We start from the raw sequence: 57,671 nt of genomic DNA on the forward strand, positions 1-57,671 counted from the left end.
CAGTTTTTTAATATATGGAATCATCCTCAAATTTTCAACTAACTTTTGGATTTCTAAGAAACTTGCACAGTCTTTATAAATACTTCTACCATCTTTGTGTAAATTTCAGGTTGTTCATCATGAACCGAATGCCCTGCAATCACCTACAAAAACGTATGAAATACATGCATTCAAGGTACAGTTTAAGCATCCTATTACAGGACAAATGATTATTGCTGAGGATAAACGATAAAAGATTATCCTCTTATACTAACTATGATACAAAAACATCCAATTGAAATAATTGGGTGTTTTTTTAGTTAAGAAATATATAGTTGAATAACTTTGCTTGTTGAATAGATTCTACCCATCCCAATGGTTAAACACTCCTTTCATTTATCCTAAAATATTTACGTTAAATACCCCTGTCTTTTTGTGCTTTCCTTGGACTGTTTAATCTGCCAAGATTGCTTCTACTATTTCTTTAGGACGAACATCTAACGAGGTTAGGTCCTTAAGGTTGATCCAAATGGGTTCATAGCTTCCTTTTTTTATAGAAGGGTTTTTATATTCATCCCCAGTACCTGCACCAAAGGTACCGCCTATAATTTCAGCTAAATAATAATATTGCTTTCCGCTATAGGGTAATACTTTTAAAAGACGTTGGATTTTAACATGCACGCCTATCTCCTCATATGTCTCTCTAATAGCAGCTTCCTCAGGGGTTTCCCCAGTCTCAATACCACCGCCTGGAAATACATAATAGGTAGTATGTGGCTTTGTCCTTTTAATTAGTGCAACTCTATCCTTTTCTAAAATAATAGTGGCTCCTCTATTTCTCATTTGAACTCCCTTCCTGTACCTTTTTGAAAATTATAACAATAATTGACGTTCATAAGTTATTTAAATTTAATGTAAAGGTTTCTTTACATAAATATGGTTTTAGATTATCCTTATGTAAAGATATATTTACATTGGTTGCAAGGAGGAAACAGATGACAAAGGTCATTAATCATATAAGAGAGATACGTTTAAAAAAGGGGATCACACAGGTACAAATGGCTGGTGATTTACAAATTACCCGACAAACGATTACTGCGATTGAGAACAATAAATACAATCCCAGCTTAGAGCTGGCACTTAAACTAGTGCGTTACTTTGAAGTACCCATAGAAGAATTATTTTATCTTGAGGGGGATGAAAATGACAAAAAGCTATAGAATTTTACTGTACGGAATTATTAGTGGATGTATCATTGTTGGTGCCTTTTTAGGGGTGTATATTGCAGGTAAAGAGGAAGGCATTTTTGATTGGGGACTGTTTTTACCGATGGTAGTTGGATCATTAGGGGGCTTTATAGGCTTTTTTCTATTTGGATGGTTGCGTCAAAAAAAGAATGGCAAAATTCCTGATATGGACGAGCGTACAGCTGTAATGATGAAAAAGTATTTCTCTACTGTCCTGTATTTTGTCCTGTTTGGGAGTGGTGTTATATTGTTGATCTTATTTGCAATTGGTGTGGAGACAATTGAAACTGGAATGCTCATTGTTTACATGATGATTTTATTTATGTTAATTGGTATTGGTGCTTTTATAACAAAGAAAATCTGATTGATTTAGCAAGTGAATTAAACAGGTATTAAAAAAGTATGAAGAAATGTAGAGAAAGTAATTGAAGTATTTCAAAAACAGAAGGCTTAGAAAGGATGATAAAAATGGTTAATGTTTTGTTTGTCTGCCTTGGCAACATTTGTCGTTCTCCTATGGCAGAGGCTGTATTTAAGCATCTAATTCAAAATGAAAAATTAGAACAATATATACAAGTAGATTCAGCGGCAACAAGTGGATGGCATATTGGAAATCCACCACATAAAGGGACAATAGCTAAGCTAAAAGAATATAACATTTCAACGAAGGGCATGGCTGGACGCCAACTTAAAGAGGAAGATTTTGAAGAATTTGACTATATCGTTGGGATGGATGAAAATAATATTAGAGATATACGTAAGATGCTTGGTCAACCGAATCATCCAAAAATTATTCGATTTTTAGATTTAACCATTCACAAAAAAGATGTGCCAGACCCTTATTTCACAGGTGATTTTCAGGAAACCTACGATTTGGTAATAGAAGGCTGTGAAGCACTACTAAACAAAGTAAAGAGTGACCATAAAGAGCTGCTTCAATCATAGGAGGAAATTGGAATGGATTATATGTATTTTCAAGGTGTTCCCGATACTCAAACACTTTCAGGAGTCTTGGAGCTTCATAAGCATGTATTCGAGGGTTCCGAGTTGGAAACTGAAAAGTTGAAAGAAAAAAGTAATTTGATAGTATTCGTAGCTAAAGATCATGAACGAGTGATTGGATTTAAAATTGGATATGATTACGGAAATCGTACATTCTATAGCTGGCTTGGTGGGGTTCACAAGGACTACCGAGGAAAAGGGATAGCAAAAGAGCTGATGAGTAGACAGCATGAACTAGTAAAATCCATGGGTTATACAAAGGCTCGTACTATTTCGCGCAATGAAAAAAGAGAGATGCTTATCTTAAATATAAAGTTTGGTTTTGATATAAAGGAAACTTTCACTAGTGATAAGGGGAAGCATAAAATCGTGTTAGAAAAAATGCTATAGGGAGGATTTTAAATGACTGAATGCTTAGGTTGTATGTTAGCTAATAAGGAACAAAATGTTTTCGTTATTTTTGAAAATGACCATATCACATGTTTTCTAGACCATGAACCTTTTAATAATGGGCACGTACTTATACTTCCAAAAAGACATTATGAGGATGTGGATGACTTAGATGTAGAGGTTGCCTATTCTATAATGGATGCTTCCCGACTTATCTCCAAGGCAATTAAACAATTATACGCACCAGATGGGATTACGATTTGCCAAAATGGTGGAGTGTTTAGTGAATTGACTCATTATCATATGCACGTTGTCCCTAGATATGAGGGACAACAGTTTGCAGAGTTCTATCAAGAGCAACCTTTCGAACGAAATAATCTAGAAAGCTTGCAAACTGTTACTATAAACTTAAGGAACGCTGTTCGTAACATTATAGAAGAAGGATAACCAACTTAAGATGGGAGTGGCAGGTTAGCGACTCCAGTGGGATAGCTTATCGCTCACCCCGCGGAAAGCGTTCGACTAAAGTGGAAATCCCCCTCTTGTTCCTGCTTTTTATGTGAACTGAATTTTAGATATCTAGAAATAACGTGGGATTATACTTCACAATAAAATCTAATGATAAACAAAAATAAGGAAAGAGTCTTGTCCAATCATGGAGAGGCTTTTTTTCTAACTTGATATAAGGGAGCGTTTAAATGTCTAAATATAAACCGAAGACCTTAGAAACTAATCAGGATGTGGCAGAGTTTATAGAAGGAGTCGATAGCTTAAAGAAAAGGGAGGATGCATATACACTTCTAGAGATTTTTGAAGAATCTACTGGCTATCAAGCGAAAATGTGGGGGCCAAGTATTATTGGATTTGGTACTTACCATTACAAATATGCTTCCGGTCATGAAGGGGATGCTCCTCTTGTTGGGTTTTCACCAAGAAAGGCAAAGATTAGTTTGTATTTTGCTACCGGAGATTCAGAACGCGCGGAATTGTTAAGTAGATTAGGAAAACATACTTCAGGTAAGGCATGTGTTTATATCAATAAAGTAGAGGATATCAATATAGAAGTTCTTAAAGAAATAATTTCTCAATCTATCATTTTTTTACAAAAATTGTATCCGAGCGAGAATTGAATGGAAGTTAATGTATTTATTTTTGCTACTTATACTGGTTCTAATGTATAATAACACAGTAGAATTCTAGAGTACGAAAACAATATGTGAAAGAGAGTGGGACTTTTATGGGTCGTAAGTGGAATAATATTAAGGAAAAGAAAGCTTCCAAAGATGCTAATACTAGCCGTATCTATGCTAAATTTGGTCGTGAAATATATGTTGCAGCAAGACAAGGTGAGCCAGATCCTGTCTCTAACCAAGCTTTAAAGGTCGTATTAGAGCGTGCAAAAACTTACAGTGTGCCAAAGCATATTATAGATAAAGCGATTGAAAAAGCAAAAGGTGGATCAGAGGAAAGCTATGATGAGCTTCGCTATGAAGGATTTGGTCCAGGAGGATCAATGGTTATTGTAGATGCATTAACAAATAACGTAAACCGTACTGCTTCTGATGTTCGTGCTGCATTTGGTAAAAATGGCGGCAACATGGGAGTTAGTGGTTCTGTGTCTTATATGTTTGATGCAACAGCAGTTATAGGTTTAGAAGGCAAAACTGCCGATGAGGTGTTGGAAATCCTGATGGAAGCAGACGTAGATGCTCGTGACATTTTAGAAGAAGAAGATGCAGTCATCGTTTACGCTGAGCCTGACCAATTCCATGTGGTGCAAGAAGCTTTAAGAGCTGCCGGAGTTGAAGAATTTACAATTTCTGAGCTAACAATGCTTGCACAAAACGATATTGCGTTAGATGCAGATGCACAAGCCCAATTTGAAAAAATGATTGATGCTATTGAAGATTTAGAGGATGTTCAGCAGGTTTATCATAATGTAGATTTAGCATAAATATAGGAAAGTAAAAGTCTCATTTACAGGAAGCTGTAGATGGGATTTTTTTTTGAGTAGAAAGTAATCTATCTACTTAAAAAACATGAATAATAGATGTTAGTTTATTGCTATAGGCGAATTATAAACACTACTTTTATATATAAATTAGGACTCAAGAAACTGTTTATTTTGTGATGCGTCAAATGTAGAAAGGGGGAATAGGATGAGAAGTTTTTTTGCTACATGTTTAGTTATTTTATTCATAGCAAGCCCTATCAAAACAATGGCTGACTGGGCATATCCCTTCGTAGTATGGGATGGATATGTTTATGTTCTGCAAGATGAAGAGGTCAATGAAATTGGTAAGGAAATTGGTCATGTTACAAAATACTCCGATCTAGAAGGGTCTTACTCAGGGAATTTTTCTAATGCTTACCCAAGAGGAACTAAATATTATGAAGTAAAGGAAGTTAGTAGTAAGGAGGCAATTGCAGTAGAAGTTTCCTCAGGGACTTATAGAGTGGCTGAGCGAGGAGGTCCATATGGGGGGAACAGATATGCATTTTGGGATCCCGATTCACCGTTTTTTATAATTGGAATTTTATTTGTAGCTGTATTTACAGTTGTAGTGTATTTTTCGGTAAGGGAGAGGAAGAACGATTAAATGAAGGAGAAACACCAGAACCTATTACGGTGACTAGTGCAATGGGGAAAACCTTATATAATGACTTAAGAATGGCCGCTCTAAATGATTTGAGCAGCCATATAATTACTTATTGCTATAGTTTAGAGCCTTAAAAAGAAAAGATTGAAAAAACAAGGGAGAACTATGATTACAAACAGTTCTTCTCTTTTCTAGTTGTAGAAAATCTTAATGTGTTGCAGAGTTATTTCTTCGATACTTCCATTGCTGGTATTGGAAACGAAAGAAGCAGCCTATACAAAATCCTAGTATAGCAATAAATGCAGCTAAACCGACCATAACAGTTGCAATATTAAATGAAATACTCCACTTCAAAAAGAAGCTAATACTAGCTATAAGTAAAAAGCCAACTGCCAACCATTGATTAAACCTTAGCTGAGCATAATCTTCTTGAATATATTTCTTACTAGGCTTCTTTAGAAATCTTTTGGCTACAACTAAAATGGGATGAAAACCAAATAATAAACTAGATAAATTGGCAATTAACGGAATGAGCAGAATCCATGCTGATTGAGTGATAAGCGCGATGACGACAGAGATTACAATTGTCCATTGATTGACCATAACGAGAGGCTTCGGAATTGTCTTCATGATAAAACCTACTTTTCTGATTGGATTTATTATATTATATGTTGATTCTAATAGAATGTAAAAAAATTGAATCCGTTGACCTATTTCCCGGGAAATCGACATTTTTATGCTCCTAACGACAAATGGCTGCTCTGGGATTTTGAGCAGCCATTTTGTTTACTTATTTTTTAGTTGATTTATCTTTTGGGTTAGCATTTTAAATTGTTCATCTAATTCCATGTACTTGGAATCTTTAGATGGAAGATAGCTTAATTGACCTAGTACAGCTTGTCGCTCTGTTTCTAGAGCTAGAAGTAACTTGTTATTGTCGTTTTCTTCGCTTCTACTAAGCCAATCAGTATAATTCATCTCAAGCTTTTGAATTCTATTTTTATCAAATATAAGAAGCTTGTTTGTTAGCCTTTCTAAAAAATAACGGTCATGGGTTACGAGTAAAATAGTACCGGGATACGTAGACAGTGTCCTTTCTAGCTGTTCTCGAGAAGGCAAATCGAGATGGTTCGTAGGCTCATCTAAAATGAGTACATCCTTTTGATCTACCATGAACTCCATTAACTTTAGTTTTACTCTTTCTCCCATACTCATTGTAGAAATTGGTCTTAACCAATGATCCTTAGAGAAGCCCAAATTGTTCATTAAGGTTTGAATTACACCCCTTGTATCATAATCGGTAGTTGCAAAAAAGTCAGAGGGGGTTTGATCTTCTGGAAGATCGAATACTGTTTGGCGTAAAAAGCCGATGTTCATTGATTCGGTTTTCCAAAGCTCACCTTCAAATGTTTCTTCTCCAGTCAGCATTCGGAAAAAGGTTGTTTTACCACTACCATTTGATCCGAGGATTCCAACACGTTCTTTAGCTTGGATAGTAAAGGAAGCTTTTTGAAATAGAATTTCTTCGTTAAAAGATTTGCTTAAATTTTTAGCTTCTATAACGCGTTTCCCTTTTTTCTTATTACCTTCAATAGAGAAATTGATTTCCTTTTCCTCTACTGGACGTTCTACTTGATATTTGGAAAGCTCTAGCTCTAGTCGTTTTTGCTTGGAGCGAATTTGAACATCCTTTTTCTTAGCCTTCATACGAAAATACTCTTTTGCACCGTCTTTTTTTGTCGATTCTTCATGTGCTTTGTTGGACCAATTTTTCAATACTTCCATTTGCTTTTCAACTTGTCGGATTTTTGATTGTTGTGCATCATATTCTCTTTGATGAGTGATAAGTTTTTCTTCTTTTCTTTTACGATAGGTAGAATAATTTCCTGTATAGACGGTTAGGTTTTTATTTTCAATTTCCCAAATATAATTTGATACTTCATCTAAAAAGTATCGATCATGTGATACTAATATAATCGTTCCAGAATAGGTAGCTATTTCTTCTTTTAAGAAGGATAGACTACTTTGATCTAAATGATTAGTAGGCTCATCAAGTAAAAGTAACTGAGAACTTTCTGCAAAAACCTTAGACAGTCTTTTTTTCATTTTTTCTCCGCCACTTAATGCATCGTAAGGACGATTATTAGGGACAGACCACTTACTGATATAAGTCCGTTCATCTTTTTCCTCTACATTTGAATGGAAATGCTCATCTTCTTGCTTGAAATAGCTGATGGTGGGAGTAGTCCCTATCCATTCGATTTGTCCGGAAGTGGGAGAGCTTTCACCTGAAAGAATGGAAAGAAGAGAAGATTTTCCTTCACCATTTCTACCGACAATTCCTATTACAGCCCCTAAATGTATATCGGTTTTTATATTGTTAATGATCTCTTTGTCACCATGGGTTATGCTGATGTTCGTTAATCTTCCTTGTAAAGTCATTGTATTACCTCCCTTGGAGAGATAAAAAAAATCCCTCCGATTTAGACGGAAGGATTTTACTGGCCATTTAGTGTACGACAAAAAAATAACTACAAATATATATGCCTGTAGTAATTTATTATCTCAATTTGAAAAATGGGCAGACTAATCCTATTTCCGTCAAAGCTAAAAATATTTTTCTGCATGAAGCAGTAATATTAAGCGAGAAATAAGATTATAAAATCATTGTCCACCCATCGTCCCTTCGATATTAGTTACTATATAATATAACATATTCTTCTGAAAATTAAAGAGGTAATTAATACAATGCTTGACTCGACCTAGGGCCCTCTATTCCAAGCTCATCGTCTGTTCTTCTTTTTTGTATGAACCAAATTCCTAGTATGAGTACAAGCCCAAGTACACTACTTAAAATTTCTGGAACAATAAGCATTAACCCAGCCACAAATAAGATGAATCGTTCCCAGACCTTAGAGTACCTTATAAAATAGCCAATCATGGAACTGCTGACAGCTACCATTCCTACTAAGGAAGCAGTAACAGAGATGATAAGCATTACTGGTTCTACATCTACCATTACTAAGATTGGATTATAGATAAAGATAAACGGAACGATAAAGGCAGCGATGGCTAGTTTGACGGCGTTCATACCTGTTTTAAAAGGGTTTGCTCCTGCAATACCTGCCCCGGCATAAGCTGCAAGACAGACAGGTGGAGTGATATCTGCGACTATACCAAAATAGAATACAAACATATGGGCAGCAATTGGAGCTACTCCGAATTCATTTATTAAAACTGGAGCGGCAATAGTAGCTGTGACTACATAGTTTGCTGTAGTGGGTAATCCCATCCCCAATACAATACAAGCAATCATGGTAAATATTAGAGCGAGAATGAGATATCCGTTTGATAGAGCTATAACTCCAGCAGCAAATTTGGAGCCAAGGCCAGTCATACTAACAATTCCAGCTATGACACCAGCTGTGGCAACGGCTGCTATAACCGGTAGAGCGACTCTTGTACCTTGTTCTAATACATTTATAGTTTGCTTAAAGGACATCCTTGTTTCTTTGCGTATTAAGCTTACTAAAAATGCAGCGACTATTCCAAAAAGTGCAGCACGTTGTGGGGTAAAACCATAAATTATCGTCCCAGTAATAACGAAGAGAGGTAAAAGCATATACCAATTTCGTTTCATAGTCTTTCTAAAAGAATGCAATTGAGACTTTGGGAGCCCAAGTATTTTCAGTTTTTTTGCTTCAAAATGAGTGCCGATAAAGATACCTGTGAAATACAATATCGCTGGTATAATCGCCGCCATCATAATAGTTCCATACGATACACCCAAAATTTCCATCATGATAAAGGCCGCGGCGCCCATCATTGGAGGCATAATTTGTCCTCCGGTAGATGCAGCAGCTTCGGTTGCGCCAGCAAATTCAGGCTTAAAACCTGCTTTTTTCATCATAGGGATAGTAAAGGACCCTGTTGCGACTGTATTACCAACGGAGCTACCTGATATAGTCCCTTGCAATGCACTTGCTACAACAGCTGTTTTTGCAGTACCTCCTGTATATCTTCCGGTTAAAGAAAAGGCTAAATCATTGAAGAACTTCCCTACATTTGTTTGTACGAGCATTACGCCAAAGAATAGGAAGAGGAATATAAACTTTGCTGAAATTTGAACAGGGGTGCCGAATATTCCACTTTCTTTGTACCAAAGTGCAGTAGCGGTTCGCTCTAAAGAAAATCCAGGATGGGAAAGGATTTGAGTAGGGACAAAATTTCCGAAGATAGCATAAAGTATGGCTACTAAAGCCACTATGACGATTGGTAAGCCAACCGTTCTTCTGGTCGCTTCTAGGACAAGAAGAATCCCAAGGACGGAGATGATTATGTCAGGTATGCTATATCCGGAAATTCTGCTCTGTAGAATAGAATCAAAAAAGATTATTTTATGATAGGTTACATACATGGCGGTAAAGGCAAGCACGATGTCATACCAAGGTATTTTCTTTTGTGTTTTAAGTAGGTCTCTTTTTAATGGGTACAATAGAAAAATGACACCGAGAGCAGTTCCTACATGAACGGCACCTTGTTTTTGAGTTGGCAGGGTTCCAAAATAGGCCGTGTATAAATGGAATACGGTTAAGGCCACCCCTAAAAAGGTAACAACCCATGCCCATTTTCCAATATTTGATCGAAACTGATTTTCCTTATCATATTTCTCTAGTATATCTTGTGCATTTATTGGTTGCTGATCTTTCATTGTCTCACCTCATTTTTAATTGGATTTTATACCTCGATTTTATTTCACATCGTCCAAGCTTTTAATGTCAGAGCTTTTACGCGTAACAATTTGAATAACCTCTGGATAAATATGACCAATAAATGCGGCGTTTGGAACTTCATGTCCTTCAAATGCTGCCTCGCCATTGACTGCTTGTAATGCTGGTACATGTACAGACATACCTAAATCCATGTTTCCATCTCGAATACTAGATAGGTTTTCTACAGATGCGCCAGTTTCTGTGTTTGTTAAGTTAAATCCTTCGATATGTTTATTCCAAATACTTGCCATCTCTCCCCCTAGTGGATAATAAGTGCCGCCTTGACTTCCAGTTCCGAGTATAAAATCATTCTTGCGGTTGCTTTTGTCAGCAGTAAGCTCTGCTACTGGGTTGTCAATAGTGAGACCCTGTTCCTCATAATAACGCTTTGCGCCAGGATGAATAGGAAGCCCCTCAGCCCCGTTTAGTGCGTTTTCTAAAATCATCTGCTTTGCTTGAGCATGTGTATTTTCACTTGCGTTTTCAATCATTATCTTTGCTAGCTCATAACCAAGCTCATCATCGATCGTATCTGTACTTCCCATTAAAATAGCGTAGGCAGTCACAGTTTCCACATCTGAATCTAAAAAGTCATACGTATCCTTAGGAATAGTGTGACGTCTATATCCGCTATTCTCTTCAATATAAGAGATTGCATCATCAGATAAGCTCATCATCACAACATCTCCTGCAGAATTTTGCAAGCTTTCGATACTTGCAGCCGGGAGCCCAAGGATACCTATAGAAATATCAATATTTCCATCCTGCACACCATCAGCAGCATCGCCAAAGCCCTCCTGATAAGCTTTGTAATCATCATCAGTAATTCCATAGGCATCTAAAATTAGCTTAGAGACGGAGCTAGTCTCACTAGCTGGAGGGCCGATAGCAATATTTGGCTTCCCTCCACTACACGCTGCAACCAAAAGTGCCAAAACCATTAACAAAACAAGACTAAGACTCTTTTTTTTCAATTTCTCTCCCCCAAGGTTTATTTTTCACCCAAATGATAGCGCTTCCATTATGTTGTAAAAAAATAAGCCAGTTGGCATATCAAATAGATGATTATTAATATTATACTTTTAATCTATAATTTTACAACTAAATATCAGTATTTTCTGATTTTTATAAATGGTTGCAGGATTATTACAGGTGCCTGGCACCTGTAATAATCCTGCAACAATCTCTTTTAATATGTAGATAAGATAATTAATTATTTGAAAATGTATTTAAATTCGTGATTTTTAATAAAAATTAATGTACAATAAGCACATATTTGAGGAGGTAATGAGAACATGAAACAGTTAGATGCACATGAGATTATTTCTTACATTCAACACGCAAAAAAATCTACGCAAGTGAAGGTATACATAAAAGGAAGTGGGATTGACCAACTTTCTTTCGGAGAAAATACAAAGGTTTTTGGACAAGGGAATTCTCTTATTCTATTTGGAGAATGGTCTGAAATTCAACCGACATTAGATGAATATAAAGCACAAATTGAAGATATAGTAGTTGAAAATGAAAGCAGAAACTCTGCAATACCTTTATTAGATTTAAAAGGTATTAATGCAAGAATTGAACCAGGTGCAGTTATTCGTGATCAAGTGAGCATTGGTGATAATGCAATTATCATGCTAGGTGCTGTAATCAACATTGGCGCTGTCATTGGTAAAGGTACAATGATCGACATGGGAGCAATCCTTGGTGGTCGTGCAACAGTGGGAGATAACTGTCACATTGGAGCTGGAGCAGTGCTTGCAGGTGTTATTGAGCCACCTTCTGCAACTCCAGTAATAATTGAAGACGACGTATTAATCGGTGCTAATGCTGTAGTTTTAGAGGGGTGCCGAGTTGGCAAAGGAGCAGTTGTTGCTGCCGGAGCAGTTGTAACAAAAGATGTACCGCCATATACAGTAGTTGCGGGTACACCAGCTAAGGTAATTAAAGATATCGATGCACAAACAAAATCTAAAACAGAAATTATGCAAGAACTACGTCAAATTTAAGAAGGTGACACATGAAAACCTTACTTGATATTCGTCGCGATTTGCATCGTATACCGGAGCTTGGATTTAAAGAGGTGAAAACGCAGGCTTACTTATTGGAGCAAATCCACTCGCTTCCACAGGATCGATTAACGATTGTTACGTGGAAGACAGGTATTGTCGTGAAAGTAGAAGGACTCCAGCCAACTCAAACGATTGGCTGGAGGACTGATATTGACGGTCTCCCAATCACGGAGGCTACCGATGTTGCCTTTTCATCTGAGCACATGGGTAGAATGCATGCCTGCGGGCACGATATGCATATGACCGTTGCGCTCGGTTTGCTTCAAAAAATAGTAGAGTCACCATTAAACGATCATATGGTGTTCTTGTTTCAACCAGCAGAGGAAAGTCCAGGTGGTGCTCTTCCGATGTTACATTGGCTAAAGGAAGAACAGCCCGAGCTTATGCCAGACAAGATTTTTGCTTATCACGTAGCTCCAGAATATTCAGTTGGTACGATAGCTACTCGCCCTGGCTTACTATTTGCCAATACCTCTGAGCTCTATATGGACTTAGTAGGGAAGGAGGGCCATGCTGCCTATCCACACCAAGCAAAGGATATGTCGATTGCGGCAGCGACTCTTTTGCTACAGTTGCAGTCTATCGTTAGCCGAGTAGTCAATCCAATGAAGCCTGCAGTTTTAACTATTGGAAAGTTTTCATCGGGAACTGTCCAAAATATTATTTCTGGTCATGCTCGTTTAGAGGGAACTATTCGGACAATGGATGCTTCTACAATGACACTCATTAAAGAAAAAATAGAAGCATTCTGCCATGCCACTGAAATAGCATTTGATTGTGACGTGAAAATCGATTATGGGTCTTCTTATTATCAGGTATATAACAATGAGGATATCGCCAATGATTTTCTAGCTTTTGCAGAGCAGCATGAAGCAACCAACGCCATCCACTGTGAGGCCGCGATGACAGGCGAGGATTTTGGCTATTTCTTAAAGGACATACCAGGCATGTTATTCTGGGCTGGTGTCGATTCTCCTTTTGGACTTCACCACGCGAAGATGAATCCAAGTGAAAAGGTTTTAGACTATCTCGTTCCTTTTGTAGACAAATACTTCAGAACACTTACAAGCAAATAGACTGGACAGAGATGATGAATCTCTGTCTTTTTTTTCTAAGAAACAATAAAGTCTTCTGATTTATTGCCTTTAGAGTAGGATTGAATTTTTTTGAAAATTGGAGGTGATATTAGCAAAATCGTACCATCTATTACACATGATTTTCGCTTAAGCTGATTCTATTTGATGGCTGAATATAACAGTATAAGTTATTCCCTTCTAATTACTCTCAATCTAATGATTGGAGCGACAGGCGGCGACTCCAGTGGGATGAGTGAGACAGATAAGCCATCACAACGTGCGCGCTAGCGACGGTGATGGCTTATCGCTCACCCCACGGAATGCCCCCGCCGAGAGCTGAAATTTGTCATCTATATACATGCTTGCCGGGTAAACTATTTCTATTTAATAGTTGAAAATAGTATAAATTATTTCATCTAGCAGGGATTATCCTACTGTAAATAGAACTAATATTAAAATTGATGAAGAATGTAGGTGTTTGTTATGAGTGACATTATTAATTATTACAACCAATTTGATGAGTGGGGGAGACTTGAAAGAGAACCAATTGAATTTCAGGTGAATTGGCATTACATAAAGAGATATCTTCCTCCTGCTGGGAATATACTCGATAACGGGGCGGGACCGGGGAAATATTCAATCAAGCTAGCAATGGAGGGCTATAGGGTAACCCTAACTGACCTTACACCGAAACTAGTAGAGATAGCGAAAGAAAAAGCAGAAAAATTTCATCTGGAAAATCACTTTTCAGATTTTCTTGTAGCAGATGCAAGAGACTTATCCGGGATCCAAGATGAGCAGTTTGATGCGGCTCTTATGCTTGGACCTATGTATCATTTACAGGAAGAAGCCGACCGGATAAAAGCAATACGTGAATTACATAGAGTAACAAAAAAGAATGGGCTTGTTTTTATTGCGTTTATGCCTAGGATTAAGCACATACTTACTTCTCTCATGTACCCTGAAAATTGGAAGCCAAATAACCAGATGAAAAGCATTCAACAATTTAACGACACAGGCAGCTTTAATCACCAAGAAGCTGGGCGTTTTACAAGAGCGTATTATTTTAATATCGAAGAGATAAAGCCGTTCATGGAAGCGCATGGATTTGAAAGCTTAGAATTAATAGGCTCAAATGTCGCTTCAATATTGAATAAGGAAAATTGGGACTACTGGAAAGACAAAGGTGAGCAGGAATACAAAAATCTAATTGACCTGCTGATTGAAAAAGCCAATGACCCTTATATTTTAGGGATATCCTCTCACCTATTGTATATTGGAGTAAAAAAATAGCTGAACAATAAAGAGGGTGAAAGTGATTTGTCACCGCCACCCTCTAACATTTATTAATCCACCAATTGAACATTATAATCTTTAAACCAAATATGCGTTTGAGCTAAGTAAGCTAATAGCTGGGGACCAGTCATCAATTGTCCAAACCAAGGAATCTTAAAGGCCTCTCCATTAGATTCGATTAACGTTTGAAGACTTCTAGGGTCAAATAGTTCATGCAATATAGAATTCTTATCTAGCAGTTGCTCCTTCAGCATGAGCTGAACCTTTGCTGCATAGACCGGATTATGGGTTTTTGGATAAGGGCTCTTTTTACGATAGAGCACTTCGTTTGGAAGAATTCCCTCTAATGCCTTTCTAAGAATGCCTTTTTCTTGGTTTCCAACCATTTTAAAATCCCACGGAATATTCCACGCATACTCTACAAGACGATGGTCTGCAAAGGGGACACGCACTTCTAAGCTTGCTCCCATGCTCATCCGGTCTTTTCGTTCCAAAAGTGTGGACATAAACCAAATCATATTCATATAAAAGAGATTTCTTCGTTCTGCTTCTAAGGAGGACTCGCCAATCAGCTGAGGTGTTTCTGCTACGCTTATATCATATGCGTTTTGTACATAATCTTCTATTTTCAATTTTTGTTGCCAGCTATCGTTTAGCAAGGAGTGTCTTTCATGCTTGGATCGAATCCAAGGGAAGCCTGTTTCTGCATTTCCAACCTTATGAAACCAAGGATAGCCCCCAAATATCTCATCCGCACATTCTCCGGACAATCCTACGGTAAAATCCTTTTTTATTTCTTTACAGAACCATAGTAAAGAGGAGTCTATATCTGCCATTCCAGGTAAATCACGTACATGGACTGACTCCGTTAAAAATTGAGCTAGATCATCCTGTGTAATGACTGAAAAATGGTGAGTAGTATGAAGAGAGCTAGAGACTTTTTGGATGAAAGGGAAGTCCTCGCTAGGCTGAAATTCATTTCCCTTGAAGTGAACATTATTGTTTTCATAATCAATCGAGTAAGTATGAAGAGGGGGTATTCCATCTCTTTTATAAGCATTTGCAGCAATTGCAGAAATAGCACTAGAATCTATTCCTCCCGAAAGGAATGTACATAAAGGCACATCGGACACAAGCTGTCTTTCTACCGCATCTGTTACTAAGTAACGTACTTTTTCTATCGTTTCCTCTAATGTGTCGGTATGCTCTTTACTTTCCACGTTCCAATACCGCCACATACGCAGGCCGTTTTTCGAAAAAGTTAATGCATGTGCTGGTCTAAGCTCCTTTATCCCTTTATATACACCGAATCCAGGAGTGCGGGAAGGCCCAAGCCCAATAATCTCTGATAATCCATTCCGATCAATCTCTGTTGGAACATCTGGGTGTGCAAGCAATGCCTTTAATTCAGATCCGAATAGCAATCCATCATTTCTTTCCGTAAAAAACAATGGCTTTACTCCTAAGCGGTCTCTTGCTATAAAAACCTTTTGCTCTTCTTCATCCCAAATGGCAAAAGCAAAAATTCCATTAAAGTAATCAACACACTTTTCATTCCATTCAATATAAGAGGTTAATAATACCTCTGTATCTGAATGCCCTGAGAATGAATGCCCTCTACTTAATAATTCCTTTCGTAAATCTTCCGTGTTATAAAGCTCTCCATTATAGCAAAGCGTATAATTCCTAGATTGATAGCTTTTGCTCATTGGCTGTTTGCCTCCGACGGGATCAACAACAGTCAATCTTCGATGACCAAAGAGAGCATGGACCGCACTCCACACACTATGATCATCTGGTCCCCGCTTTTTTAAACTCTCTGCCATTTTCTCCACAACAGGAGAATACCCCCGTAAATCTTTTCTAAAATCAACCCATCCGGTTATTCCACACATATAATTCGCATCCCTTCTTTCACCCCCATAGTATATGCAAAAAAGTGCTGAAAAAGTGACGAGAGATAAGTGACCGAAATAAGTAAAAGTACCACGAACATGTGAGGTTCGTGGTACTTTCATTTAGGATTATGTTGTTACCTTTAATACAGTTTTAATCTTTTGGATAATACCGCCTGAGCTATAAGTAAGAACGCTTCGTTTATAGAAGGACAGGCTGATGATGAATGCTACGATAGAGGTAACGGTTAGTATTAGTAGAGCTAGCATCGGCTCAAATGCCCCGATGTCAGTTGCACCAATGCGTAATGGCATTACCATACCCGATGTAAATGGTATGTAAGAGAATACCTTTACAAGCATGGTGTCTGGACTTTGCGCTCCGAAAATTAATACATAAAATCCAATGATTCCGATGATAGTCATTGGCATAACTGCCTGACCAGCTTCCTCTACTTTAGATACAAGTGAGCCTAACAATGCACCAATGATTAAATTTAGCACAATGGTCATGATTAAAAATGCTAGGGCATACCCAATATAAGAATAGGAAAGCTCTTCAATCATAGGCTGTAAACTATCAATTTTAGAGCCACCATCAACTGTCATAAAAATAACTGCTAACAAAATTATCAAAGCTCCGATTTGTGTAATTGCCAAGAGAAATGTACCTGTTAATTTAGCTATTAAATGAGTAGATGGTTTAACACTTGCAAGAAGAACCTCTAAAACACGAGAACCTTTTTCAGAAGCCACATCTGTTGTTATCATAGATAAAAAGGATATTAAGAAACCATAAATTAAGGAGCCGATGAGCATAGAAGCGACGATTCCTACCGCCTTCTCATCCTCACTCTTGCCCCCAGCAGAGGCTTCATCTAAATTTTTCATTGTAATGATGGTTTCGGACTGTAGAATTTTATCTGCTTCTTCGGCTGTGAGGTTCAGCTGCTGTACCTCATACAATTTCCCAGCATATTGAAGAGTGGAAGATAGACTGAGCTGATCAGTAAATGCTAATGGCTCATATGTTGCTATTTCCGCGTTAAGAGAATTCTCTTCATCTTTGATAAAAATGGCAGCTGCATAGTCTCCGTCAATGACTTCTTTTTCTACCTCATCATTTGGAGAAGTAGGGAACGAAAATGCTAAATCATTATTAGATTGGAATAAAGCCTCTATATCAGCCTCTGTCTCATTTATAACTGCAATTTCTAATGCTTCACTTTCAAAGAATGCAGCCTTTATATCTGACCAAAACATCACGATGGAAATCACACCAACGTAGATGGCAAGCATGATTATAAAAGATTTTGCTTTTATTTTTTGAGTATATAACTGTTTGACTAACAACCAAAATTTAGACATTCTTGCCACCTACCTTATCCTTGAAGATTTCATCTAATGACAAATAATCTAAGCTAAATTTCTCAATATACTTGCCATCAAAAATAGAGTCAAAGATTGCTTGCGCATATTTTTCATCTGCTAGTGTAAGGATATACTGGTCTTTTCCAACATGGACATACTTAACGCCCTCCATGCTTTCAAGTGTCTCCTTTGAAAGCTCCGTACGAATAGTAAGTTTTGTTTTTCCATATTGTTTCTTTAAGTCTAGCAGGCTTCCAGCATACAAAGAGACACCACGTTTTAAAAGACATAAATGATCACAAAGCTCTTCTACATTTTCCATCTGATGGCTAGAAAATAATATAGTTGTGCCCTTGTCTTTTAGCTCTAAAATGGCACCTTTCAACAAATCCTTATTTACTGGATCCAGTCCACTAAATGGTTCGTCTAGTATAAGAAATGCTGGCTGGTGAATGAAGCTTGCGATCAATTGCACCTTTTGCTGGTTTCCTTTGGATAGTGTTTCAGCTTTCGCTTTTCGTTTGTCCTCTAATTCAAAACGATCAATCCAGTAATCCACTTCTTTTTTTAGCTCCTTACGGGATTTACCACGAAGCTCTCCAAAGAAGTAAAGCTGATCCTCCACTTTCATAGCAGGGAAAATACCTCTCTCCTCGGGTAAATAACCTAAAAGATCTCTATTAATATTATTGATATTTGTACCATCCCATGTGATGGTTCCTTCCGTAGTTTCCTGTAAATCTAGTATCATCCGAAAGGTCGTAGTTTTACCGGCACCATTTTGACCGATTAAACCAAATATTTCACCTTTTTCTATGGTGAAGGAGAGATGGTCAACTGCAGTAAAATCTTGATAACGTTTGGTTACTTCGTTAATTACTAACGCCATGTTTAAGCTCCATTCCTAAGTATTTTTTCGTACTACTTTATACGCATTAGAATAATAAATGTTTCAAAAAATTTTGAAACGTTTATCATGGTCTTCCGTCTAATTCATTGATGAAAACAAAGGGGATGATCAGAAATGAAAAAATTACACTATCTTTCGTTCAGCTTTATAGCAATCTGTCTTCTTCTCACACCTACATTTGTTTTGGCGAAGGAGGGAGAGGATACCATGGTTAAAGAAAACTCTAAACTGGAGAGATTTACTGGTATCGTTAAAGAAGTCGTAAATAAAGAAGACAATGTCATACTTACTGTTGAAACAGAGCAAAAAGAACCGATTGTCACTGTTTTTACAATCACAAACGAGACGCTTTTATATAATAGCGGCACAGCCAAGGAAATAGAAAAAAAGGAATTTGTCAAAGGGCAAAGAATAGAAGCCTACTATGATAAAACAAAAGCTAGGACTATGATCTATCCAGCCCAAATTTCGCCAGAGTTAATAATTGCTCATGATGGCAAAAATGTAGGCTTTACAAAGGTAGGGGTCTTCGATGAAAAGTTAACAAGTGAAGACAACCAATTAAAGCTGAATCTCTCTAAGGAAACGCTTGTTGTTAATAAGGATGGAGAAAGTATCGATCAAAAAAATTTAGTGGGTAATGAGCTGATTGTATTTTATAAGACCTCGACAAGAAGTATTCCTGCTCAAACAATACCGAACAAAGTAGTTGTTTTAGAAGAAAAAGATGCAAGCAACTTTATGAAATTCTCCGGTACTATTAAGGAAGTTTCTAAAAATAATAAAGAAGTAACATTAACTGTAGAAACGAATGAGAAAGAGCCTCAGATTTCAATTTTAGTATTAAATAAAGATGTAATAGCTCTTAATAGCGCTTCAACAAAAGCGATTTCTATTGAATCCTTTAAAAAGGGGATGAAAATTGATGCCTATTACGATAAAAATAAACCAATGATTTTAATTTATCCACCAAGAATCTCTCCAGAAATCATTGTTGCTCATGAAGAAAAGAGTGGCCTAGTGAAGGTGTCAAAATTCGATGAGCAATTTGTAAGTCTAGATAAAGAGCTGAAACTTCAAATTACCAACAAAACAGAATTGGTGGATGAAAAGGGAAAGAAAATTTCCAAGAATGATTTAACAAACAAGGAGTTAATCGTATTTTATAGTTCACCTAAGAACAATCAAAAACTTACGACTCCATCAAAAATTATTGCACTAGAATATATTGAACCTGTTCAAAAAGAGCTCAACAAAATAATAGAGAATGACCATTTAATTCAAAATGGAGTTAAGATGATTCCTATACGTGAGGTGGCTCAGTATTTAGGATATGAAGTAATGTCCCATCCAAAACGTAATAGTGTGTACTTAAAGCTTGGCAATAGCTCATTTTCCATTACTAGGGGAGAGCTGAAGTATGGATACAACAGAAGTATAAGAGAATTTCAAGAGACACCCGTTCTGCACAACAAGAAAACCTATGTGTCTGAGGATATTTTAGAAATTCTTGTTCCAGAGTCTTAAAGAATATGTCGTCCGCTCATATAGAGAAGGACGGCTTTTCTTTTGGTACAATTTATGTTGAGAAATACTCCAGGGGGGAAAGTAAATGAATGTATACAAAATAGACAGCGATTTTCCAATGGATTTGTTGTTGTTAGCAGATCCCGCAGAGGAATTAGTTAAAGCTTATTTAGATAAGGGTCAATGCTATATAACGAAAGCAGGAAATAAAATAATTGGCGTATATGTCTTAGTGCCTTTGAATAACCAGACTGTGGAGCTTAAAAATATAGCTGTACATGAACAACATCAAGGAAAAGGAATAGGAAAAGAATTAGTTCTCGATGCCATTGAGAAATCAAAAGAGCTTGGTTATCAAAAAATAGAAGTAGGTACAGGAAACTCCAGCATAAATCAGCTTGCACTCTATCAAAAGTGTGGATTCAGAATTGTTTCTGTGGATAAGGATTTTTTTAAAATTAATTATCCCGAAGAGATTGTGGAAAACGGCATTCCTTGTGTGGATATGATACGACTAGAGAGGATTTTATCCACAGAAAAATAAGATAGCTCTAAGCGTGTCATTTCATTACTTAATAGAGGTGTGTTCTTACTAACGGAGCAGGTTATGCTGGATTGGGGGAAAGATAATGCAAATTATTGAGTTACAGGAAAGGAATAACCTATTCAAAAAAGCAATTCAAGTATTTTGGAAAGAATGGGGAAATGAGCATAATTATAAATTTTATGAAGATGCTATGATTCATTCTTGTCGTTTTTCAGATATTCCAAGATTTTATGTGATGATTGAAGAGGAGGAGATCATTGGAACTTATGCGTTATTAAGAAATGACCTTAATAGCCGCCAAGACCTTTGCCCATGGCTCGCCTGCTTATTCGTGAAAGAAGAATATAGAGGTAGAGAAATAGGCTTAATGCTGTTACAACACAGCCTGAAAGAAGCAGCAAGAAAAGGATATGATAAGCTTTATTTGTCCACAGATCTTGAAGGCTATTATGAAAAATACGGGTGGAAAAATAATGGTGTTGTGTACGGCGTGAGTGGTGATCATATCAAGCTATATGAAAAAGAAACAGGTTTAAAGTAAGGCAATTCTAAAGTAAATTTAATGTGAACTATTACTTAAACTAATGATCGATTTAGTGAAAATACAATGAGCTGGGATATACATTTCCTAGCTCATTTATGTGGATCTTTTATTTTCTAAGAATTATAATGTTTAATTTTGCCAATTAGAATGCGAATTTCCTCAGCCTTAAACATTAAAACTGCCCCCCGAATAATGATTGGGAGCAGTTATTACTATGCGTTATGTAAAAGTCCTAACACTTTCTTTAATTCTTTTGCTTCAATTTGTCCTGGAGCGGAAGCTGATACAACTGAACCAAAGGTAGCTGCTGAACCGAAAATTTCTCCAGATAAACGACTGATAATACCTGATTTAGCCATAGACATTGTAATAATCGGACGATCCGCATATGTAGAATACATCGTATAGGTAGCATCCAGGAGGGTAATAACATCGGCTGGACTATTAGGCATAACAGCAATTTTAGGAATATCTGCACCTAGTCTTTGCATAGCTGTTAAGCGTTCTATTATTACCTCTTTTGAGGGAGTTCCATTAAAATCATGGTTGGACATCACCACAGAAATATGATTATCCTTAGCTAAAGAAACTAGCTCCTCAACTTCCTCTGAGAAAAGCTCAATATCAATTAAATCTATTTCCTTTGTTTGGATCACTTCACGTAAAAGTTGCTTATAATAATCAGGTTCAATAACTTTATTGCCGCCTTCCTTGTGACTCCTAAAAGTAAACAAAAGGGGGGTAGGATATAAATAACCTCGTATGTATGAAAGGGTGTCTTTGACAGATTCTAAGCTTTCAACTTCCTGTAATAAATCTACTCTCCATTCGACTACATCAGGAGATGCATCCTTAACTAATTGTAGCTCCTTAAAAAGGGCTTCTTTATTTTTTCCTATTAGTGGAACAATAATTTTTGGTAGTCCTTCCCCAATATGAATATCCCGAATAGAAATAATTTTCATAAATATCTCCCATCATGCAACGTTTTACGTTATATTAACATAAAACGTTGCAAAGGGGATGTAAAAATGAGATTTCAAATCTATGAAAGTGCAGAGAAGTTTTACGATATTGCAAAACCTTTTTTAAAGCAAAACGAGGACAAATTTAGCTTATTTTTAGGTGTGCTTGAAAGAATTAGAGTGGGAGGATATGAGGACCCACTGATGGCTACTATTGAGGAGGATGGGGAGTTATTGGCACTTTTTCAGATGACTCCACCACATCCACTTAATATTATTTTTGTCGATTTAAATAAAATCGAAGCGTTAATCGATTTATGTATTGAAGAGATTTTACAACGTGGTATACATATAAACTCGATCATAAGTGTAAAGGAATGGGCTATTCGCTTCGCGTCAAAATGGGAAGAGAAAACGGGACAAGCAAATTCGCTATTAATGGACCAGGGATTATATCGATTAGATGAAGTGGATGATACGCTAGAAAATAGCCCAGGATCCTGGAGATTTGCTAATAACAATGATGCTCCATTAATAGAATCATGGTATAGCCAGTTTGAAGAAGATACCGGACTTCCAAGTACTGCTAAAGAGGAAATAGCCCAGAGAGTGACTGCTATGTTGAATGGACAGGAGGTTTTCTTATGGGAGGACGATGGAGAGATTGTGTCTATGATGAAGAAGGCTAGACCATCAACTCATGGAGTGACTGTTTCTATGGTATTTACTCCTAAAGAAAAGCGACGCAAAGGTTATGCAAGAACAATGGTAGCAGCCTGCAGCAAGGAGCTTTTAAAGGAATATGACTTCTGTGTTTTATATACCGATATGTTAAATCCCACATCCAACAAAATATATCAAGAAATTGGTTATCAAAAGTTGATGGATTCAGTTCATTTAAAGCTGGGGAATAAATGAGATAGTAAATGTTAGATAGATAAGGAGACATTTATTCACATATTGACTTTAGTATTTGATTCGATTAAAATTAGTGAAAATTCATACACAATTCGATGATAAAGAGAGTATCTGATGAGATAATGATTAGCGAGTCAGGGGTAGTGAGAGCCTGATACAGGACTTTTCAGAGAAACGCACTTTGGAGAAGCTTTTTGAACTAGAGTAGAAAAGATCGGGGAAGTCCTCGTTAATAACGTTAAAGCGGTCACAATATGTGACAACTAGAGTGGTACCACGGGAATTTCAGCTCTCGTCTCTTCATAGAGATGAGAGCTTTTTTATATGGAAAAACAAAATGGAGGGTGAATATATATGGAACTATTAAAGCAAATTGCTATTTCGATTGAGACTGAGTTAGAAAGTAAGTTAACAGTGAAAGAAATACAAATGCTTTTAGAGAAACCAAAGAACATTGAATTAGGAGATTTAGCATTTCCTTGTTTTACGCTAGCGAAATTATATAAAAAATCACCACAGCTTATCGCTTCTGAATTGGCAAAACAGGTGAAGAGTTCACTTATTGCTAATGTAGAGGCAGTAGGGGGCTATTTGAACATCTTTTATGACCAGAAAACTATTGCGAAAGAAGTGTTAGGGGAAATACTTAAAAATCAAAACAATTATGGCCAGCTACCAATGAAAGACGAACAAGTTACTATAGACCTTTCCTCACCAAATATTGCTAAGCCATTCTCTATGGGACATTTACGTTCAACTGTAATCGGAAATGCTCTTGCCAATATTTCTGAGAAAAATGGCTACAAAGCTGTTCGTATTAATCATTTAGGTGATTGGGGAACTCAATTTGGAAAGCTGATCGTTGCTTATAAGCTATGGGGAGACAAAGAAAAAATTGAAGCCTCCCCAATAGAGGAATTATTGAAAATCTATGTAAAATTCCATGAAAAGGCTGAAGTGGATGAAGAGCTCAATGTTGAGGCAAGAGCTGCCTTCAAGAGTCTAGAGCAGGGTAACGAAGAGGCACTACAGCTTTGGAAATGGTTCAAGGAAGCCTCTCTTAAAGAATTTCAATATATCTATGAATTACTAGGAATTCAGTTTGATTCCTTTAATGGAGAAGCATTCTATAATGACAAAATGGAAACGGTCGTCAAAGAAATAGAAGAAAAGTGTTTGCTCGTGGAATCTGACGGGGCATTAGTAGTTGAGTTAGAGAATATGCCGCCATGTTTGATCAAAAAAACCGATGGAGCTACTCTATACGCAACGAGAGATTTAGCTGCAGCCTTGTATCGTCAAAATAACTATGCCTTTACTAAAGCATTTTATGTAGTCGGCAACGAACAATCACTTCACTTTAAACAGCTTTTCAGTGTGCTTCAAAAAATGGGCTATGCGTGGGCAAAGGACTGTCAGCATGTACCTTTTGGGATGATGCTTAAGGATGGTAAGAAGATGTCGACTCGTAAAGGAAAAGTGGTTTTATTAAAAGAAGTCTTAAACGAAGCTATCGGGGAGGCGAAAAAAAGTATTGAGGAGAAAAATCCTTCACTTCTTCACAAAGAGGAGGTTGCTAAATCAGTTGGAGTAGGGGCCGTCATCTTCCATGATTTAAAAAATCATCGTATGAATGATGTAGAATTTTCTCTGGAGCAAATGCTTAACTTCGAGGGTGAGACTGGACCCTATGTTCAGTACACTCACGCACGCATAAACTCACTCCTTCAAAAAGGTAAGTTTGAGACTAATAACATGAGTTTTGAAGGACTAGGCGAACTTGCATGGCCAACGATAATGACACTTCAAGGCTTTCCACAGGTTATCCAGAAATCCTTTGAACATGCAGATCCATCACTTATCGCAAAATATTGCCTAACGCTATCTCGCCATTTCAATAAATATTATGCGAACACAAAAATATTAGTTGGTGATGAAACAAAGCGATCGAAGCTGACACTTTGTTATGCGGTTGCCATAGTTTTAAAGGAAGGGTTAAGTTTACTTGGGATAGATGCTCCGGAGCAGATGTAGAAAAGCCCCACTGTCTTGCTGACAGTGGGAATTTCTTCAAAGCTTCTTACTTGCTAGCCTTATGTTTGAACCCTTTACCTCTGTAAAATAACCTCCAAACATATTCTAAGGGACCTGATTGAAACTTTAAATGTTTAATCCAAAGATAGCTAAGTAAAAACTGAAATATATAAATGGATATAGCGATGATAGTGGTTTGCCAAAGCTGAATTTCTCCAAATAAGCCCAGACCATAGCTATAAAATAAGAGGCTACAAATCACGGATTGTAAAATATACATACTAAAACCAAGCTTTCCAATGTAAGAAAAGAATAATAGTTGTTCTTTATATTTTAGGAAAGCAAGACAGAAGAAACAAAGATAGCCTAGCATCAGTAATGGACCTGCTATAAATACACCTATCATTTCCAACATAAGATTCGAGGAGTTCGACAATAACATAGGTAATTCTAAGATAACTCCGGAAAATGTGGCAATTAGTCCAAAAACAAGGAAAGAATGCTTTTTCTCGTGAAGGTTCTCTAATAGCCTTCTTTTTCCAAAAAATACTCCAAGTAAAAATATCCCTAAAATTTGAGGGAAAAACAATATCATATTGAAAAAGCTCATAACAAAGTCCATAGAACGTTTTGCTACTATTTCACCAAAATTTCCTTCCGCATAAATTTGCTTATCTATTTCTTGAGATAATTTAATCTCTTCGGAAAAATCCATAGAAGAATAGTCCCCTGTTCCAGTTGTCAATATGGTAGATATACCAAGTAGAAGTGGGACAATAGAAAGTAATACAAGAGACCAAATAAGTATTGTCTTAGACTTTCGTTTTAAGAAAAATAATATTACAATGCCAACTATTGCGTAAGTGGTTAAAATATCGCCATACCAAAGCAACAAGCCATGAATCAATCCGAAGATGAATAAGGCAAACATCCTTTTTAAGTATAAAGGGGTAAATTTTATACCTTGTGTAGTAGATTTCATGTACAAAATGGTGGCTCCATACCCAAAGAGAAAAGAAAATAGTAGCATAAACTTTCCTTCAACTAAAAGTGCAGTAAAAAAGTCAATCGACTCGTTGAGCTTACCTTCTATAGGAACTCCTCCCAAACTAATTGCTTGAAGTGATTCGTTAAAAAAATGTATATTCACTAACAAAATCCCTAATAATGCAAAACCTCTTAAAGCATCAATAACTTCAATTCTTTTCAAACTAATTCCTCCTTAACTTGTTATAAGAATAAGAATAGAATTGAAATATAATAAAATAATAAGTAAAAAGTTTATACTTTTGTTATAAGTATGAAATAGTATGAGTAAAAGGGGAGGTGTGCCATATTGCTCAAAGAAAAAATCCTAATTGTGGACGATGAAGTGGATATAGTTTCTTTTATGAAGGATTCTCTAGAGGACGAGGGTTATGAAATCTTAACTGCTCACAATGGATACGATGCTATTCAATTAGCTAAACAGAATCCACACTTAGTTTTACTAGATGTAATGATGGATGGGATAGATGGATTTGAGGTATGTGAAAAAATAAGATCCAATCTCTCTGGTCCTATTATTTTTCTTAGTGCTTGTCAGGAGGAATCTAATAGAATTAAAGGCTTGTTAGTTGGAGGGGATGACTATCTCATTAAACCATTTAGTCTTACCGAGCTTAAAGCTAGAGTATATGCGCATATAAGAAGAGAAAAAAGAAGAATCGAAAGCTATGCTTATGAAGTAAAACAATATGGGGAAGTAACCATTGATTACAAAGGTAGAATGATCCATATAAATGGAGTGAATATAGACTTAACAAACAAACAGTTTGATATTGTTTGGTTACTTGCAGAGAATAAAGGACAAGTTTTTTCTAAATCACATATTTATGAGCGAGTATGGGGATTAGAAGCTAATGGAGAGGATTCCACAGTTACCGAACATATAAAGAAAATAAGAGCAAAATTTCAAGCAATCAAGGAGGACAATACATATATACAAACTGTATGGGGAGTAGGCTATAGATGGGGGTAAAAACAACAACTCTTAATAAGAGACTTCATCGATTAATTGTCTACATTTTATTATGCAGCCTTCTAAGTACAATTCTTACATGGAGTGTTTTGATATATATCGGAGAATCAAAAATGCGTGAGGCCAGCTTTTATGAACAAATGATTCCTAAAATAGAATCGAAAATTCGATTAGAAAAAGACTCAATCTTAGAAGTTTCTCAAAAAAACAAGTTAGATATGATTATTCCATCCGAAGGTTTTAAATATAAGGTTATCGATATAGCGGGTACATATAAATACGGCAGCCATGAGGATCAATTAGACATAGATGTCAAACAACTATATGAAAGATTAAATATTGTGGATTACAGTGAGAAAAATTACTTTGTTAAATATATCCCTATAATTGATGCCAACGAAAACTTGCAAGGAGTAGTTATGCTTTATTATCAACTGAAGGTTACACCAATCGAATCCTCTGATACTCTGTTGCTAAAAGTGGGAATCCCATTAATTCTGCTTACACCTTTTTTCTATATTATTTTATTCACTATTATATTTGTACGAAGACTTAGCAGAGAGATAAAATTACCTCTAGAGCAACTAATGATTGCGACAAGCTTTGTACGTAAAAAGGATTTAAATTTCAACATAAATAAGTATGAAAAAATAAGAGAAATACAGCTTTTAATAGAAGCTTTTGAAAATATGCAAAGCGAGCTGAGTGATTCTCTACAACGTGAGTGGAAGCTTCAAAAAGAACGTAAGGAGGCTATTGCTGCCCTGGCACACGATTTACGAACACCACTTACTATTATCCAGGGTCATGTAGAAGGCTTAGAAGAAGCAAAGAAAAAAGGAATTGATCGTTTTGATAGATACCTAATTGTGATTAAGTCAAATATTCAGCGTGCAGTTAAGCTAGTTTACGACTTAAATCAAACGACTCTTCTAGAAAACGATTTTTTTCAGTTAGACAAAAAAGAAATTGATCCCATTTATTTCTTTCAGGGGAAGATGGAGGAATATGAACACTGGTGTATGAAAGAACAAGTTGTATTTACAGGTAAGCTTAAAGATGAAAGAAGTAAGAAAATCGATATTTTCGCTGATTCCAATAGAATATCGCAGGTACTGGATAATCTCTTCACCAATAGTCTTAGATTCGTACAAAAAGGAGAGATTAGCCTAAATGTACTTATGACGGATGACTGGTTATATATAAAAATGGTGGATAATGGCCAAGGGTTTGAAAAAGGAAAGGAAGCGAAAGTATTCGAATCCTTTTATCAAGGTATAACTGGAGAAAGCCGCAGAAACGGACATGCTGGCCTTGGTCTGTATATAGCAAAGACAATTATTGATAAACACGATGGAACTATCCAAGCTTTTAATAACGAAGACGGCGGAGCAACTGTTTCTATTAAATTACCTTTGTATTAAGTAGATATTGCCTTTATAAAGGAAAAAAGCTAAGCTTATTTTTAATGGGCTTAGCTAAGGTTAAACAAGAATTCGTTTATTTTAAATCGATGATTATGTCATCCATTTTGTATTGTTTTTGATCCGCGGTGCTATTATAGGAGCGGCCACGACCAATAATTGAACCACCCTCGCTATATCTAATGATATCATAATCATATAATTCTACGTCAGGAGTTATTATGAGTTGAGTAGCCTCAGGGTTAATTTTCTCATATATAGCGCCCCATTTAATATTATTCTCGTTATTCTTTAAAGAAGAACCACCACTTCCACTTTGCTCTTCCAGCGAATAAAGATTACCTAAATCATCACGTACTATTAAGTCGACTGCGATACTATCCCATTCTTCTTGCAATTTATCGGAGGGAATTTGTTCATAAAGAAAGTGAAACGAATTTGGAGATATCGTAAGCTTTTGAAGATGGATTGTAAGATCGTCTTGTTCAAGCTTTTTATCTATATTATAGATAGATATATCTGCCTTATTTAAAGTAAAGTTAAATTTCCAATCACCTTCAATAGGGTCATTATCAATGGTTCTTCCTGGACGTAAATAATCTATGTTCCATTCTATTGGTAAAGAGGTATCCTCTTCGTCCATTTTCATAGTGAAAATACCTACATATTTGTTTTCGCTCTCTGATACTTTACTTGCTTCATGACTTCCCGTTTTCGGAGAATTTTGAAGGTGTGGAATTCCCCTAATTACTACTGGATATCCTAAATCTCTATTGGCATCAATAGTATAGGTGACAATCATAGATTCACCATCATAAATGGCATCATTTACTGTTATATTAATTCCATTGCTTGTTGCGGTTAAATTAATAGGAGTAGACACATCTGCGTACCCCGCGTAAAAATCTCCTTTGACACCACTAGTTTCATAAAAGAATTTATAAATATTGCTGATTACTGGGATATTGTCCGCGTAGGCAGTGAAAGATAGTCCTACTATAGCTGAGACGCTCAGTCCTACGGCTAGGGAAGCGGCAGCTAAAAACTTTTTACTTTTCCTTTGTTTAGATGTGTTGATTTTATTTTTTAATTCTTTTTTTACCTTCGCTCGCTCAAATTCGCTTACTTCCATCTCTTCAAATTCGTCTACATCTATTTCAATATTATTAAATTGCTTGTAAAGATCTTTCATACATAGCTACCTCCTAGAAGAAATTTCTTAACCTGTCCATTTAGCCTCTTTTTTCCTCTGTATATACGATTATCAACAGATGCTTTTGTTTTCCCTAGCTTCTTAGCGATGGCTTCTGTACTTTCGCCAAGAAAAAAACGCATGATGAAGATCTGTTGATCGATTGGATCTAGTTTATGGATTAATTGCATTAGTTCATTTCGATTTTCTGTTAGAATCAAACTTTTTTCTATAGAGTCAGCTGGCTGAAGTTCCATCTGTTCACTAGAAACCTCCATATTACGAGTTGCTTTTCGGTAGTAATCGATAGCTTTGAATTTAGCGATTATACAAATCCATTTTTTAAAATCAGTTGTGTCGCCATTAAAATCCTTTGCATGATGCCAAATAGATAAAAAGATATCGTTTATGCATTCATCTATCATCCCATCATTTTTTAGAGGAGAAAGAACCTTGTAGGAAACGCCTTTTATTAATGGTAAGTAATTATCCACAACATATTCCAGTGCGTCTTCTTTTTCTGATTTTAGCCTGTGGATAAAATTAGATTCAGTTGATTTCATCTACAATAGCTCCTTTTGGTATTTGTAAAAGCTTTTACACTCTATATAACGCACAAATTTTAAATTTTTCTCAAAAAATGAAATATTTATTTTAGAGTAACATGAGAATTACAATAATTGGGCATAAAAAAAAGCCGCGTATTATACGCAGCGTTGTGTTACTTAATATTTTTACTTTGGTAGAGTAACTGAGATTCGCCTGAGAGTTCCCAATTCTCTACTGTTTCATATGCTTGCTCTGGGGTATATCCTTTACCAACGAGGACACCCATGAGTATAAATTCCTGGAGAATATGCTTTAAATTAACGCCTCTTTCCACATCACTGAGAGCTTCATTTACAAGGTATTGTGTATATTGAATCCACTGGTCAGGGAAGCCAACAGGCTCAGGCTTGTTCCAAGAAGTATTTGCTGAAGTATTTTCTTGCATGCTTTCCGGTACATTTTTTGAAATATTTTCCGTTAAAATATAATTATATAGTTGAGCATGTTTCATTTCGTCTGTCAAAATTTCGAAAACAATATCTCTGTATTCGCGGTAGGGTAGTCCTGCTCGTATTACTCTGTATTTTTCCATTGCTTTTAACTCTCCGAAAAAAGCTTTCTTAATACCGGCCTCATAATTGGCAGGAGAAACCAATTGCTCTTCTGTCGTAACCACCACATCATTACCAGTCAATGCTTTATACATTTCTCTGAACCACTGATTATGCTTTATCTCATCGTTTCGGATAGACGTGATTATTTCTATTTGTTCTTGATTAGGAGCTAAGGAGATTAGGTAGTCATAAAAAACTTGATCTTCCTTTTCTCCTTGTACGGCTTCGGCTATTAATGTTAACGATTGCTGATAAGCCTGTTGGGCATACATCTGTTGGTTATAGTTTTCGGTATTATTCATACATTTCCCCTTTTGTTATAGTCCTTACCTAGTCTATGAGAAAAGAGGAAAAAAGGTGTTTGGATCTTGTGCTAGGTTAAGTTAGGTACCATTAGTTAGTAATCCCGGATATTATCCGTTTTGCTACAGTTAATCTGCCATTGTCAGAGGTTAACTTTACTTGATTCGTTCCTGCACCGTAAACAGTTTTGGAATTACGTTCTCCAAAAATGTCTATTTTACCCCAGTCCACTTTAGCGTAAATAGATACATCTTTAGGCTCGGATTCGGTTTCAATCATGATACTGCCATTGTCTGTTTTTAGATCAATCATTCGATCAATGCTAGTTGTTAACAGTTCGATTCGTCCATTGTCGGTTTTCCCCAGGATATCCCCACTAACATATTGCATCGTTATGCGGCCATTGTCTGTTTCTGCATAAGTTTTCTCTGTATCCACATTGCGGAGTTCAATTCTGCCATTGTCGGTCGTAGTAGTTAGCTTGTCAGCCTGTACTCGATCTAACTCAATTCGACCATTGTCTGTGTTAACCTCCATAATAGTAGCAGCTATTTCTTGAAGTGCAATGGAGCCGTTGTCAGAAGTAATCTTCACATTTTTACCAAGCAATTTCTCTACTCGAATACGACCATCATCAGTTTTCATAATAATAGTTGAATAAAGTTTTTTTGGTAGAGCGACATTTACTTTTAGTTCTTTCACCTGAAAGATAAAAGTAAAGAAGCTCATTTTTTTAGATTTTAACTTAATGGAGAGAGTATCATTTATCACTTCGACTACAAAGGAAAGCTTGTCATTATCCCCAATCAGTTCCACAGTAGTTTCATCCGTTTCAGACGGAAAAACGTTTAGAGAACCATAATCAAGATCTACTAACACATTAGAAAAGTTAGGCTCCGGAATGCGTATCAACTTATCGCTTGTAAACGCTTTTGGCTGGGACTTCTCTGGAACATAATTCTCAAGAAGCTCCTGCGCAATAATCTTTGGTGAACCAAGTGAGGCAGATATTTCGCTGTCCGTTTTTCCATCTTCCCGTGCATTAGAGAAATATTCTCGAATATCCGAAATAATTTCACTGCGCTCGTCAGTAGTCATTTGATGTAATGCAAGTTCCAATTCCTTAATAAATTGTTGCTCAGTCATTATTTACACCCTCTTCGATTAGATTATTTACACCATCCGTAAAGCTTTTCCATTCATTTAATTGCTCATGAAGATATGTTCTACCGAGGTCCGTCAGCTTGTAATATTTACGTGGGGGACCTTCCGTTGATTCCTGTAAATAAGTTGTGAAGTAGCCTTCCTTAGTTAATCGTCTAAGGAGTGGGTAAACCGAGCCTTCAGAAATTGAGATTTGATCAGATATTTTTTGTACCAGCTCGTAACCATATCGATCTTGTTTATCCAACAAGACAAGCACGCACAGATTTAAAACACCCTTTTTAAACTGTATATTCACTTTTCTTTCACTCCCTTAGCTACTATTCAATAAACAGTACCGTTGAAAGTAATATATCATATGCTATTATACATTGCAAGGTACTGTGGAAAATAATATAAATTATAGGATTGCTTTTTCTTCATTTACGGGTGAACCCAGATAGTTTAGGAGACATTTGCATGGGTTTAGGGGCGAAAACTTCGTAAATAGGGGTGTATCTTTGATTTAGGTGCCACTTTCTACTGTTTACGGGCGTATCCGGTGACATTAGGAGACAGTTGCACAGGTTTAGGGGCGAAATTGGCCACTTTAGGAGACAGTTGCATGTGGTTTAGGGGCAAAAAATTAGTAAATAGGGGCGCATCTTCGATTTAGGGGCTACTTTTTACTGATTATGTGCGGATACCGCCACTTTAGGAAACATTTGTATGAAGTTTAGGGGCAAAAAATTAGTAAATAGGGGCGCATCTTCGATTTAGGGGCTACTTTTTACTGATTATGTGCGGATACCGCCACTTTAGGAGACATTTGTATGAAGTTTAGGGGCGAAAACTTAGTAAATAGGGGCGCCTCTTCGATTTAGGTGCTACTTTTTACTGATTATGGGCGAATTCGGCGACTTTAGGAGACATTTGTATGAGATTTAGGTGCCACTTTCTACTGTTTACGGGCGCATTCGTCGACTTTAGGAGACATTTGTATGTGGTTTAGGGGCGAAAACTTAGTAAATAGGGGCGCCTCTTGGATTTAGGTGCCACTTTCTACTACTGTTTACGTGCGAATCCTTTCGAAAATATAGATTAATCATTAACTTAGGGCCACTTTCCCATAATCCCGCTACTTCACCGATTTTCTGGGGTGCGGTATAATTAAAGCAAAATGATATGTGGCAGAAGAGGGGAATGGGAAATATGTTCAAGTGGCAAGGGGCAGCTGGTATTTGTTTTAATGAGCGAAATGAAGTGTTGATGGTTTTACAGGCTGCACCAGGAGAGGATAAGCTGTGGACAGTTCCATCAGGTACGTTGGAAGAGGGAGAAACATTTGAAGAATGCTGTGTCCGAGAATTTTGGGAGGAAACAGGTTTAACTGTTCATCCGAGTGAAAAGGTACATCAAAAGAATGGTTTACTAAGTGATTATGGTATTTCGTATTATGTAGAATACTTTGTGGTGAACTTTGTTAGTGGAGAATTGACAATCCATGATCCAGATGAATTTATCCACGAAATTGCTTGGAAGTCATTGGACGATATTAAGAGATTGCCATTAGCTTATCCCGATGATATCCACATACTTGAGCAACTTTTAAAAAACTAGAAGGCAAGCCTTCTAGTTTTTAGTATATTCACGAATAGCATCTCGTAAAAATTGAGCTGCCCCAGCCTGAACTTTATTATAATAAGCTGCAAAACGTTCGTCTGCCACATACATTTCGGCTAGACCCGCGTGAGCTTCCTTCGAATATTTTGGCCAATAGAAACTTATCCACTGCTTATGCAGGCTTGCTGTCTTTTGCCCCAGGTCACTTGTTGGATCGCCAGCTGTCATAGCTTCTTTTAAACTATCTAATACTTCTTGTTCTAATTTAACTATCTCCTCATATTGTTCCTGTGTCATATCTTTTAGCTTAGAGTTGGATTGATCTACTGTTTGATTTCCGTATTTATTTCGAATTTCTTCACCATACTTATCCTCATTGTTGTCCACAAGCTGTTGTTTAAAGCCTTCAAATTTTTCATTATCTGTCATTTTAATACCCCTTTCTTTTTCTTGAATCGATTTATCCACATTATTTATTAACAAATCAAGCTGGACCCTTTTTTGAAGTAGTTTTTCTTTGTGCTCCTTTAATGCAGCAGTACTGTCAAAGCTTGGAGAAGAGATGATTTCTTTTATTCGTACTAAGTTTATCCCCAACTCTCGATAGAACAATATTTGTTGGAGTCGGCTTACTTCGGCTGAACTATAAATTCTGTAGCCTGCCTCACTGAATCGGGCTGGTTTCAGTAAGTCGATTTCATCGTAATAGCGTAAAGTACGAGTACTAATTCCTGCAAGTTCCCCAAGCTTTTGAATCGTGTATTCCATTTCTTCACCTCCTGTTATAAGTAGTCTAAGGGTTCACGTAGCGTAAAGGTCAAGTGATATTATTTAAATCTACTCAGACATTTTTACAAGGCTTATGGACAATTACTTTACGAAAAGGAAATTCTATTTTATCTTTGAACAAAGGGGGATTTTAATTGACTACAATAGGATTTATTAGACATGGTGTTACCGCCTGGAACAAAGAAGGACGAGCACAGGGTACAACAGACGTACCTTTAGATGATGAAGGGGTGCTAATGGCAGAGCGAGTTGCTGAGCGGATGGAGAAGGAACAGTGGGATATCATATACACTAGCCATCTTATTCGGGCTAAGCGGACTGCAGAAATTATAGCAGAAAAGCAGCCTAGTATTGATTTTCGAGTAGATAAGCGCTTAGGTGAAATTGGTGGCGGTATAATAGAAGGAACTACCGAAAATGAACGAGTTGCGAAATGGGGACAAAATTGGAGAGAGCAGGAAATGGGCTTCGAGAAGGAAGAAGTTATTATCGCTAGAGGGATGTCCTTCATTGAGGACATAAAAAAAGCACACCAAGGTAAAAAGATTTTAGTTGTTAGCCACGGAGGATTTCTTGCAAGAATTTTATATGCGCTTATTCCGGATGGAGAATTCTCTAAAGACATAGGAAATACCTCTTTGACCATCGTTGAGCTGCAAGACGAGGCAAACCACTGTCATCTATTTAATTGTATGAAGCATTTAGAAAAGAGGGAAGTATAATGAAAAAGGATGCTTCCTATTATATTGAGTTTTTAGGCTTAGAACCTCATACAGAGGGCGGTTACTTTAAGTCTTCATTCGCCTCTACAGAAACTCTAGATGTATCTGGGTCATCTAGAAATCTATATACAAGCATTTATTTTTTACTTGGTGAGAAAGATATCTCCCACTTTCATCGTTTAAAGTCAGATGAGTTATGGTATTTTCATGGTGGAGACCCATTAGTTGTTCATGTAATTGACCCAAAAGGAAACTATCATGAATATAAGCTTGGGTTAGATATAGCCAACGGAGAAATGCCACAAGTAATCGTTCCTAAAAATTCTATTTTCGGCTCCTCAGTTTTAGAGGGCGGAGAATTTTCTTTAGTGGGTTGCATGGTTGCTCCTGGATTTGAATATGAAGATTTTGAGCTTTTCACTCAGGATGAACTTTTAGAGAATTTTCCGGAGCATGAGTTCATTATTCGAAAGCTTGCGTATGAAATAATTCCGAATTAATCGATTAGCCAAAACGCTTTCTTTAAATGATGTATAAGTTCAGTAAATGACATAGTAGCAATAAAAATGACTTCGGTGTGCAACCGAGGTCTTTTAATTTTGTTTAATATTCGATTGAGTAACTCTAAGTGCCTGGAATGATCATACTGATTCAAATTAAAAAATGAGCTTGGAATTACATTTCCAAGCTCATTTATCAATAGAATGCTTTCTTAAGATGCCAATTACTCTTTTCTTATCCGCGCAGAATAGGCATTGAACAGCATCGGAACGATCCACCTGATTTAATGATTTCTGAGAATTCGATTTCCAATACTTGATAACCATGCTGTCTCAGCTGGTTATTAACATCACGATTTGTTGGCAAACTTAGCACTCGGTTTTGCCCTATAGACAACACATTCGTACCCATTGAGAATTGCTCACTTTCGCTCACTTCGATTAAATGATACATGCTCGATAAATTTTCTACAATTTTAGGATCGAGCGCATCAGGATAAATTAATGCATCTTTTGAGGAAAGAATATTGAACACGCAGTCTAGATGCAAATATTTTGGATTAAAAGGGATAGGTATAATTTCAAAATCCGGCAATTCTTTTTGTAAAGCTTGAACAGCATCCTTACATGTACGATGGCTAATTCCAATAAACACACGATTGCCATCCACGATTACATCGCCACCTTCAATGGAATGCGTGGAAAGCTTCTTATACGAAATGTCATGTTCATTCATCCAATTTGCCAATACTTTCTCTTCGCCTTGACGAATAGGATTCGCCATTTCGGATATAAATAAACGGTTACCCAAAGTAAACCCAATATCTCTAGTGAAGACCTGTTCAGGGTGGTCTTTGCTTGGTTGTAGTTTTATCACTTCCACGCCTGCATTCCTTAAAGTCTGTTCAAACTTTTGATGTTGCGAAATGGCAAGTGAACGGTCTATATTATCATTTATATATTTTTTTTGTACGTCATTAATCACTTCTCTAATTTCCATGAATTGTGGTTCACATAAGACTACTTTTTGAAGCGTTCCATATTCACTTTTACAATGTATTTGAGATTTATCTTGAATTATTTTCACCATAAGTAATCCTCCATTTTCTTCACTCATTACTTTTGTATTCCCTTAATTTTTCATTTCATAACCTATTTGTGAAATTTATTTCCTTTTGTACCTAGTTGTTTCAAGAATTTTAGAATGGGGTAAAGAATATGTACATTAGTTAAAGTGAAGAATAGACATAATAAGATGTAAGAATGAATATAGTGGAGGAGATCGTATGATTACAAAGGAACAAGCATTATTAACAAAAGAAGATTTTCATACTAGAACTGACTTGCCTAGTTGGCTTTATAAAGAATACGAAACCTTTCATAACACAGTAACAGATAAAACGTTTCCATGTTTTTTTGGAATGAGTGGCGAATTAAAAGGCGAGCTCCGCTATGCTTATATCAATCAAGATGACTGGAGTAATCTACCTTCTGCAGTAGAAGAATTTCTAAATTTATTTAAATTACCAAACTACAAGAGACACGGTCTTTTTGTATTTGTGGAGCCTTTTGAGCAAGAGGGTTCTATTGAAGATTACCGAAAGCAGTTTTGGGATATCCTCCAATACTTACATGAAGTCGATGAAGTGGAATGGCCCGAAGACAGTCCTCGCGACCCAGAGCACTATTTATGGGATTTCCGATTCAATGGTGAGCCAATTTTTGTGTTTGGAAATGCTCCTGCATACAAGAAGCGAAAGACACGTCATCTAGGAAATGCGATGGTTCTTGGATTCCAACCGCGTAAAATTTTTGAAGGGTTAGAAGGAACTGAAAAAGGTGGCATTATGTCACGTGAAAAAGTTCGTAAACGTGTAGAAGTGTGGGATCAGCTACCTAAGCATCCAGACATAGGCCACTTCGGCGACCCGACACATAACGAATGGAAGCAATCCTTTATTGGTGATGATAGTGAGCCAATTCAAGGGAAATGTCCATTCCGCCATAAATCACAGGCATAATTTCCAATCCCCGTTTGGGGATTTTTTTGTGGAAATAAAGTACAGAGTGAGTACCGTAGAGATATGTTGCTTGAATTCGAGATTATGATTCATTCTGTATTAAGTTAATTATTTGTTGTGCAAATTGGTTTAATTAATTTAGTTTTGACATTTGAAAATGATTGATTATTAAAATTAAAATACGAAAAAAGGTATAGTGTCGGTACTAATTGAAATACAATAGGGTAGACGATCATTCGGGGGCCTTTAAAATGATAAAAAAAATTGGAATTATCATAGTAGTAATTTTTATGTTTACTATAATAGAAGCGGTCTTAACAACTAACAAAGAAGAGAAACCAAAAGAGTTTATAAGTGAAGAAGAAGCAGCTAACGAAGGACAGGCAGTTGTTTCTCTTGTTTTTGAGCTAGCTGAAAAAGGACAGGTTATAAATGTACCCTTTATAGTTGGCGAAACAGATACAGAACAATTGTACGAGCTATGGGGAGTACCTGATGAGAGCAGCAATCTTTCGAATGATATTTATGACACCTATCTATCTCGAAACGCAACTGTTGGACATCATTCAGGAACTGTTTTTGATATCCGAACTAACTCAACATATATACAAGAGGTTCAATTGGAAGACATCCATTCGGTTGCAGGAGAGCCAGATATTATACGTAGCTATCAGGATGAAGGGAAAGAAGAAACTATTTTAGTTTATGAAATTCTCCCGAATATACAATTAAAATGGATTCTGCCAAAGCCTACGGAAAATGATCCGAATCCTAACGTTCATCATATTTCAGTTTATACGGACTTAAAGGAGGTAGACTCGCCGGTGACAACCTCTCCAGTGGATAGTATGTCCTTAGAAGAAAAAGTGGGTCAAATGATTTTTGGAGGAATTGAGGGAGTAGAATTATCGGAGAAAAGTAGGGAAATGATTCGTGAGGATAAGGTTGGAGGAATCATTTTCTTTAAAGATAACCTGGTAAATGCAAATCAGATAGTGACATTACTTAATTCCATTAAGGCTGAGAATATGCAGCAGCAATATCCGCTGTTTTTAGGGATAGACCAAGAGGGAGGAAGAGTGACAAGGATTCCAGAGCTCAGCAATCTTCCCACCAATAAACAAATTGGTAAAAAGGACAATCCAGCATTAGCATTTCAATTGGGAGAATTATTAGGCAAGCAGCTGAATGCGTTTGGATTTAATTTGGATTTTGCACCTGTGCTTGATGTTGACAGTAATCCTAATAATCCTGTTATTGGAGATCGTTCTTTTGGAAGTGACCCTAAATTGGTGAGTGAGCTTGGTATTTCTACTATGAAGGGCTTGCAAAGTGAAAATGTTATTTCAGTTATTAAGCATTTTCCTGGTCACGGGGATACAGAAGTAGATTCTCATATTGAACTTCCAATAGTAAGTAAGAATATGAAAGAGCTTCAGGCTTTAGAATTCATTCCCTTTCAAAATGCTTTAAAAAGTGGAGCAGATGTGGTCATGATTGGTCATATATTATTACCAGAAATAGATGCTAATAAGCCATCATCCATTTCAAATGTGGTCATTACGAAAATACTACGAGAGCAGCTGAAATATGAAGGTGTCGTCATGACGGATGATATGACGATGAAGGCCATTTTGGATAATTATGAAATAGGAGAGGCAGCAGTTGAAGCTGTCAAGGCTGGTAATGATATTGTATTAATCGCACATGACTATGAAAAAGTGCACAGAGCAATTCAAGCTATTTTAGAGGCCGTACGAAATGAAGAAATAAAGGTAGAACAAATTGATAGGAGCGTGGAACGTATTCTTCAGTTAAAGGAGAAATATCAACTAAGCAACGATCAACTTTCTTCTATTAATGTAAATGAACTAAATAATTTAGCTGAAGAACTAACAAATAATATTTTAAAATAGCAAAAGCTTCCTATTTAAAAGGAAGTAAAAAGGTATGGGGAAAAATTCCCCATACCTTTTGTTGTCTTCATGGTTATTTTATAGACCATTATTTTTTAGGTTAACCGAAAGAGATCCATTTGTTTGTAATTGTGCAAAGTATACCTCATCGACTGACTGAACCCCGTGCTTGCGCAACTTCTTCATTACCCATTCTTCGTCTAGTTTCAATTCTTTTAGATTTTTCCGTACAATTTTACCGTCTGATATAATTTCGGTTGGAATATAAGTGGGCATGGAAACGTCTGCCTTCACATCTTGTTTTGTTGCATTTTGTTCTGCAGGTTTTTTAAAAACACTTAGCTCTCCATTTGTTTCTAATACTGCATACTGGACATCGTCTATAGAAAAGATGGATTGTTCTCTTAATAACATCATTACATCATCCATGTTCATGCGAGAAGATTTTAAGGATTTTAAAGATATTCTTCCATCTTTAATGATAATTGTTGGCTCATCATCTAAAAGCAGACGCAACTTAGGAGAAAGCTGTGAAAGATATGTCATAAGGATTGTAAGTAATGCCCACCATATTAGTGATATAATTCCGTCCACAAAGGGAGTTTCTTTTTGTGAAGCAATTTCCGAAGCGATAGATCCTATAGTTATTCCTGTAATGTAATGAAAGAAAGTTAATTGGCTTATCTGCTTCTTTCCCATTATGCGTGCTAAAAAAAGCAAAACTGCAAATGAGATGGTAGTTCTCCAAATCATTTCCCAAAAACTTATATCAGCCATTGTGATCAATACTCCTTTAAATATACTTCTATGTATTGTGACCCACTAGCATCTAACTATTCTCTTTTAGGAAAATTTTATAAATTCAATGATTTTGCGATATAATAACTAAATTGGGTTATTTTCATAATTGCACTTACTATTAAACATGAATATTTATAACTTTTTGATTGTATAAGCTGCGACGATACCAGCTTAATGAGAGATGACCGATTAGAGTGGAAATCATTTTTGTTCATGTTTTTCATATAGATAGAAATTATAAAATTGATCCAAAAACTATTTTTATAGGGAGATGTGGTAAATTGTCGCAAACAGAAACTCTGAATAGACAGGGGAATCCTGTCTATCCTATTATGGTGGCTATGGGAATATGTCATCTTTTTAATGACACTTTACAATCTATTGTTCCAGCTATGTTTCCAATATTTAGAGGTGAACTTGGATTAACCTTTACTCAGTTAGGATTTATAACATTTTCCCTTAATATAGTTGCTTCTATACTACAGCCAGTGGTTGGCTTTATAAGTGATAAAAAGCCAATGCCATATGCTCTTCCTCTAGGAATGGTAAGTTCTTTTATCGGTGTGGCAGGATTAGCTTTTGCACCAGATTACTGGATAATACTCGTAGCTGTTATATTTTTAGGCTTGGGATCAGCAGTATTCCATCCAGAGGGTTCTAGGGTTTCTTATATGGCAGCGGGGAATAAAAGAGGACTATCTCAATCGATTTATCAGGTTGGAGGGAATTCTGGACAAGCTTTAGCCCCTCTTATTAGTGGATTTATACTACTTCCGCTTGGACAAAGAGGAGCCGCGTTATTTTTAATCGTTGCGGCGATAGGTATTTTTATATTGAGTAAAATTTCTAGATGGTATAAGGAACAACTAAGAGAAGCGGATTTAGGTGCTAAGAAAAAAGCATTTATATCTTCTTTGCCTGTATTGACTAAGAAACAAGTAGGGATTGCACTAGGGCTTTTAATGATAATTATTTTTGTGCGCTCTTTTTATGTTACGAATATTACTAGCTTTTATATTTTTCATTTGACGGAAAACTATAACTTCGTAACAGATAAAGGCCAACTAATTATTTTCTTGTTTTTAGCTATGGGGGCAGTGGGGACGTTTTTTGGAGGTCCGATGGCTGATAGGATTGGAAGAAAAAAAGTGATTGTCATTTCAACCATTGTACCAATACCATTGTGTCTTGTATTACCTTATGTGCCTGTTTGGGCTATTTTAATACTACTAACTGCTATTGGATTTTCAATCATGCTCAGTTTTTCCGTGACAGTTGTTTACGCACAAGAGCTAGTTCCAAACAAAATTGGAACAATGGCTGGTCTTACGGTTGGATTGGCGTTTGGAATGGGAGCTATAGGAGCAGTAGTTATTGGTATTCTTATGGATTACATAGGAGTGTATTCAACTATGGTGGTTGTGTCGCTTCTTCCTATATTAGGATTAGTAGCTTTTGCTCTACCAAAGGATGGGAAGGTTGCGGCATAAGAAAAGCGCAAGCGCCTGTGTCAGTTAAATGGAGAAAAGTGAGGGGACAGTTCCTTAGTCATTCCAAACGCTCTTGTTTGTAACTAGCTTACGCAGGAGCAGCGCCGAGCTTTCATATTTACAAAAAAAGAGCAATCCATATAGGATTGCTCTTATATATTATCTTGCTTTTAGTCTACAATCAGCTGGAACTTGAGATGGATCAGTTACTAGATTGTCTTGGATATGAACTTGCTGCATTTTGTTATTATGCATAAATTTGAATATCCCATTATCAAAATCTGTACCAATTTCTTTAAAGAAAATTCCTTCCTGACACATATTCTTTGCACAGGTAAAGGATACTTTATAAGTATCTCCATCATTCACCAAATAGGCTCTTACACCTTTTTCAAATATTCCTTCTTCTTCTTCTTTTATCGCACGTTCCACCGAGACCACATGGAAATCTACAAATGGGATTTCCTTTAATAGTACATTCATAAAGGAGCCTTTCGTAATTTCTTCCCATCTGCTCTGAGCTGTTTGTCCGATTATAATCTGGGTGATATTAAATTGATGTGCTACTTCCTTAATCACTTTAGGAGAAGGACGCTTTTCATTATCACGGATGATAAATTCTTCCACGTCTAGTTCATCTGCTAAAGTTCTCCACTGCTCTACGTATCCTGATTTTTCCGCATCGAAAGCATCGTACGGAAGTGGATCTACAGTTAAGATATAGAGTGGACAGTCCATAATACTTGCCATCTTGTGTCCTCTTCTAATGAGTCGTTCACCATTTGGTCCATAGTATACGCAGACAAGTATACTTTCGTCCATTCTACCTTTTACGCGTTTCACGGTTGTCTACACCTCATTTATTATAGTCTCATCTATTCTAGTAACATGTATAAAATATTGCAAATTATAAGCTATTGTAAGCACCAGAAGTGCAGAGATACATCATTTAGTGTATAATTTACTTAGGAAAATCATGAAAATACTATTAGTTATTTTTAAGGAGTTCTAAAGATTTACCATATGCTCTAAATGTTTTAAAAAAATTGTCTTTGATTCACTATTAAAATTTGCATAGAGGATTGTTTTGCTCCTAACCTCTTATGCATTGGACATACCCTCTATAAATAGGACTATTAACTGTCCTTGTCTATACGTTTTGTAGCCACTCATTTCGTTATAAATCACACCAAACAAGTTAGCTTAAATTCAGCAATGGTAAACACCCCTGTTTCAACTAATGCTCTTATTGGAACCCCATATGGAATCCTATTATGCAACTAGTTACCCTTATAGTCAAGTCTCTCTTTCAAATGAAATAAATCTTTCTATATAGAAAATACCCTCAATATATGGAAATAGGAGGTTACAATTTGTTTTCTGTTAACTTTGCTATTATTTTACCTTTTATAGTAGCCGCAATTATACCGATTTTTTATAGGAATTTTAAAAAAATACATATTGGTTGGTTTGTGTTGCTAGTACCGACCATCTTGTTTGCAATGCTTGCAAGCTATATTCCCTCAATTGCAAGTGGAAAAACATACTCTCACACATATAGCTGGATCCCCTCATTAGATATAAACTTCACTACTTATTTAGATGGTCTAAGTATAATATTAGGTTTACTTATTACTGGTGTAGGTAGTTTAGTTATACTATATTCTATTTTTTATCTTTCCACTAAGGAATCTTTACATCATTTTTATTGTTACCTCTTGTTATTTATGGGAGCCATGCTAGGTGTAGTGTTTTCTGATAACCTGATGGTTTTATATGTGTTTTGGGAACTAACGAGTGTTTCCTCTTTCTTATTAATAGCCTTCTGGAGCCATCGTAATGCTTCTAGACGTGGGGCTCAAAAGGCTATGCTTATTACTGTCAGCGGTGGTATAGCAATGCTAGTAGGATTTATCATGCTACATACAATGACTGGCACCTTCAGTATTCGAGAAATCATTCCGATGGTATTGGAAATTACGAATCATCATTTATTCATACCTGCCATGATTTTAATCCTGTTGGGTGCATTCACTAAATCTGCACAGTTTCCATTCCACATATGGTTACCAGATGCGATGGAAGCGCCGACACCAGTTAGTGCTTACTTACATTCAGCAACTATGGTTAAAGCAGGAATATATTTGGTGGCGCGTTTTACACCAATATTTGGAGTAGACCAAATATGGTTTTGGACAGTTAGTATTGTTGGGATGATCACCATGTTCTGGGGGTCCTTCAATGCAGTTAAGCAAACAGATTTAAAGGCATTACTTGCTTTCTCCACAGTTAGTCAGCTTGGCCTAATTATGAGTTTACTAGGTCTTGGTTCAGTTGCATTACAATATGGTTACTCTGAGGATTCGGTTATTTATACTCAGGCCACCTTTGCAGCGCTATTCCATATGATTAATCATTCCACATTTAAGGGTGCTCTGTTTATGGTTGTTGGTATCCTTGACCACGAGCTTGGAACACGGGATATTCGAAGATTAGGCGGGTTAATGACTTTAATGCCGATTACTTTTACAGTAGGTACAATCGGTAGCTTATCAATGGCAGGATTGCCGCCATTTAATGGATTTTTAAGTAAGGAAATGTTTTTTACGGCTACCGTTTATATAATGGAGGCAGATGTCTTCTCCTTGCAAAATTGGGGTATTATTTTCCCGGTCATCGCATGGATAGGGAGTGTGCTAACGTTTGTATATTGTATGATTTTCATCTTTAAAACCTTTCTGGGTGATGCACAGCCGGAAAAACTGGATAAACCGATTCATGAAGCACCGATTGGTATGCTTATATCGCCAATCATATTAAGCGTTTTTGTTGTAGGTATATTTTTCTTTCCAAATATATTAGGGAATTATATATTGAAGCCAGCAATGGCTAGTATCTATCCAACTTTTGGTGATCCGGAGAAACTAACACCTTCTATTTACGCATGGCATGGTTTTAATACGGAGCTACAGATGACAATTGGAGTAATAGTTGTCGGTTTTCTTCTTTTTAAGATTTTAAAATATTGGAGACCAATTTATAGCATATTACCACAGAAATATTCCTTTAATGCTTTATATACCAACTTTTTAAATTTTTCAGAGAAGCAGTCTACAGTTACAACGAAAAGTTATATGACAGGTTATTTAAGAGACTATCTTCTATATATTTATATATTCTTTATTGTGACAGTTGGTGGCTATTTAATAATTTCGGGTGCATTTTCAGTTGATACAACTCCAAGTGCTAAGTTTAGTGCATATGAGATTATTTTGGTGATTATTATGGTAATTGCTAGCTTGGCCATGCTACGTGCTAAATCGAGAATTACTGCAACTTTACTCAATGGAGTTTTAGGTTATACCGTAGCTATTTTCTTTGTAATATTCAGAGCTCCTGATCTCGCATTGACACAATTGGTAGTTGAGTCAGTAACCACTGCACTTTTCCTATTGGCGTTCTCTCATTTACCAGATTGGAAAAAAGAAAAAGTATCCTTGAAAACCAAGAACATGAATGCCATTATATCAATCGGGGTAGGGCTAGTAGTAGTTTTAGTTGGTTTGTCTGTGTTAAATTATGACCAGTTTGAAAGGATTTCTTACCTATTTGAAGATGCTTATAATTTAGCTGGAGGAACTAATATTGTTAATGCTATATTAGGGGATTTCCGTGGCTTTGATACTATGTTAGAAGTAGTCGTTCTCTTTATAGCTGGCTTAGGTGTATATACCATGATTAAGCTTAGAGCAAAAAAGGAGGATACCGATAGTGAAAATTAATGATGTTATTCTTCGAAATGTTGCTAAAATAGGTGTGTTTATTATTTTAACCTTTGGGGTTTATTTATTTCTTTCAGGTCATAACACGCCGGGAGGAGGCTTCATCGGAGGCTTAGTATTAGCCTCAGCATTTGTTCTGCTGTACTTATCGAATGGCATAGAAAAGGTTCATAATAGTCTTCCCTTAGACTTTAAGTTAGTAGCTGCTGTGGGAGTGCTATTAGCAACAGCAACCGGTTTTGGTTCATTGATATTTGGGGTGCCATTTATGTCACAATCATTTGCCTATTTTGATTTGCCTATTTTCGGTAAAACAGAGCTTACAACCGTCACAATCTTTGAAGCAGGAGTGGCTTTAACGGTAGTTGGGGTGCTAGTTACAATAATTTTAAGCATAAGTGAGGATGATAGCTAATGGAAACAATTATGGTTATATTGATCGGTATTTTAGTTGCCGTTGCTACTTATCTAATCCTTTCACGTAATATTATTCGAGTAATTTTAGGGACTGCGGTGTTATCACATGCAGCTCATTTACTCATATTGACTATGGGAGATTTAAAAAGAGGGAATGTGCCTTTGTTAAAGGAAGCAGATGGTCCTTATACAGATGCGTTGCCACAAGCCTTGATATTAACTGCTATTGTAATAAGCTTTGCAGTAACAGCTTTCATACTTGTTCTTGCATACCGAGCGTATCAGGATATTGGCACAGATGACCTGGATGCATTGAGAGGAACAAATGATGAATAATATAATTGTCTTGCCTTTAATAATTCCTATAATGATAGGAGTATTATTAGTATTCTTTAATCGATATATTAAGCTGCAACGTATCATTACTTTATTGACGGTGTTATCAATCACCGGGATTAGTGTATTTATCTTAAATAAGATTCAATTAGAAGGAATTCTTCGATTGGATTTTGGTGGGTGGAAGCCTCCGTTTGGAATTCTATTTGTTGCTGATTCGTTTTCAGTGCTACTAGTGCTTACTGCAAGCATTGTAACTGCACTTTGTGTTATGTATGCTTTCTCTTCCATTGGAGAAAGACACGAGAAGATGTACTTTTATCCGTTTGTGTTGTTCCTATTAGCTGGAGTAAACGGATCGTTTTTAACTGGTGATATGTTTAACCTATTTGTGTGTTTCGAAGTTACGCTTCTGGCATCTTATGTGCTAATAACATTGGGTGGTACAAAACGCCAGCTAAGAGAATCTATTAAATATGTGGTGATTAATGTAATTGCTTCATGGTTCTTCCTACTAGCGCTTGCCTATTTATATGGTTCTCTTGGAACGCTCAATATGGCACACCTTTCAGAAAGAGTAGCTGAAGCAGGGCAAGATCCCTTGCTAACAACTATAGGTATACTATTTTTAGTCGTATTTAGTATAAAAGCAGGGCTTCTACTATTCTTTTGGTTGCCAGGTTCATATAGTGCGCCTCCTATGGCAATCGCTGCCTTATTTGGAGCTCTTTTAACAAAGGTAGGTATCTATGCATTGTTCCGTACCTTTACGATCATTTTTTATCACGATACGCTAATAACTCACACGATTATTGGTGTTATGGCTGGTATTACACTCGTCGTTGGCTGTATGGGAGCAATCGCTTATAAGGATTTACGATTAATAGCCTCCTATAATGTAGTGATTGCAGTAGGATTTATGCTTGTAGGTTTAGCGATAGGAACTCCTGTAGCCATTGAGGGATCAATTTATTATATAGTGCACGACATGATTGCTAAAGCAATGCTATTTTTATTGGTGGGTACGATGATTTCTTTAACAGGAAAAACAAAGATTAATGAAATTAGTGGTTTAATAAAAAACTATCCTTTACTTGGTTGGCTGTTCTTTGTTGTTACTTGTTCTTTAGCTGGAATTCCACCACTTAGTGGTTTCGTAGGGAAAATTTTAGTAGGACAAGGGGCGATAGAGTCAGGATCATATATTTTATTGGCTTTGGCATTCCTCTCCAGTATAGTAGTTCTGTATTCTTTACTTCGTATATTCTTAAACTCTATTTTCGGTGAAACAATCATCAGCTTAGAGGATGAAACTCCTATGAAGTTTGGTATGATTTTTCCAATTTTCCTACTAGGTATTGGAACGCTTGCACTAGGACTTGGAGCAGAGGTAATTTCCGGATATGTTACTGATGCAGCAAATACGCTGTCTAATCCTGCCATATATATTGATGCGATATTAGGCGGAGAAGAGTAATGGGAGAGGTGATTAACAATGCCAGCACAATTTCTACTTAATTTATTTATAGCGTTTTTGTGGACTCTGCTCATGGACACTGAGGAGTTACAATTACAAACTTTTGTAAGTGGGTTCTTCGTAGGAATCGGGATTGTGTTCCTTATGCATAGATTTTTTGGAACACAATTTTATTTAAAGCGTCTATTTGCAATTATTAAATTGATATTTATCTTTATCAGAGAATTGGCTACATCTAGTATAGTTATTAGTAAACAAATATTAAGTCCTAAGCTAAAGATTAAGCCAGGGATATTTACTTATAGAACGAAGTTGTCTAGTGAATGGGAAATTACGACGCTTGCGTTATTGCTTACTTTAACTCCTGGTTCTGTCGTAATGGAAGTAAATCCAGAGGGAGATACCTTTTATATTCATGCGATGGATATGGAAACTTCAAAAGCTGATGTTTTGCGTTCCTTAACTAAGTTCGAAAAAGCAATTATGGAGGTGACTCGCTAATGGTAGAAAAAATATTAGTACTTTCACTTTCTTTGTTTGCAATCTCCATAGGAATCGCACTTTTTCGAATTATAAAGGGTCCTTCAATGCCAGATAGAGCAGTAGCATTAGATATGATAGGAGTTAACCTAATATCTATAATAGCCATAGTGTCTATTGTACTTAAGACAAAGGCATTTCTGGAGGCAATTCTTATTTTAGGAATTTTAGCTTTTATCAGTACAATTGCTATTGCCCGATATATTGAAAGGGGGGTTATCATTGAGCGTAAGTCAGATAATTGAGCTAATCGCTGCTGTAATTGTCCTTTTAGGAAGCATAATGAGTGTTATTAGCGCTATTGGGATTGTTAGACTTCCCGATGTTTATACCCGCTCACATGCTGCAACTAAAAGCTCTACGGTTGCAGTATTACTAACCCTTTCAGGTGCGTTTATCTATTTCTGGGTACATGATGGCTTCGTAAGTGTACGTTTGATATTAGGAATACTATTTGTTTTCTTAACTGCTCCTGTTGCGGGTCACCTTTTAACAAGAGCTGCTTATCGGTCAAATGTAGAATTAGCAGATAATTCTTCCGACAATTCTTTAACGGAAATCCTATTTGAAGAAGAAGATGAAAACGCGAAAAATAGCTAGCTAATAGATTTTTTATTAGCTAGCTATTTTTTTATGTTTTAAATTAAATAAATGTTCTATTAATTTTATATAATATATTGCATTCTGTATAAATTCATAGTATTATCATGATTGTTATTAGCAATTAAGTGATGATGAATAATCATTTAGCACATGTATTTAATACAACTAGAACAAAATAAAAAGTAATGATTATTTTTTATATCACAGGGGGCAAGTACAATGGACAATAAATTATCTTTTTCAAGTTATTTGGTTATTGGAGTAATGTTATTTGCTTTGTTTTTTGGAGCAGGTAACTTAATTTTTCCAGCCAGTCTGGGTCAAAACGCAGGGACAAGCTTATGGTTTGCTATAATAGGCTTTTTAATAACTGGTATCGGTCTTCCATTCTTAGGAACTTTAGCAATGGGCTTCTCAGGAAGTAAAAATTTACAGGAACTATCTAGTAGAGTACATCCGACTTTTGCTGTGATTTTTACTTCCTTGCTATATTTAACAATTGGACCTTTCTTCGCTTTACCGAGAACCGGAGCTGTTTCATATGAAATTGGGATTATGCCTTTTGTAAATTCAGAATATACACAAATCGGTTTATTGATATTTACAGTCGTTTTCTTTGGTCTTACTTTATGGCTTTCCTTGAACCCATCCAAGATTGTAGATAATGTAGGGAAATACCTTTCACCAGGGATTTTAATAGGGCTCTTAATCTTATTGGTGTTTGTAATCTTTAAACCTATGGGTGAATTTAGTACGCCACAGGGCAGTTACATTGATAATGCTTTTATGACAGGATTCACAGAAGGATACAATACAATGGACGCGTTAGCTTCATTAGTATTCGGTATTATTGTGATAAATGCAGTTCGCTCTATGGGTGTAACTTCTAAGAAGGGCATCTTAGCGGCCACTGCCAAGTCTGGTGCTATAGCTATTTTCTTTTTAGGAATAATATACGCTGGTATTGGTTACTTAGGAGCTACTTCTGTTGATTTGTTCGGAATAATGGAAAATGGTGGACCAGTTTTAAGCGCTGCTTCGGAGCATTACTTTGGATCCTTTGGAGCTATTCTATTAGCAATTGTAATTATTCTAGCGTGTCTAACAACAAGCATTGGGTTAACTACTGCTTGTGCAGAGTACTTTCATACGTTAATTCCTTCCATTAGCTATAAAGCATTTGTAATCATTTTTAGTGTATTTACATGTGTGATTGCTAATTTTGGTTTATCGAATATTATCACTTACTCAGTACCTGTTCTAATGCTTTTATATCCATTGGCTATTGTTTTGATATTGCTAGCTTTCTTGTCGCCGTTGTTTTATCATGCACGATTTGTGTACGTAGCGGTAATGATTTGTACATTCCTAATAAGCATAATTGACGGCTTAAAAGCACTATGTGATTCATTAGAAATCGAATACTTTGGTTGGTTAGAATCCATCCTAGATTTCTATGACAATGTATTACCATTTTACGATGTAGGTCTTGGTTGGATAGTTCCTTTCGTGATTATTACTCTTATAACAGGTGTTATAGCTCGAATAAATGGGAAAAGACCAGTACCATTAAATAGTTAATATTAAAAAGCCTATCGACTAATTTTGTCGATAGGCTTTTGTAGTTAAGTGTGAAATCTTATAGGAAGTAGCATTCTCTATAACGTGCACCCTTATTTACTATTTAATTTTAGAATTTTTCAATGGTATAAATCCAGTTAGCACGCATTACTTCAGCTAGCTTTGGAATATCCTTTTCTTTGAATAATCGTATTAACTCCTTATGCTGTTCAATGGAATATTCCCTTAAGTTAATTTTTTCATAATAGTAAAGTCTACGAACATGTGCTTGAAGCATTTCTACCATAGAGAATATGTATGGATTATTAGCTCGAGCCACAATCAGCTGATGAAATTCCTCATCTAATTTTAATGCTTTTGTAAAATTCTGTGCATGCAGAGCTTCTGCAAATTCATTGTTTTTTTGTTCTAACAGGTTTAATGTTTCTTCATCCATATTAGGTGTTGCTAGTTCAGCTGCAAGTGCTTGTAATACAGACAGTGGAGGAAGCAGGTTATAGATATCTTCAGGCTCCACTGGCGTAACCTGTGTTGCTCTGCCTGGTTGCATCGTTACAAAGCCCTGCGATTCCAATAACTGAAGAGATTCTCTAATGGGTGTCCGGCTAACTCCTAAAGCTTGGGCTAGCTCTATATCGTTTAACTTTTCGTCCGGTTGTAGAGTACCATCTATAATCCATTGTTGAAGCTGATTAAATGCATGAAGTTTCGCTGTAGTACGAACTGGTTTAGTATGATCGACTGGTATAGGCATGAGACAGCCTCCTTAAATTTTCCTAGTTGAATCATATTATACACTATATTATACAATATATCGCAGTTTTTATTGAAAGATTTCCTTATTCTACTAAAATTTTTAGCGTAATACTTTTAACGTCAATTACAGATTCCTCTGCCATAATGTCCTGAAGCATTATTTCTTTAAAGTAGGCCACACTCTTTTCTAATGGCAAATGTAATATTTTTCGTAAGGCTGTCTCGTACATCTTAATAAATTCAGGATCGGTATTTCCATGTTGGAGTTCTGTAAAGGCTTCGTATACCTGGTCCATTTTATCTGCCAGCTCTAGTAGACGACCCTCTATTGTTTCGTCCTTACCTTCTTTCATTCTGTCGAAAAAGACGGGACGGAATTCTTCAGGTATTTCATCTAATATAAACTTTTCCATCATCTTTTCTTCGACATGGGAAAGCATTTGCTTTAATTCCGGGGAAGCATGTTTGACGGGAGTTTTAATATCTCCGATAAAAATCTCTGCAAAGTCATGGTTAATGGTTTTTTCGTACAGGGATTTCCAGTTAATCACTGCACCATTATTTTCTTCAATGGTTCCAAAGAACATAGCATACTGAGCTACCTTCCATGAATGTGCAGCAACGTTATGTTCCTCGTATTTAAACCTGCCTGGTGCTCGAATGATTCTTTCTAAGTCATTCATGCTCGTAAAAAAACGATGGATACCCATTGTTAATCACTCCTTTCTTTTATATTACCTAAATAGCCGAAATTCATGTAGTGGAAACTTCCAAGAATTCTAATTAGTTTTATTTTCCCTACATTGGGGTAATCCTAATACTAACGTTAAGGAGGAATTGATATGGCGAAATATGAAAAGTTAAAAGAAAATTTACTTGATCGGTTTAACGAACTAGAGGAAAGCTTAAATAATGATGAGGAATTTGAAACAACAGAGTTGTCTAATTACGACAATCATCCTGCTGATAATGCTACTGATTTAACTGACCAACATACGAGATTGGCTCTGCGAAAGCATGCAGAAGAAGAAATAGAAGATATTAAAGATGCCTTACAGGCTTTAGATGAGGGTACTTATGGAAAATGTAGTGTATGTGACAAGCAAATCCCTATTGAACGATTAGAAGCTGTTCCGACAACTCTAACCTGTGTAGACCATGCGCAGCAAGAGGTAAATGATCTTCGACCTGTAGAAGAGGATAGACTAAATGCTGATACTGATCATCCAGTGGATAAAGAAGCAAGAGAAATCAGGGATTTTGAAAATAGCTTTGAAGATGTGGAAGCCTTTGGATCATCAGATACACCGCAGGATAAATGATAAAAATGATGCCAATTCCAATACGGTATTGGGCATCATTTTTATTTTTTAATTTTTATTTTATAGAATGTTGAAGCAATGTCTTTTTTAGCATCGGTCAAAAGTCTTAAGAAATATCAACCACTCTCATTTAACAGCCTGAATTCTTTCTGATACACTAGAGGCAAGGAGGAATTTAAAATGGCAGAAGCTATCGTAATGTTTGATGGTGTGTGTAATTTTTGTGATTCCAGTGTTCAATTTATAATCAAAAGAGACTCTAAAGGTCATTTTCAATTTGCTGCGCTTCAAAGCGATGCAGGAATGAAATTAAAAGAACAATACAGTATTTCTCATAATATAGACAGTTTTATTCTCATAGAAGACGGGAAAGTCTATAAATTTTCTGATGGTGCGCTAAGGGTATGTAGAAATTTAGAAGGAATATGGAGATACATGTATATTTTTATATTTGTTCCAAGACCAATTAGAAATAGTATTTACAAATTTATCGCAAAGAATAGATATAAATGGTTTGGTCAAAAGGATAGCTGTATGCTTCCTTCTCCAGAAGTACGAAGCCGTTTTTTATAAAAGTAAATAATAGATTGATGAGGTGATTGATTACATGAAGCAAGAAGTTTTTGATGTAACAATTATAGGGGGAGGACCTACAGGTTTATTTGCTTCCTTTTATGCTGGACTCCGTGATTTAAAGGTTAAGATTATTGACAGCCTTCCAGAGCTAGGCGGTCAATTGATGGAACTTTATCCGGATAAGTATATATATGATATTGGAGGGTTGCCTAAAATCTTGGCAAAAGATTTAGTAGCTAATTTAGTTGAACAGGCTGCCTACAGCAATCCTACAATATGTTTAGAGGAAACTGCAAACGAGCTTGAAAAGCAGGATGAGTATTTTATATTGAAAACTGATAAAGGGGTTCATTATTCAAAAATAATTCTCCTGACATCAGGGGTTGGTTCTTTCCAACCACGGAAATTAACTGTGCCTGGAGCCAAGGAATATGAAGGAAAAAACCTTCATTATAAAGTAAGGGATTTAAATGACTTTCAAAATTCCAATGTATTAGTTTTGGGTGGCGGGGATTCTGCATTAGATTGGTCGTTAATGCTAGAGGACATAGCTTCCAGTGTGACCATTTGTCATCGACGAGAGCAATTTACAGCGCATGAAAAATCTGTTCAGCAGTTAGATAATTCAAAGGTAGTTGTTAAAACCTCGTATGCAATCAAAGAATTAATAGGCGATGGAGAACGTATTCAAGAAGTTGTAGTGGTAAGTAAGGACAAGATAGAGGAAAACATCCCGGTAGATCATGTGCTAGTCAACTACGGAAATGTTGCCTCGCTTGGACCACTCAAAAGCTGGGGCCTCGAGATGGAAAAGAACTCGGTAGTAGTCAATGAAAAGATGGAAACAAGTGTAGAAGGAATATATGCTGCGGGTGATGTGTGTACACACGCTGGGAAAGTGAAGCTAATAGCTGTTGGATTCGGAGAAGTCCCTAATGCAATCAGTCATATTAAAGCCTTCATAGACCCAAAAGCTCGAGTGCAGCCAAAACATAGTACCAGTCTTTTTGAAGAATCCAAATAAAAATCCCATGCCTCTATTAGGAGGCATGAGATTTTTATTTGTAAAATACTTTATCGATGTTATATTTTGCTTTTAATGTATTGATGGCATATGTTTCATATATTTCACGATCCATTGGCTCTTCAACTACACAAACACTAATTTTATACACTTCTTCGCGATGCTTAATCATTGGAGAAACATTATCCTCAAAGTGTTTTTTAATGCGTTGACGAATTTTACGTGCTTTTCCTACGAATAATAGCTCATCATTTTTGTTATAAAACATAAAAATGCCGCCTTTATCTCTAGGAATTTGGTGGAAGTCGATAAATCCGTAAATTGATGGGATTTCAACTTCTCCTTCATTTAGTGCTTGCTTACGTTGAGTAATTGTTACAGTTGGTTTTGGTAATTCGATTTTAATCATTTCTCTCACGTCCTCTTATTGTCTGTCCCTTAGTTTATCACATTGGAGCGGTAATATCTATTCGAAAGAGGCAGGATTAAACTTACGAGGTACGAAGTTAATTTAGCAACAGAGATAAGGATCTTTAAAAAGATGTATAGTTAGAAGCATTATGCTAAAAAAGGGTAGAGTGACACTAGGAAAGATGGGGAGAAGTTATTTTCCTCAACTAGTTTAGAAAATAGTATTCACATTTGTAAGGTATGTGGATGTGCTAGGAGGATTATAATTTGGGCAGCTTACCAGAATGGTTTTTTGCAGTAGCAATTGCTGTTGTCATTTGTTTTGTTATAGTAGCAGAGTGGTGGACGCGAAGAGGATAGAGTTTATGGTATAATAATATACTAATGATAAGAAAAGAAAGAGGAATCATATGCTAACATTTGAAGAAAAAGAAGCAATTATTCAAGAATTTCCGGAACTAACTCGTAAGGAAGTATCCATGAAGCGAGTTAACTACCATTATGAAGAGAGCTTATACGATAAAACTACAGTAATCTACCATTTACATCCAAACGGAAATGGTTTTGTTTATGTTGGAGATCTTCCTCAATATGAAGCAAAAGAAAAAGGATTAGTGAATATTCGAGAAGTATCAGCAGATGAGCTTCGTAAAATGATTAAAGACTCTATTGACTACTTGGCAACGGAGGAGGAAGAAGCCTTTGATGAAGAAGTAGAAGAGGAGTGGACAAACAAAGAAAGCTCTAAATTGACTCTTTTACAAGAGGATACTCTTTGGAATATTTATCATGGCTACAACCTAGAAGAAAGCTTTGGCTCCTATGATGAAGCAAAAGCTTATCTTTTAGAAGAAGGCTTCCGACGTGGAAAAAGATAAGGAGGTTTTCATATGAAGGGAAAATCGACTGTAGTAATTATTATAGCGATTTTACTCGTAGCTATCGGAGCTACATTTTACTTCATCATGAACTTTTTCGAGAATAATCCTACACAAACACAGCCGATAGGCTATACTACTGGAATTATTATTGATACGGAGGATAGCGGTATCCTTGTTGTAGGAGATTTAACTGAAGAGGAAGCAACACAGTTAACGGTAGAAGAAGCGATAGAAGCTGGAACAAATGCCACTTGGTTTAGAATTTCGATGGCTCAGCGCAACGATTTCGAGTTATATGACCTAGTTAAAGTTGGATATGAGTCTTTACAAGAATCTCATCCAGCTTCAGGTGAAGCTAAAACAATTGAAAAGTTAGATGAATGAATACAAATCTCCTTAGTGATTATCGCTATGGAGATTTTTTTTCTAACTCAAAATCAGCAAGAGAAGGCTGATTCCGCTTTAGGCGGACGCTTTCCGTGGGGTGAGCGATAAGCCATCACCGTCGCTCACGCGTCGTTTGCGATGTCTTATCTGACTCCCTCATCCCACCGGAGTCGCCGCCTGTCGCTTCAATCATAAGTTGTATAGAAATGAGAAAGTCGCTTGGATAAATAACTCAATACTAAATTACAGGAAAAGCATCCACATAAGGCTGATTCCGCTTTAGGCGGACGCTTTCCGTGGGGTGAGCGATAAGCCATCACCGTCGCTCACGCGTCGTTTGCGATGTCTTATCTGACTCCCTCATCCCACCGGAGTCGCCGCCTGTCGCTTCAATCATAAGTTGTATAGAAATGAGAAAGTCGCTTGGATAAATAACTCAATACTAAATTACAGGAAAAGCATCCACATAAGGTTGATTTCGCTTTAGGCGGACGCTTTCCGTGGGGTGAGCGATAAGCCATCACCGTCGCTTACGCGTCGTTTGCGATGTCTTATCTGTCTCCCTCATCCCACCGGAGTCGCCGCCTGTCGCTTCAATCATAAGTTGCATAGAAATGAGAAAGTTGCTTGGATAAATAACTCAATACTAAATTACAGGAAAAGCATCCATAGAAGGCTGATTTCTACTTTAGAAGGACGATTCAATCCTATATGCTGTAATAATGGTTAAGATGTAGTTGTATTAAGGGGGCTCTTTTATTTTGCATTATGCCTGTATGGGTATGTGCTTGAAATTCACGACATCAAAAAGTCCTGTATCAGTGAGCTTTAATTCTGGTATGACTGGTAGGCTTACGAAAGATAAAGTTAAAAACAAATGAAAGTCTAAATGAGGATGTATTAAGTGTAGTGCATCGTGTAAAGCCTCTAACTCCTCGACGGTTTGATGTGCAGGTTTATCTGACATCAGCCCTGCTATAGGCAAGGCGAGGGAAGCCATTACCTTTCCTTCATCCATAATTACAAATCCTCCCTGTATACTTTGCAAGTACTTACAGGCTGCAAGCATATCCTCATCATTTGTCCCAAGTACAATCATGTTATGGGAATCATGAGCAACAGTAGTTGCTATTGCCCCCTTCTGAAGGCCAAATCCGTTTACAACTCCGAGACCAATATTTCCAGTTGCTTGATGACGTTCAATCACTGCAAGTTTAAGGAAATCTTTCTCTGTACAAGGAGTAAACAGACCATCGGAAACAGGAATTTTGACAATTTTTTTGCGAGTAGTGATTTGATTGGGCATTATTTCTATTACATTGGCCG

Annotated in this window: 60 protein-coding genes and 1 other annotated feature (1 of these 61 running past the window's edge); of the genes, 37 read left to right on the forward strand and 23 right to left on the reverse strand. The window is 36.5% G+C overall.

From position 1 onward, the window contains the following. Positions 1-432: 432 nt before the first annotated feature. Positions 433-822, reverse strand: a complete 390-nt coding sequence (locus D0S48_RS14435; RefSeq protein WP_144539327.1) for an NUDIX hydrolase — start codon at positions 820-822, stop codon at positions 433-435. Between the two features lie 152 nt (positions 823-974). Between D0S48_RS14435 and D0S48_RS14440 the strand changes: the two genes are divergently transcribed. The 8 genes from D0S48_RS14440 to D0S48_RS14475 all read left to right on the forward strand — a co-directional run bounded on the left by D0S48_RS14440 (position 975) and on the right by D0S48_RS14475 (position 5,218). Next, complete coding sequence (locus D0S48_RS14440) at positions 975-1,199, forward strand: helix-turn-helix transcriptional regulator (protein ID WP_144539329.1); 225 nt, start codon at positions 975-977, stop codon at positions 1,197-1,199. After that, entirely contained in the window at positions 1,183-1,590 is a 408-nt protein-coding gene (locus D0S48_RS14445) for a hypothetical protein (protein WP_151112314.1), read from the forward strand. The genes D0S48_RS14440 and D0S48_RS14445 overlap by 17 nt, the downstream gene beginning before the upstream one ends. 104 nt (positions 1,591-1,694) lie before the next feature. After that, the gene (locus tag D0S48_RS14450) at positions 1,695-2,171 is read left to right on the forward strand and encodes a low molecular weight protein-tyrosine-phosphatase (protein WP_144539333.1); all 477 of its coding nucleotides are present in this window, start codon (positions 1,695-1,697) and stop codon (positions 2,169-2,171) included. Between the two features lie 12 nt (positions 2,172-2,183). After that, the gene (locus tag D0S48_RS14455) at positions 2,184-2,618 is read left to right on the forward strand and encodes a GNAT family N-acetyltransferase (RefSeq protein WP_151112316.1); all 435 of its coding nucleotides are present in this window, start codon (positions 2,184-2,186) and stop codon (positions 2,616-2,618) included. A gap of 12 nt (positions 2,619-2,630) precedes the next feature. Then, positions 2,631-3,065, forward strand: a complete 435-nt coding sequence (locus D0S48_RS14460) for an HIT family protein (RefSeq protein ID WP_151112318.1) — start codon at positions 2,631-2,633, stop codon at positions 3,063-3,065. Positions 3,066-3,316: 251 nt separating this feature from the next. Continuing rightward, complete coding sequence (locus tag D0S48_RS14465) at positions 3,317-3,748, forward strand: DUF1801 domain-containing protein (RefSeq protein ID WP_151112320.1); 432 nt, start codon at positions 3,317-3,319, stop codon at positions 3,746-3,748. 107 nt (positions 3,749-3,855) lie between these two features. Next, positions 3,856-4,572 carry a YebC/PmpR family DNA-binding transcriptional regulator gene (locus D0S48_RS14470; protein ID WP_144539341.1) on the forward strand — a complete coding sequence of 239 codons (717 nt, stop codon included), beginning with the start codon at positions 3,856-3,858 and terminating at the stop codon, positions 4,570-4,572. Between the two features lie 205 nt (positions 4,573-4,777). Beyond that, positions 4,778-5,218 (forward strand): hypothetical protein, encoded by a 441-nt coding sequence (locus D0S48_RS14475; RefSeq protein WP_186318203.1) that lies wholly within the window; start codon positions 4,778-4,780, stop codon positions 5,216-5,218. A 207-nt stretch (positions 5,219-5,425) separates the two neighbouring features. On the opposite strand, the gene D0S48_RS14480 is transcribed toward D0S48_RS14475, so the two are convergent. From D0S48_RS14480 to D0S48_RS14495, 4 genes are all read right to left on the reverse strand, one after another. Then, positions 5,426-5,848, reverse strand: coding sequence for a DUF4395 domain-containing protein (locus D0S48_RS14480; RefSeq protein ID WP_151112322.1), 423 nt, complete (start codon positions 5,846-5,848; stop codon positions 5,426-5,428). 156 nt (positions 5,849-6,004) lie between these two features. After that, the gene (abc-f, locus tag D0S48_RS14485; protein WP_144539343.1) at positions 6,005-7,660 is read right to left on the reverse strand and encodes a ribosomal protection-like ABC-F family protein; all 1,656 of its coding nucleotides are present in this window, start codon (positions 7,658-7,660) and stop codon (positions 6,005-6,007) included. Between the two features lie 298 nt (positions 7,661-7,958). Next, positions 7,959-9,929, reverse strand: coding sequence for a TRAP transporter permease (locus D0S48_RS14490; RefSeq protein ID WP_151112324.1), 1,971 nt, complete (start codon positions 9,927-9,929; stop codon positions 7,959-7,961). Between the two features lie 39 nt (positions 9,930-9,968). Further along, on the reverse strand, positions 9,969-10,964 hold the full coding sequence (locus D0S48_RS14495; protein ID WP_225321627.1) for a TAXI family TRAP transporter solute-binding subunit: 996 nt from the start codon (positions 10,962-10,964) through the stop codon (positions 9,969-9,971). Between the two features lie 321 nt (positions 10,965-11,285). Between D0S48_RS14495 and dapD the strand changes: the two genes are divergently transcribed. From dapD to D0S48_RS14510, 3 genes are all read left to right on the forward strand, one after another. Then, a complete protein-coding gene (gene dapD / locus D0S48_RS14500) occupies positions 11,286-11,999 on the forward strand; it encodes a 2,3,4,5-tetrahydropyridine-2,6-dicarboxylate N-acetyltransferase (RefSeq protein WP_151112326.1) in 714 nt (237 codons plus the stop codon). Positions 12,000-12,010: 11 nt separating this feature from the next. Then, entirely contained in the window at positions 12,011-13,138 is a 1,128-nt protein-coding gene (locus D0S48_RS14505) for an N-acetyldiaminopimelate deacetylase (RefSeq protein WP_151112328.1), read from the forward strand. Positions 13,139-13,621: 483 nt separating this feature from the next. Further along, a complete protein-coding gene (locus D0S48_RS14510) occupies positions 13,622-14,431 on the forward strand; it encodes a class I SAM-dependent methyltransferase (protein WP_151112330.1) in 810 nt (269 codons plus the stop codon). 53 nt (positions 14,432-14,484) lie between these two features. Here the strand turns inward: D0S48_RS14510 and asnB are convergent, their stop codons facing one another. From asnB to D0S48_RS14525, 3 genes are all read right to left on the reverse strand, one after another. Then, on the reverse strand, positions 14,485-16,329 hold the full coding sequence (gene asnB, locus D0S48_RS14515) for an asparagine synthase (glutamine-hydrolyzing) (protein ID WP_151112332.1): 1,845 nt from the start codon (positions 16,327-16,329) through the stop codon (positions 14,485-14,487). Positions 16,330-16,458: 129 nt separating this feature from the next. Further along, a complete protein-coding gene (locus tag D0S48_RS14520; protein WP_144539355.1) occupies positions 16,459-17,697 on the reverse strand; it encodes an ABC transporter permease in 1,239 nt (412 codons plus the stop codon). After that, positions 17,690-18,589: an ABC transporter ATP-binding protein gene (locus D0S48_RS14525; RefSeq protein WP_151112334.1), complete on the reverse strand. Its 900-nt coding sequence runs from the start codon at positions 18,587-18,589 to the stop codon at positions 17,690-17,692. The genes D0S48_RS14520 and D0S48_RS14525 overlap by 8 nt, the downstream gene beginning before the upstream one ends. A gap of 135 nt (positions 18,590-18,724) precedes the next feature. Between D0S48_RS14525 and D0S48_RS14530 the strand changes: the two genes are divergently transcribed. The 3 genes from D0S48_RS14530 (at position 18,725) to D0S48_RS14540 (ending at position 21,225) form a co-directional block, all read left to right on the forward strand. Beyond that, complete coding sequence (locus tag D0S48_RS14530) at positions 18,725-20,137, forward strand: stalk domain-containing protein (protein WP_151112336.1); 1,413 nt, start codon at positions 18,725-18,727, stop codon at positions 20,135-20,137. Positions 20,138-20,222: 85 nt separating this feature from the next. Then, positions 20,223-20,681, forward strand: a complete 459-nt coding sequence (locus D0S48_RS14535; RefSeq protein ID WP_151112338.1) for a GNAT family N-acetyltransferase — start codon at positions 20,223-20,225, stop codon at positions 20,679-20,681. Between the two features lie 85 nt (positions 20,682-20,766). After that, positions 20,767-21,225: a GNAT family N-acetyltransferase gene (locus tag D0S48_RS14540; RefSeq protein ID WP_151112340.1), complete on the forward strand. Its 459-nt coding sequence runs from the start codon at positions 20,767-20,769 to the stop codon at positions 21,223-21,225. Positions 21,226-21,440: 215 nt separating this feature from the next. On the opposite strand, the gene aroD is transcribed toward D0S48_RS14540, so the two are convergent. Further along, positions 21,441-22,193, reverse strand: a complete 753-nt coding sequence (gene aroD, locus D0S48_RS14545) for a type I 3-dehydroquinate dehydratase (RefSeq protein ID WP_151112342.1) — start codon at positions 22,191-22,193, stop codon at positions 21,441-21,443. 66 nt (positions 22,194-22,259) lie between these two features. Between aroD and D0S48_RS14550 the strand changes: the two genes are divergently transcribed. Continuing rightward, the gene (locus tag D0S48_RS14550) at positions 22,260-23,111 is read left to right on the forward strand and encodes a GNAT family N-acetyltransferase (protein ID WP_151112344.1); all 852 of its coding nucleotides are present in this window, start codon (positions 22,260-22,262) and stop codon (positions 23,109-23,111) included. A gap of 86 nt (positions 23,112-23,197) precedes the next feature. Further along, positions 23,198-23,414, forward strand: a binding site (T-box leader). A 51-nt stretch (positions 23,415-23,465) separates the two neighbouring features. After that, the gene (argS, locus tag D0S48_RS14555) at positions 23,466-25,145 is read left to right on the forward strand and encodes an arginine--tRNA ligase (RefSeq protein ID WP_151112346.1); all 1,680 of its coding nucleotides are present in this window, start codon (positions 23,466-23,468) and stop codon (positions 25,143-25,145) included. Positions 25,146-25,191: 46 nt separating this feature from the next. Here the strand turns inward: argS and D0S48_RS14560 are convergent, their stop codons facing one another. Next, positions 25,192-26,355 (reverse strand): DUF418 domain-containing protein, encoded by a 1,164-nt coding sequence (locus D0S48_RS14560; RefSeq protein ID WP_151112348.1) that lies wholly within the window; start codon positions 26,353-26,355, stop codon positions 25,192-25,194. A 126-nt stretch (positions 26,356-26,481) separates the two neighbouring features. Here D0S48_RS14560 and D0S48_RS14565 point away from each other — a divergent pair, with 126 nt between their 5' ends. Further along, the gene (locus tag D0S48_RS14565; protein WP_225216098.1) at positions 26,482-27,165 is read left to right on the forward strand and encodes a response regulator transcription factor; all 684 of its coding nucleotides are present in this window, start codon (positions 26,482-26,484) and stop codon (positions 27,163-27,165) included. A 113-nt stretch (positions 27,166-27,278) separates the two neighbouring features. Further along, on the forward strand, positions 27,279-28,589 hold the full coding sequence (locus D0S48_RS14570; RefSeq protein ID WP_191963812.1) for a sensor histidine kinase: 1,311 nt from the start codon (positions 27,279-27,281) through the stop codon (positions 28,587-28,589). A gap of 76 nt (positions 28,590-28,665) precedes the next feature. On the opposite strand, the gene D0S48_RS14575 is transcribed toward D0S48_RS14570, so the two are convergent. From D0S48_RS14575 to D0S48_RS14595, 5 genes are all read right to left on the reverse strand, one after another. Next, positions 28,666-29,781 carry a DUF4179 domain-containing protein gene (locus D0S48_RS14575; protein ID WP_151112352.1) on the reverse strand — a complete coding sequence of 372 codons (1,116 nt, stop codon included), beginning with the start codon at positions 29,779-29,781 and terminating at the stop codon, positions 28,666-28,668. After that, positions 29,778-30,344, reverse strand: coding sequence for a sigma-70 family RNA polymerase sigma factor (locus D0S48_RS14580; protein ID WP_144539379.1), 567 nt, complete (start codon positions 30,342-30,344; stop codon positions 29,778-29,780). The genes D0S48_RS14575 and D0S48_RS14580 overlap by 4 nt, the downstream gene beginning before the upstream one ends. 158 nt (positions 30,345-30,502) lie before the next feature. Then, on the reverse strand, positions 30,503-31,246 hold the full coding sequence (locus tag D0S48_RS14585) for a ferritin-like domain-containing protein (protein ID WP_151112353.1): 744 nt from the start codon (positions 31,244-31,246) through the stop codon (positions 30,503-30,505). A 91-nt stretch (positions 31,247-31,337) separates the two neighbouring features. Next, positions 31,338-32,393 (reverse strand): DUF4097 family beta strand repeat-containing protein, encoded by a 1,056-nt coding sequence (locus D0S48_RS14590; RefSeq protein WP_151112355.1) that lies wholly within the window; start codon positions 32,391-32,393, stop codon positions 31,338-31,340. Next, positions 32,386-32,709 carry a PadR family transcriptional regulator gene (locus tag D0S48_RS14595; RefSeq protein WP_144539385.1) on the reverse strand — a complete coding sequence of 108 codons (324 nt, stop codon included), beginning with the start codon at positions 32,707-32,709 and terminating at the stop codon, positions 32,386-32,388. Before D0S48_RS14595 ends, D0S48_RS14590 begins: the two co-directional genes overlap by 8 nt. Before the next feature lie 893 nt (positions 32,710-33,602). On the opposite strand from D0S48_RS14595, the gene D0S48_RS14600 reads away from it, so the two are divergent. Next, positions 33,603-34,010 (forward strand): NUDIX hydrolase, encoded by a 408-nt coding sequence (locus D0S48_RS14600; protein WP_144539387.1) that lies wholly within the window; start codon positions 33,603-33,605, stop codon positions 34,008-34,010. A gap of 12 nt (positions 34,011-34,022) precedes the next feature. On the opposite strand, the gene D0S48_RS14605 is transcribed toward D0S48_RS14600, so the two are convergent. Beyond that, complete coding sequence (locus tag D0S48_RS14605) at positions 34,023-34,781, reverse strand: MerR family transcriptional regulator (RefSeq protein ID WP_151112357.1); 759 nt, start codon at positions 34,779-34,781, stop codon at positions 34,023-34,025. A gap of 155 nt (positions 34,782-34,936) precedes the next feature. Between D0S48_RS14605 and D0S48_RS14610 the strand changes: the two genes are divergently transcribed. Together D0S48_RS14610 and D0S48_RS14615 are read left to right on the forward strand one after the other, a co-directional pair. Next, positions 34,937-35,524 (forward strand): histidine phosphatase family protein, encoded by a 588-nt coding sequence (locus D0S48_RS14610; RefSeq protein ID WP_151112359.1) that lies wholly within the window; start codon positions 34,937-34,939, stop codon positions 35,522-35,524. Continuing rightward, entirely contained in the window at positions 35,524-36,024 is a 501-nt protein-coding gene (locus D0S48_RS14615; protein ID WP_151112361.1) for a cupin domain-containing protein, read from the forward strand. The genes D0S48_RS14610 and D0S48_RS14615 overlap by 1 nt, the downstream gene beginning before the upstream one ends. A gap of 235 nt (positions 36,025-36,259) precedes the next feature. Here the strand turns inward: D0S48_RS14615 and D0S48_RS14620 are convergent, their stop codons facing one another. Beyond that, positions 36,260-37,114: a dimethylarginine dimethylaminohydrolase family protein gene (locus D0S48_RS14620; protein WP_151112363.1), complete on the reverse strand. Its 855-nt coding sequence runs from the start codon at positions 37,112-37,114 to the stop codon at positions 36,260-36,262. Between the two features lie 196 nt (positions 37,115-37,310). Here D0S48_RS14620 and D0S48_RS14625 point away from each other — a divergent pair, with 196 nt between their 5' ends. Further along, on the forward strand, positions 37,311-38,045 hold the full coding sequence (locus tag D0S48_RS14625; protein WP_144539397.1) for a YqcI/YcgG family protein: 735 nt from the start codon (positions 37,311-37,313) through the stop codon (positions 38,043-38,045). A gap of 251 nt (positions 38,046-38,296) precedes the next feature. After that, entirely contained in the window at positions 38,297-39,961 is a 1,665-nt protein-coding gene (gene nagZ, locus D0S48_RS14630) for a beta-N-acetylhexosaminidase (protein WP_151112365.1), read from the forward strand. Between the two features lie 78 nt (positions 39,962-40,039). Here the strand turns inward: nagZ and D0S48_RS14635 are convergent, their stop codons facing one another. Next, positions 40,040-40,738 (reverse strand): YetF domain-containing protein, encoded by a 699-nt coding sequence (locus D0S48_RS14635; RefSeq protein WP_225321628.1) that lies wholly within the window; start codon positions 40,736-40,738, stop codon positions 40,040-40,042. 356 nt (positions 40,739-41,094) lie between these two features. Between D0S48_RS14635 and D0S48_RS14640 the strand changes: the two genes are divergently transcribed. After that, entirely contained in the window at positions 41,095-42,252 is a 1,158-nt protein-coding gene (locus D0S48_RS14640; RefSeq protein ID WP_151113833.1) for an MFS transporter, read from the forward strand. A 159-nt stretch (positions 42,253-42,411) separates the two neighbouring features. Here D0S48_RS14640 and D0S48_RS14645 read toward each other — a convergent pair whose 3' ends face one another. Further along, a complete protein-coding gene (locus D0S48_RS14645; RefSeq protein WP_151112367.1) occupies positions 42,412-43,095 on the reverse strand; it encodes an adenine nucleotide alpha hydrolase family protein in 684 nt (227 codons plus the stop codon). A gap of 530 nt (positions 43,096-43,625) precedes the next feature. Here D0S48_RS14645 and D0S48_RS14650 point away from each other — a divergent pair. The 8 genes from D0S48_RS14650 (at position 43,626) to brnQ (ending at position 50,988) form a co-directional block, all read left to right on the forward strand. Next, positions 43,626-46,034, forward strand: coding sequence for a Na+/H+ antiporter subunit A (locus D0S48_RS14650; protein WP_191963813.1), 2,409 nt, complete (start codon positions 43,626-43,628; stop codon positions 46,032-46,034). Continuing rightward, positions 46,024-46,449 (forward strand): Na(+)/H(+) antiporter subunit B, encoded by a 426-nt coding sequence (locus D0S48_RS14655; RefSeq protein ID WP_144539404.1) that lies wholly within the window; start codon positions 46,024-46,026, stop codon positions 46,447-46,449. The genes D0S48_RS14650 and D0S48_RS14655 overlap by 11 nt, the downstream gene beginning before the upstream one ends. Then, positions 46,449-46,787, forward strand: coding sequence for a Na(+)/H(+) antiporter subunit C (locus D0S48_RS14660; protein WP_144539406.1), 339 nt, complete (start codon positions 46,449-46,451; stop codon positions 46,785-46,787). Before D0S48_RS14655 ends, D0S48_RS14660 begins: the two co-directional genes overlap by 1 nt. Further along, the gene (locus D0S48_RS14665) at positions 46,780-48,264 is read left to right on the forward strand and encodes a Na+/H+ antiporter subunit D (protein ID WP_151112371.1); all 1,485 of its coding nucleotides are present in this window, start codon (positions 46,780-46,782) and stop codon (positions 48,262-48,264) included. Before D0S48_RS14660 ends, D0S48_RS14665 begins: the two co-directional genes overlap by 8 nt. Before the next feature lie 18 nt (positions 48,265-48,282). Further along, entirely contained in the window at positions 48,283-48,765 is a 483-nt protein-coding gene (locus tag D0S48_RS14670) for a Na+/H+ antiporter subunit E (protein WP_151112373.1), read from the forward strand. After that, the gene (locus tag D0S48_RS14675; protein WP_144539412.1) at positions 48,765-49,049 is read left to right on the forward strand and encodes a Na(+)/H(+) antiporter subunit F1; all 285 of its coding nucleotides are present in this window, start codon (positions 48,765-48,767) and stop codon (positions 49,047-49,049) included. Before D0S48_RS14670 ends, D0S48_RS14675 begins: the two co-directional genes overlap by 1 nt. Then, on the forward strand, positions 49,027-49,404 hold the full coding sequence (locus tag D0S48_RS14680; protein WP_144539414.1) for a Na+/H+ antiporter subunit G: 378 nt from the start codon (positions 49,027-49,029) through the stop codon (positions 49,402-49,404). Before D0S48_RS14675 ends, D0S48_RS14680 begins: the two co-directional genes overlap by 23 nt. Positions 49,405-49,626: 222 nt before the next feature. After that, a complete protein-coding gene (gene brnQ, locus D0S48_RS14685) occupies positions 49,627-50,988 on the forward strand; it encodes a branched-chain amino acid transport system II carrier protein (RefSeq protein WP_151112375.1) in 1,362 nt (453 codons plus the stop codon). Between the two features lie 109 nt (positions 50,989-51,097). Here brnQ and D0S48_RS14690 read toward each other — a convergent pair whose 3' ends face one another. Next, on the reverse strand, positions 51,098-51,742 hold the full coding sequence (locus D0S48_RS14690; RefSeq protein ID WP_151112377.1) for a GntR family transcriptional regulator: 645 nt from the start codon (positions 51,740-51,742) through the stop codon (positions 51,098-51,100). An 85-nt stretch (positions 51,743-51,827) separates the two neighbouring features. Continuing rightward, positions 51,828-52,454 carry a YfbR-like 5'-deoxynucleotidase gene (locus tag D0S48_RS14695; RefSeq protein ID WP_151112379.1) on the reverse strand — a complete coding sequence of 209 codons (627 nt, stop codon included), beginning with the start codon at positions 52,452-52,454 and terminating at the stop codon, positions 51,828-51,830. A gap of 132 nt (positions 52,455-52,586) precedes the next feature. Here D0S48_RS14695 and D0S48_RS14700 point away from each other — a divergent pair, with 132 nt between their 5' ends. From D0S48_RS14700 to D0S48_RS14710, 3 genes are all read left to right on the forward strand, one after another. Further along, positions 52,587-53,066: a TraR/DksA C4-type zinc finger protein gene (locus tag D0S48_RS14700; protein ID WP_144539423.1), complete on the forward strand. Its 480-nt coding sequence runs from the start codon at positions 52,587-52,589 to the stop codon at positions 53,064-53,066. A 180-nt stretch (positions 53,067-53,246) separates the two neighbouring features. Further along, entirely contained in the window at positions 53,247-53,639 is a 393-nt protein-coding gene (locus D0S48_RS14705; protein ID WP_151112381.1) for a thiol-disulfide oxidoreductase DCC family protein, read from the forward strand. A gap of 34 nt (positions 53,640-53,673) precedes the next feature. Further along, a complete protein-coding gene (locus tag D0S48_RS14710) occupies positions 53,674-54,666 on the forward strand; it encodes an NAD(P)/FAD-dependent oxidoreductase (RefSeq protein ID WP_151112383.1) in 993 nt (330 codons plus the stop codon). Positions 54,667-54,700: 34 nt separating this feature from the next. On the opposite strand, the gene D0S48_RS14715 is transcribed toward D0S48_RS14710, so the two are convergent. Next, positions 54,701-55,075, reverse strand: coding sequence for a nucleotide excision repair endonuclease (locus D0S48_RS14715; RefSeq protein WP_144539429.1), 375 nt, complete (start codon positions 55,073-55,075; stop codon positions 54,701-54,703). A gap of 412 nt (positions 55,076-55,487) precedes the next feature. Here D0S48_RS14715 and D0S48_RS14720 point away from each other — a divergent pair, with 412 nt between their 5' ends. Together D0S48_RS14720 and D0S48_RS14725 are read left to right on the forward strand one after the other, a co-directional pair. Then, the gene (locus tag D0S48_RS14720; RefSeq protein ID WP_144539431.1) at positions 55,488-55,955 is read left to right on the forward strand and encodes a hypothetical protein; all 468 of its coding nucleotides are present in this window, start codon (positions 55,488-55,490) and stop codon (positions 55,953-55,955) included. 12 nt (positions 55,956-55,967) lie between these two features. Beyond that, positions 55,968-56,342 carry a DUF3221 domain-containing protein gene (locus D0S48_RS14725; protein ID WP_151112385.1) on the forward strand — a complete coding sequence of 125 codons (375 nt, stop codon included), beginning with the start codon at positions 55,968-55,970 and terminating at the stop codon, positions 56,340-56,342. A gap of 769 nt (positions 56,343-57,111) precedes the next feature. On the opposite strand, the gene ade is transcribed toward D0S48_RS14725, so the two are convergent. Beyond that, a protein-coding gene (ade, locus tag D0S48_RS14730) for an adenine deaminase (protein ID WP_225321629.1) crosses the window boundary here: on the reverse strand, positions 57,112-57,671 show its end. Its footprint extends 1,189 nt past the window's final position; only the last 560 of its 1,749 coding nucleotides appear in the window; its start codon lies off the right edge, out of view; the stop codon is at positions 57,112-57,114.

Origin of the sequence: Psychrobacillus sp. AK 1817 (assembly GCF_008807035.1) — a bacterium.
Classification (GTDB): Bacteria; Bacillota; Bacilli; order Bacillales_A; family Planococcaceae; genus Psychrobacillus; species Psychrobacillus faecigallinarum.

Coding starts and splice junctions, on each gene's coding strand:
- D0S48_RS14535 (WP_151112338.1), top strand. CDS start 20,223: ATGAATGTATACAAAATAGACAGCGATTTTCCAATGGATTTGTTGTTG.
- D0S48_RS14520 (WP_144539355.1), bottom strand. CDS start 17,697: ATGTCTAAATTTTGGTTGTTAGTCAAACAGTTATATACTCAAAAAATA.
- D0S48_RS14600 (WP_144539387.1), top strand. CDS start 33,603: ATGTTCAAGTGGCAAGGGGCAGCTGGTATTTGTTTTAATGAGCGAAAT.
- brnQ (WP_151112375.1), top strand. CDS start 49,627: ATGGACAATAAATTATCTTTTTCAAGTTATTTGGTTATTGGAGTAATG.
- D0S48_RS14445 (WP_151112314.1), top strand. CDS start 1,183: ATGACAAAAAGCTATAGAATTTTACTGTACGGAATTATTAGTGGATGT.
- D0S48_RS14590 (WP_151112355.1), bottom strand. CDS start 32,393: ATGACTGAGCAACAATTTATTAAGGAATTGGAACTTGCATTACATCAA.
- D0S48_RS14580 (WP_144539379.1), bottom strand. CDS start 30,344: ATGAAATCAACTGAATCTAATTTTATCCACAGGCTAAAATCAGAAAAA.
- D0S48_RS14510 (WP_151112330.1), top strand. CDS start 13,622: ATGAGTGACATTATTAATTATTACAACCAATTTGATGAGTGGGGGAGA.
- D0S48_RS14665 (WP_151112371.1), top strand. CDS start 46,780: ATGAATAATATAATTGTCTTGCCTTTAATAATTCCTATAATGATAGGA.
- D0S48_RS14490 (WP_151112324.1), bottom strand. CDS start 9,929: ATGAAAGATCAGCAACCAATAAATGCACAAGATATACTAGAGAAATAT.
- aroD (WP_151112342.1), bottom strand. CDS start 22,193: ATGAAAATTATTTCTATTCGGGATATTCATATTGGGGAAGGACTACCA.
- D0S48_RS14450 (WP_144539333.1), top strand. CDS start 1,695: ATGGTTAATGTTTTGTTTGTCTGCCTTGGCAACATTTGTCGTTCTCCT.
- D0S48_RS14700 (WP_144539423.1), top strand. CDS start 52,587: ATGGCGAAATATGAAAAGTTAAAAGAAAATTTACTTGATCGGTTTAAC.
- D0S48_RS14690 (WP_151112377.1), bottom strand. CDS start 51,742: ATGCCTATACCAGTCGATCATACTAAACCAGTTCGTACTACAGCGAAA.
- D0S48_RS14435 (WP_144539327.1), bottom strand. CDS start 822: ATGAGAAATAGAGGAGCCACTATTATTTTAGAAAAGGATAGAGTTGCA.
- D0S48_RS14550 (WP_151112344.1), top strand. CDS start 22,260: ATGAGATTTCAAATCTATGAAAGTGCAGAGAAGTTTTACGATATTGCA.
- D0S48_RS14670 (WP_151112373.1), top strand. CDS start 48,283: ATGCCAGCACAATTTCTACTTAATTTATTTATAGCGTTTTTGTGGACT.
- D0S48_RS14675 (WP_144539412.1), top strand. CDS start 48,765: ATGGTAGAAAAAATATTAGTACTTTCACTTTCTTTGTTTGCAATCTCC.
- D0S48_RS14695 (WP_151112379.1), bottom strand. CDS start 52,454: ATGGGTATCCATCGTTTTTTTACGAGCATGAATGACTTAGAAAGAATC.
- D0S48_RS14605 (WP_151112357.1), bottom strand. CDS start 34,781: ATGGAATACACGATTCAAAAGCTTGGGGAACTTGCAGGAATTAGTACT.
- D0S48_RS14715 (WP_144539429.1), bottom strand. CDS start 55,075: ATGATTAAAATCGAATTACCAAAACCAACTGTAACAATTACTCAACGT.
- argS (WP_151112346.1), top strand. CDS start 23,466: ATGGAACTATTAAAGCAAATTGCTATTTCGATTGAGACTGAGTTAGAA.
- D0S48_RS14585 (WP_151112353.1), bottom strand. CDS start 31,246: ATGAATAATACCGAAAACTATAACCAACAGATGTATGCCCAACAGGCT.
- D0S48_RS14540 (WP_151112340.1), top strand. CDS start 20,767: ATGCAAATTATTGAGTTACAGGAAAGGAATAACCTATTCAAAAAAGCA.
- D0S48_RS14620 (WP_151112363.1), bottom strand. CDS start 37,114: ATGGTGAAAATAATTCAAGATAAATCTCAAATACATTGTAAAAGTGAA.
- D0S48_RS14460 (WP_151112318.1), top strand. CDS start 2,631: ATGACTGAATGCTTAGGTTGTATGTTAGCTAATAAGGAACAAAATGTT.
- D0S48_RS14710 (WP_151112383.1), top strand. CDS start 53,674: ATGAAGCAAGAAGTTTTTGATGTAACAATTATAGGGGGAGGACCTACA.
- D0S48_RS14720 (WP_144539431.1), top strand. CDS start 55,488: ATGCTAACATTTGAAGAAAAAGAAGCAATTATTCAAGAATTTCCGGAA.
- D0S48_RS14575 (WP_151112352.1), bottom strand. CDS start 29,781: ATGAAAGATCTTTACAAGCAATTTAATAATATTGAAATAGATGTAGAC.
- D0S48_RS14455 (WP_151112316.1), top strand. CDS start 2,184: ATGGATTATATGTATTTTCAAGGTGTTCCCGATACTCAAACACTTTCA.
- D0S48_RS14475 (WP_186318203.1), top strand. CDS start 4,778: ATGAGAAGTTTTTTTGCTACATGTTTAGTTATTTTATTCATAGCAAGC.
- D0S48_RS14635 (WP_225321628.1), bottom strand. CDS start 40,738: ATGGCTGATATAAGTTTTTGGGAAATGATTTGGAGAACTACCATCTCA.
- D0S48_RS14625 (WP_144539397.1), top strand. CDS start 37,311: ATGATTACAAAGGAACAAGCATTATTAACAAAAGAAGATTTTCATACT.
- D0S48_RS14465 (WP_151112320.1), top strand. CDS start 3,317: ATGTCTAAATATAAACCGAAGACCTTAGAAACTAATCAGGATGTGGCA.
- D0S48_RS14525 (WP_151112334.1), bottom strand. CDS start 18,589: ATGGCGTTAGTAATTAACGAAGTAACCAAACGTTATCAAGATTTTACT.
- D0S48_RS14705 (WP_151112381.1), top strand. CDS start 53,247: ATGGCAGAAGCTATCGTAATGTTTGATGGTGTGTGTAATTTTTGTGAT.
- nagZ (WP_151112365.1), top strand. CDS start 38,297: ATGATAAAAAAAATTGGAATTATCATAGTAGTAATTTTTATGTTTACT.
- D0S48_RS14470 (WP_144539341.1), top strand. CDS start 3,856: ATGGGTCGTAAGTGGAATAATATTAAGGAAAAGAAAGCTTCCAAAGAT.
- D0S48_RS14570 (WP_191963812.1), top strand. CDS start 27,279: ATGCGTGAGGCCAGCTTTTATGAACAAATGATTCCTAAAATAGAATCG.
- D0S48_RS14660 (WP_144539406.1), top strand. CDS start 46,449: ATGGAAACAATTATGGTTATATTGATCGGTATTTTAGTTGCCGTTGCT.
- D0S48_RS14440 (WP_144539329.1), top strand. CDS start 975: ATGACAAAGGTCATTAATCATATAAGAGAGATACGTTTAAAAAAGGGG.
- D0S48_RS14530 (WP_151112336.1), top strand. CDS start 18,725: ATGAAAAAATTACACTATCTTTCGTTCAGCTTTATAGCAATCTGTCTT.
- D0S48_RS14725 (WP_151112385.1), top strand. CDS start 55,968: ATGAAGGGAAAATCGACTGTAGTAATTATTATAGCGATTTTACTCGTA.
- D0S48_RS14505 (WP_151112328.1), top strand. CDS start 12,011: ATGAAAACCTTACTTGATATTCGTCGCGATTTGCATCGTATACCGGAG.
- dapD (WP_151112326.1), top strand. CDS start 11,286: ATGAAACAGTTAGATGCACATGAGATTATTTCTTACATTCAACACGCA.
- D0S48_RS14640 (WP_151113833.1), top strand. CDS start 41,095: ATGGTGGCTATGGGAATATGTCATCTTTTTAATGACACTTTACAATCT.
- D0S48_RS14480 (WP_151112322.1), bottom strand. CDS start 5,848: ATGAAGACAATTCCGAAGCCTCTCGTTATGGTCAATCAATGGACAATT.
- asnB (WP_151112332.1), bottom strand. CDS start 16,329: ATGTGTGGAATAACCGGATGGGTTGATTTTAGAAAAGATTTACGGGGG.
- abc-f (WP_144539343.1), bottom strand. CDS start 7,660: ATGACTTTACAAGGAAGATTAACGAACATCAGCATAACCCATGGTGAC.
- D0S48_RS14615 (WP_151112361.1), top strand. CDS start 35,524: ATGAAAAAGGATGCTTCCTATTATATTGAGTTTTTAGGCTTAGAACCT.